The organism is Streptomyces sp. NPDC001594 (genome assembly GCF_042893675.1).
Lineage (GTDB): Bacteria > Actinomycetota > Actinomycetes > Streptomycetales > Streptomycetaceae > Streptomyces.
Genome location: NZ_JBIAVB010000021.1, coordinates 56,562 through 113,240 on the forward strand (window position 1 = coordinate 56,562; position 56,679 = coordinate 113,240).

General features: G+C 72.7%; 49 protein-coding genes and 3 pseudogenes (2 of these 52 running past the window's edge). 23 read left to right on the forward strand and 29 right to left on the reverse strand.

What is annotated here, in order from left to right; genetic code table 11:
• The 4 genes from ACFY0O_RS32830 to ACFY0O_RS32845 all read left to right on the forward strand — a co-directional run.
• Window positions 1–47: the 3' end of a hypothetical protein gene (locus ACFY0O_RS32830; RefSeq protein WP_388953567.1), read on the forward strand. 436 nt of this gene lie to the left of the window's left edge; 47 of the gene's 483 nt are visible here — the last part of the coding sequence; the start codon falls outside the window, past its left edge; the stop codon is at window positions 45–47.
• 1 nt (window position 48) lies between these two features.
• Entirely contained in the window at window positions 49–411 is a 363-nt protein-coding gene (locus tag ACFY0O_RS32835) for a GntR family transcriptional regulator (protein WP_388953570.1), read from the forward strand.
• Window positions 412–925: 514 nt separating this feature from the next.
• The gene (locus ACFY0O_RS32840) at window positions 926–1,087 is read left to right on the forward strand and encodes a hypothetical protein (protein WP_388953572.1); all 162 of its coding nucleotides are present in this window, start codon (window positions 926–928) and stop codon (window positions 1,085–1,087) included.
• Window positions 1,088–2,022: 935 nt separating this feature from the next.
• Window positions 2,023–2,238 (forward strand): hypothetical protein, encoded by a 216-nt coding sequence (locus tag ACFY0O_RS32845; protein ID WP_388953575.1) that lies wholly within the window; start codon window positions 2,023–2,025, stop codon window positions 2,236–2,238.
• A gap of 53 nt (window positions 2,239–2,291) precedes the next feature.
• Here ACFY0O_RS32845 and ACFY0O_RS32850 read toward each other — a convergent pair whose 3' ends face one another.
• Window positions 2,292–2,447 carry a hypothetical protein gene (locus ACFY0O_RS32850; RefSeq protein WP_388953577.1) on the reverse strand — a complete coding sequence of 52 codons (156 nt, stop codon included), beginning with the start codon at window positions 2,445–2,447 and terminating at the stop codon, window positions 2,292–2,294.
• 143 nt (window positions 2,448–2,590) lie between these two features.
• On the opposite strand from ACFY0O_RS32850, the gene ACFY0O_RS32855 reads away from it, so the two are divergent.
• Complete coding sequence (locus ACFY0O_RS32855; RefSeq protein ID WP_388953580.1) at window positions 2,591–3,499, forward strand: hypothetical protein; 909 nt, start codon at window positions 2,591–2,593, stop codon at window positions 3,497–3,499.
• Between the two features lie 694 nt (window positions 3,500–4,193).
• Here the strand turns inward: ACFY0O_RS32855 and ACFY0O_RS32860 are convergent.
• The 8 genes from ACFY0O_RS32860 to ACFY0O_RS32895 all read right to left on the reverse strand — a co-directional run bounded on the left by ACFY0O_RS32860 (window position 4,194) and on the right by ACFY0O_RS32895 (window position 17,836).
• Window positions 4,194–4,889, reverse strand: a complete 696-nt coding sequence (locus ACFY0O_RS32860) for an MOSC domain-containing protein (protein ID WP_388953582.1) — start codon at window positions 4,887–4,889, stop codon at window positions 4,194–4,196.
• The gene (gntA, locus tag ACFY0O_RS32865) at window positions 4,886–5,590 is read right to left on the reverse strand and encodes a guanitoxin biosynthesis heme-dependent pre-guanitoxin N-hydroxylase GntA (RefSeq protein ID WP_388953585.1); all 705 of its coding nucleotides are present in this window, start codon (window positions 5,588–5,590) and stop codon (window positions 4,886–4,888) included. The genes ACFY0O_RS32860 and gntA overlap by 4 nt, the downstream gene beginning before the upstream one ends.
• 128 nt (window positions 5,591–5,718) lie before the next feature.
• Window positions 5,719–7,593, reverse strand: a complete 1,875-nt coding sequence (locus tag ACFY0O_RS32870; protein WP_388953588.1) for a non-ribosomal peptide synthetase — start codon at window positions 7,591–7,593, stop codon at window positions 5,719–5,721.
• Window positions 7,590–8,849: an MFS transporter gene (locus ACFY0O_RS32875; RefSeq protein WP_388953591.1), complete on the reverse strand. Its 1,260-nt coding sequence runs from the start codon at window positions 8,847–8,849 to the stop codon at window positions 7,590–7,592. The genes ACFY0O_RS32870 and ACFY0O_RS32875 overlap by 4 nt, the downstream gene beginning before the upstream one ends.
• Window positions 8,846–9,721, reverse strand: coding sequence for an alpha/beta fold hydrolase (locus tag ACFY0O_RS32880; protein ID WP_388953595.1), 876 nt, complete (start codon window positions 9,719–9,721; stop codon window positions 8,846–8,848). Before ACFY0O_RS32880 ends, ACFY0O_RS32875 begins: the two co-directional genes overlap by 4 nt.
• Window positions 9,718–10,137, reverse strand: coding sequence for a RidA family protein (locus tag ACFY0O_RS32885; RefSeq protein WP_388953598.1), 420 nt, complete (start codon window positions 10,135–10,137; stop codon window positions 9,718–9,720). Before ACFY0O_RS32885 ends, ACFY0O_RS32880 begins: the two co-directional genes overlap by 4 nt.
• A gap of 20 nt (window positions 10,138–10,157) precedes the next feature.
• Window positions 10,158–16,316, reverse strand: a complete 6,159-nt coding sequence (locus tag ACFY0O_RS32890; RefSeq protein ID WP_388953601.1) for an amino acid adenylation domain-containing protein — start codon at window positions 16,314–16,316, stop codon at window positions 10,158–10,160.
• A 290-nt stretch (window positions 16,317–16,606) separates the two neighbouring features.
• Window positions 16,607–17,836 carry an ATP-grasp domain-containing protein gene (locus ACFY0O_RS32895; RefSeq protein WP_388953604.1) on the reverse strand — a complete coding sequence of 410 codons (1,230 nt, stop codon included), beginning with the start codon at window positions 17,834–17,836 and terminating at the stop codon, window positions 16,607–16,609.
• A 377-nt stretch (window positions 17,837–18,213) separates the two neighbouring features.
• Between ACFY0O_RS32895 and ACFY0O_RS32900 the strand changes: the two genes are divergently transcribed.
• From ACFY0O_RS32900 to ACFY0O_RS32920, 5 genes and pseudogenes are all read left to right on the forward strand, one after another.
• Entirely contained in the window at window positions 18,214–18,666 is a 453-nt protein-coding gene (locus ACFY0O_RS32900) for a cellulase N-terminal Ig-like domain-containing protein (RefSeq protein WP_388953607.1), read from the forward strand.
• A gap of 17 nt (window positions 18,667–18,683) precedes the next feature.
• A pseudogene (locus tag ACFY0O_RS32905) lies at window positions 18,684–19,256 on the forward strand (polysaccharide deacetylase family protein); the annotation flags it as partial.
• A 236-nt stretch (window positions 19,257–19,492) separates the two neighbouring features.
• On the forward strand, window positions 19,493–19,639 hold the full coding sequence (locus ACFY0O_RS32910; protein WP_388953763.1) for a hypothetical protein: 147 nt from the start codon (window positions 19,493–19,495) through the stop codon (window positions 19,637–19,639).
• 82 nt (window positions 19,640–19,721) lie between these two features.
• Window positions 19,722–20,192 (forward strand): annotated as a pseudogene (locus ACFY0O_RS32915) (glycosyltransferase); the annotation flags it as partial.
• The gene (locus ACFY0O_RS32920) at window positions 20,165–20,422 is read left to right on the forward strand and encodes a hypothetical protein (protein ID WP_388953610.1); all 258 of its coding nucleotides are present in this window, start codon (window positions 20,165–20,167) and stop codon (window positions 20,420–20,422) included. The pseudogene ACFY0O_RS32915 and the gene ACFY0O_RS32920, both read left to right, overlap by 28 nt.
• Window positions 20,423–20,446: 24 nt before the next feature.
• Here ACFY0O_RS32920 and ACFY0O_RS32925 read toward each other — a convergent pair whose 3' ends face one another.
• The 4 genes from ACFY0O_RS32925 to kdpF are packed head-to-tail and all read right to left on the reverse strand — an operon-like array spanning window position 20,447 to window position 25,019.
• Complete coding sequence (locus ACFY0O_RS32925; protein WP_388953613.1) at window positions 20,447–21,118, reverse strand: potassium-transporting ATPase subunit C; 672 nt, start codon at window positions 21,116–21,118, stop codon at window positions 20,447–20,449.
• 5 nt (window positions 21,119–21,123) lie between these two features.
• On the reverse strand, window positions 21,124–23,262 hold the full coding sequence (kdpB, locus tag ACFY0O_RS32930; protein ID WP_388953616.1) for a potassium-transporting ATPase subunit KdpB: 2,139 nt from the start codon (window positions 23,260–23,262) through the stop codon (window positions 21,124–21,126).
• A complete protein-coding gene (gene kdpA, locus ACFY0O_RS32935) occupies window positions 23,259–24,923 on the reverse strand; it encodes a potassium-transporting ATPase subunit KdpA (RefSeq protein WP_388953619.1) in 1,665 nt (554 codons plus the stop codon). The genes kdpB and kdpA overlap by 4 nt, the downstream gene beginning before the upstream one ends.
• Window positions 24,924–24,929: 6 nt before the next feature.
• Window positions 24,930–25,019, reverse strand: coding sequence for a K(+)-transporting ATPase subunit F (gene kdpF, locus ACFY0O_RS32940; RefSeq protein WP_045945720.1), 90 nt, complete (start codon window positions 25,017–25,019; stop codon window positions 24,930–24,932).
• A gap of 352 nt (window positions 25,020–25,371) precedes the next feature.
• On the opposite strand from kdpF, the gene ACFY0O_RS32945 reads away from it, so the two are divergent.
• The gene (locus tag ACFY0O_RS32945) at window positions 25,372–27,315 is read left to right on the forward strand and encodes an APC family permease (protein ID WP_388953623.1); all 1,944 of its coding nucleotides are present in this window, start codon (window positions 25,372–25,374) and stop codon (window positions 27,313–27,315) included.
• Window positions 27,316–27,404: 89 nt separating this feature from the next.
• The gene (locus tag ACFY0O_RS32950) at window positions 27,405–29,339 is read left to right on the forward strand and encodes an amino acid transporter (RefSeq protein WP_388953626.1); all 1,935 of its coding nucleotides are present in this window, start codon (window positions 27,405–27,407) and stop codon (window positions 29,337–29,339) included.
• A gap of 13 nt (window positions 29,340–29,352) precedes the next feature.
• Here the strand turns inward: ACFY0O_RS32950 and ACFY0O_RS32955 are convergent, their stop codons facing one another.
• From ACFY0O_RS32955 to ACFY0O_RS32975, 5 genes are all read right to left on the reverse strand, one after another.
• Entirely contained in the window at window positions 29,353–29,574 is a 222-nt protein-coding gene (locus ACFY0O_RS32955; protein WP_388953628.1) for a ferredoxin, read from the reverse strand.
• Window positions 29,571–30,764 (reverse strand): cytochrome P450, encoded by a 1,194-nt coding sequence (locus ACFY0O_RS32960; protein ID WP_388953631.1) that lies wholly within the window; start codon window positions 30,762–30,764, stop codon window positions 29,571–29,573. The genes ACFY0O_RS32955 and ACFY0O_RS32960 overlap by 4 nt, the downstream gene beginning before the upstream one ends.
• A gap of 181 nt (window positions 30,765–30,945) precedes the next feature.
• On the reverse strand, window positions 30,946–31,608 hold the full coding sequence (locus ACFY0O_RS32965; RefSeq protein ID WP_388953634.1) for an endonuclease: 663 nt from the start codon (window positions 31,606–31,608) through the stop codon (window positions 30,946–30,948).
• Window positions 31,609–31,739: 131 nt separating this feature from the next.
• Window positions 31,740–32,309 carry a hydrolase gene (locus ACFY0O_RS32970; protein WP_388953636.1) on the reverse strand — a complete coding sequence of 190 codons (570 nt, stop codon included), beginning with the start codon at window positions 32,307–32,309 and terminating at the stop codon, window positions 31,740–31,742.
• An 81-nt stretch (window positions 32,310–32,390) separates the two neighbouring features.
• Window positions 32,391–32,825 (reverse strand): MarR family winged helix-turn-helix transcriptional regulator, encoded by a 435-nt coding sequence (locus ACFY0O_RS32975; RefSeq protein ID WP_388953639.1) that lies wholly within the window; start codon window positions 32,823–32,825, stop codon window positions 32,391–32,393.
• A 429-nt stretch (window positions 32,826–33,254) separates the two neighbouring features.
• Between ACFY0O_RS32975 and ACFY0O_RS32980 the strand changes: the two genes are divergently transcribed.
• The 7 genes from ACFY0O_RS32980 (at window position 33,255) to ACFY0O_RS33010 (ending at window position 41,415) form a co-directional block, all read left to right on the forward strand.
• Window positions 33,255–34,613: a histidine kinase gene (locus ACFY0O_RS32980; protein WP_388953642.1), complete on the forward strand. Its 1,359-nt coding sequence runs from the start codon at window positions 33,255–33,257 to the stop codon at window positions 34,611–34,613.
• A gap of 8 nt (window positions 34,614–34,621) precedes the next feature.
• The gene (locus ACFY0O_RS32985) at window positions 34,622–35,299 is read left to right on the forward strand and encodes a response regulator (protein ID WP_388953645.1); all 678 of its coding nucleotides are present in this window, start codon (window positions 34,622–34,624) and stop codon (window positions 35,297–35,299) included.
• Window positions 35,300–35,382: 83 nt separating this feature from the next.
• A complete protein-coding gene (locus tag ACFY0O_RS32990; RefSeq protein WP_388953648.1) occupies window positions 35,383–37,218 on the forward strand; it encodes a glycoside hydrolase family 15 protein in 1,836 nt (611 codons plus the stop codon).
• A 142-nt stretch (window positions 37,219–37,360) separates the two neighbouring features.
• Complete coding sequence (locus tag ACFY0O_RS32995; RefSeq protein WP_388953651.1) at window positions 37,361–39,172, forward strand: ABC transporter ATP-binding protein; 1,812 nt, start codon at window positions 37,361–37,363, stop codon at window positions 39,170–39,172.
• 186 nt (window positions 39,173–39,358) lie between these two features.
• A complete protein-coding gene (locus tag ACFY0O_RS33000; RefSeq protein WP_388953653.1) occupies window positions 39,359–39,706 on the forward strand; it encodes an STAS domain-containing protein in 348 nt (115 codons plus the stop codon).
• Window positions 39,707–39,747: 41 nt separating this feature from the next.
• The gene (locus ACFY0O_RS33005) at window positions 39,748–40,311 is read left to right on the forward strand and encodes an ATP-binding protein (RefSeq protein ID WP_388953656.1); all 564 of its coding nucleotides are present in this window, start codon (window positions 39,748–39,750) and stop codon (window positions 40,309–40,311) included.
• Between the two features lie 54 nt (window positions 40,312–40,365).
• Entirely contained in the window at window positions 40,366–41,415 is a 1,050-nt protein-coding gene (locus ACFY0O_RS33010; RefSeq protein WP_388953659.1) for an enoyl-CoA hydratase/isomerase family protein, read from the forward strand.
• Between the two features lie 4 nt (window positions 41,416–41,419).
• Here ACFY0O_RS33010 and ACFY0O_RS33015 read toward each other — a convergent pair whose 3' ends face one another.
• Window positions 41,420–42,163 (reverse strand): TetR/AcrR family transcriptional regulator, encoded by a 744-nt coding sequence (locus ACFY0O_RS33015; protein ID WP_388953661.1) that lies wholly within the window; start codon window positions 42,161–42,163, stop codon window positions 41,420–41,422.
• Window positions 42,164–42,435: 272 nt separating this feature from the next.
• Here ACFY0O_RS33015 and ACFY0O_RS33020 point away from each other — a divergent pair.
• A pseudogene (locus ACFY0O_RS33020) lies at window positions 42,436–43,174 on the forward strand (class I SAM-dependent methyltransferase).
• Between the two features lie 52 nt (window positions 43,175–43,226).
• Here the strand turns inward: ACFY0O_RS33020 and ACFY0O_RS33025 are convergent.
• The 4 genes from ACFY0O_RS33025 to ACFY0O_RS33040 form a co-directional block, all read right to left on the reverse strand.
• Entirely contained in the window at window positions 43,227–44,312 is a 1,086-nt protein-coding gene (locus tag ACFY0O_RS33025) for an alpha/beta hydrolase (protein WP_388953664.1), read from the reverse strand.
• An 85-nt stretch (window positions 44,313–44,397) separates the two neighbouring features.
• Window positions 44,398–45,966, reverse strand: coding sequence for a molybdopterin-dependent oxidoreductase (locus tag ACFY0O_RS33030; protein ID WP_388953666.1), 1,569 nt, complete (start codon window positions 45,964–45,966; stop codon window positions 44,398–44,400).
• An 87-nt stretch (window positions 45,967–46,053) separates the two neighbouring features.
• A complete protein-coding gene (locus tag ACFY0O_RS33035; RefSeq protein WP_388953669.1) occupies window positions 46,054–46,218 on the reverse strand; it encodes a hypothetical protein in 165 nt (54 codons plus the stop codon).
• Between the two features lie 119 nt (window positions 46,219–46,337).
• Window positions 46,338–48,002, reverse strand: a complete 1,665-nt coding sequence (locus ACFY0O_RS33040) for a ricin-type beta-trefoil lectin domain protein (protein WP_388953671.1) — start codon at window positions 48,000–48,002, stop codon at window positions 46,338–46,340.
• Between the two features lie 202 nt (window positions 48,003–48,204).
• On the opposite strand from ACFY0O_RS33040, the gene ACFY0O_RS33045 reads away from it, so the two are divergent.
• From ACFY0O_RS33045 to ACFY0O_RS33055, 3 genes are read left to right on the forward strand one after another with little or no spacing between them, the layout of a single operon-like run.
• Window positions 48,205–48,846, forward strand: a complete 642-nt coding sequence (locus ACFY0O_RS33045) for a TetR/AcrR family transcriptional regulator (protein ID WP_388953674.1) — start codon at window positions 48,205–48,207, stop codon at window positions 48,844–48,846.
• A 36-nt stretch (window positions 48,847–48,882) separates the two neighbouring features.
• A complete protein-coding gene (locus ACFY0O_RS33050) occupies window positions 48,883–49,803 on the forward strand; it encodes a serine/threonine dehydratase (protein WP_388953677.1) in 921 nt (306 codons plus the stop codon).
• Window positions 49,804–49,842: 39 nt separating this feature from the next.
• Window positions 49,843–50,058: a hypothetical protein gene (locus ACFY0O_RS33055; protein WP_388953680.1), complete on the forward strand. Its 216-nt coding sequence runs from the start codon at window positions 49,843–49,845 to the stop codon at window positions 50,056–50,058.
• Here ACFY0O_RS33055 and ACFY0O_RS33060 read toward each other — a convergent pair.
• The 6 genes in view from ACFY0O_RS33060 to mdlC are tightly spaced (at most 44 nt apart) and all read right to left on the reverse strand, a layout consistent with a single transcriptional unit that may run on beyond the window.
• Window positions 50,043–50,378, reverse strand: coding sequence for a hypothetical protein (locus tag ACFY0O_RS33060; protein WP_388953683.1), 336 nt, complete (start codon window positions 50,376–50,378; stop codon window positions 50,043–50,045). The genes ACFY0O_RS33055 and ACFY0O_RS33060 overlap by 16 nt on opposite strands.
• On the reverse strand, window positions 50,375–52,294 hold the full coding sequence (locus tag ACFY0O_RS33065) for a peroxidase family protein (RefSeq protein ID WP_388953684.1): 1,920 nt from the start codon (window positions 52,292–52,294) through the stop codon (window positions 50,375–50,377). The genes ACFY0O_RS33060 and ACFY0O_RS33065 overlap by 4 nt, the downstream gene beginning before the upstream one ends.
• Window positions 52,295–52,303: 9 nt before the next feature.
• A complete protein-coding gene (locus ACFY0O_RS33070) occupies window positions 52,304–53,677 on the reverse strand; it encodes a hypothetical protein (RefSeq protein WP_388953686.1) in 1,374 nt (457 codons plus the stop codon).
• 31 nt (window positions 53,678–53,708) lie between these two features.
• A complete protein-coding gene (locus ACFY0O_RS33075) occupies window positions 53,709–55,064 on the reverse strand; it encodes a cytochrome P450 (protein ID WP_388953687.1) in 1,356 nt (451 codons plus the stop codon).
• Window positions 55,061–56,473, reverse strand: coding sequence for an FAD-binding oxidoreductase (locus ACFY0O_RS33080; protein WP_388953690.1), 1,413 nt, complete (start codon window positions 56,471–56,473; stop codon window positions 55,061–55,063). The genes ACFY0O_RS33075 and ACFY0O_RS33080 overlap by 4 nt, the downstream gene beginning before the upstream one ends.
• Before the next feature lie 44 nt (window positions 56,474–56,517).
• On the reverse strand, window positions 56,518–56,679 hold the 3' end of the coding sequence (gene mdlC / locus ACFY0O_RS33085; RefSeq protein WP_388953693.1) for a benzoylformate decarboxylase. The gene runs 1,449 nt beyond the window's last position; only the last 162 of its 1,611 coding nucleotides appear in the window; its start codon lies off the right edge, out of view; the stop codon is at window positions 56,518–56,520.

Sequence of the window (56,679 nt, forward strand, 5' to 3'; positions counted from 1 at the left end):
CGGACCTGGTCAACCACTACCTGCCGCCGCGCAGCGAGGCCGACTGACATGCTCATCACCATCGATCCCGAGGCACGCACGCCGCTGGCGGAGCAGATCGCCGCCTGTATACGCCGCGGACTGGCCGATGGCACCATCCACAAAGGTGAACGGCTCCCGGGAGCGCGTGCCCTCGCGGCGACCCTCAGCGTCAACATGCACACCGTGCTGAGGGCCTATCAGCAACTCCACGAGGAACGCCTCATCGAACTACGCCCCGGGCGCGGTGCCATCGTCACCACGACCACCCCGACCTCCCAAGCCCTGCTGATCGAGGCATGCCGCCGCGTCGTACAACTGTCGCGAGCACACGGGCTGACGCAGCCCGAGACGCTCGCCCTGGTCGAGAAGCAGTTCAAATCACGCTTGTGATCGCCTGCCAGGACGAAGGCCCTGCTGGGCGTATATCGACGACAGCGGCTGGTGACGGCCCGTGCCCGGACCGCGGTGAGGTGTTTGCTGTTGAAGAGAAGCAGGTGAGGACATGGGGGCTCAGACGCCAGCCCAAGCCGTCGGTCTCATCCCGACAGCTGCCCTGCGGTGGCCAACCCCTGTGCTTGGCGTCAACAGGCCTGCCTATGTGACATCTATAGCGCCTGGGCTCAGAGGTCCGCGTCGCCGAAGCGGCCCAGCATCACCTGGTTGTACTGCTGGTGGACGAAGCCGATACCGTTCAGCAGCAGTCCGACGACCAGTTCCTGCTGCACGAGATCCTCTCCCAGCCCGGCAGGGGCTGGAGCCACCGCGTGGGGGACCGGATCGGGCAACGCTTGGAGCAGTCGTGGTTCCTAGACCTCCTGGACCCCGAGGTAAAGGCCGGTGACAAGCACTTCCGCCGCCACGACCAGGCGATGACGGAGCTGTATCAGCTCGTAGGATCGCAGGTATGGGAATTGACTGGGAAAACATACTCGGCACAAGCGGGAACGGTCTCGACGAGGCATACGACAGGGCGGTCTCCTCGGTCGTCTATGGCGAGACCTCGGAGGACGACCATCGGCCACTCCCAATCGGCGAAGAGTTCGACGACACGGATGGCCTGCGCTGACCTGAGGGCGCACGCAGAGACTGCCTGATGAGCCGGGGTTGCTTATTGGGCTTGGTCTGCTCTGGCGGGCGTTGGGGATCAGAGGCTTCTGCCCCGTAATGAACCGGTGGTCAAGCGTGCCATCAGGAACCTCGCCTGGCCGTGTCCAGATGGGCGCGGCACGGGTGGCGAGAAGTTGCGCTCGGACGGCCCGGCGTCCGTCGCCGGCTTCTTCGGCGGGGCACTGAGCTGGCCGGGGAATCGCGGGTCAGGCCGGCATAGCGGGAATCGACTTCGGCTTTCCGTTCGGGTGCGGACGCAACTGCTCCTAGCGGTTTTCGGCGCGTACTGCGGTGGCATCGTGCATCGGGCCTGGGTGCCTCGCCGGCCGACCGGCCTGCCGATCGTGGAGGGCGAGACTCCGGACAGGACGCGCGGGGGCGGCTGGCGCAGCCTGACCCCCGACGCCCCCCGATCATTCAGGCCCGGGCCGGTGCGCCCATCCTGACCTCCCGTGGTCTCCCCAGGGCACTCGGGAGCGGGGCGTGATGATCGTGTCCCGCCTCGCCACGAACCCGCTCCGGCCAACCGTAGTCACGCGGAAGAACGAGTGTCGGTCCCAGGGGGCCATGCGCTGCAGAGCACCTCGGTCACCCCGGCCGTTCCGGGCCATCAGGCGGTTGCCTGCCAGTTCCAGTGCCCGGACCACTGCCATCGCGGATACCGCGACCACGGCTGCCGTCGGCTGAGCCATTAGCTCTCCCCAGCTGTGCGTCGCTCGCGCCAGGCCGCGATCTCACGGCCCAGATTGGGCGACCTGCTGTGGCGCCCTGAGGGTCTCCCATGGCAGCAGGGCCCACGTCTCTGGCAGCCTGTCAAATAGCGGGCCGCCGATCCACCTGGCCAAGGGTGAATCCACCGGCGGCGCCGGCCTGCTTGGGGGGCTCCTGCGCTCCTTGGCCGATAGGCTGGATCTGGCCGGAAGTGCATGGGCGAGGAGCTTCCTGCTGCTGCTCGTCGAACCGGCTGCGGGGCCGAACGTCCGGAACACCATCGCGCACGATCTGTGGGAGTCGCTTCCCCTGCGCCACCAGACCGCGATGGTCCTGTTGGCTGCGTTGATCTTCCTCGGCGCGGCATCGGCCGGCTCGGCCAGCAAAGCAGAAGGGTGAGGCCGCTTCGGCCAACCAGTTAGCCGGCGCGGCGTCCAGCCCTGTCGGCTCCCTCAGTCGCGGTGAAGAAGGTTGGCTGCTTCCTTGACGATCACTGCCACCACACCGGTCACGAACGCGCCCAGCACCCTGTCCACCAGGTTGCCTTCCTGCCGCCGTCCGGCTCGAGCCGGACGGGGGTGTGCGCGGTGCCGCTTGCGTCGAGTCATGGAATCCTCCAAGGCGTCTTGCCGTTGCGCTCGGTACCGTCCGGCCAGCTGCGCAAGGGCTCCTGTCTGACGCACATCACCTTGCCGGGGCAAAGACAGAGCCAGCCCGGGAACGGCCCCCGTCTCGGTGTAACTTCCAGAACGTGGAAGAAACGCACGTCAAGGAGTGGGAGCCGGGCACAGCGGACGATCTCGTGCGCGATGCGGAAGCCCTTGGTGTCGAGCAGGTCTCCGCCAGGATGATCACTGACTGGGTGGAGGTCGGCCTTCTGGCCGCACCCGAGTTCCACAAATCCACGCAGCACGGTCGAGACCCCGGCGTGTTCCCCGCGGTGCAGCGCCGGCTGTTCAGCGAACTGCTACAAGCCCGCAAGCGGTCCCCGCTCAAGCGGATTCCCCACCACACCTTGATTCCGGTGGTGCTGTTTGTCTGGCTCACCGATGACACCGTCGTCCCTGTGGGGCAGGCGCGCAGAGCGCTTCGCACGTACGCGCAGACCACTGGCAAGACGAACAGGGCCCGGCGGCAGGAGAACGCCCGCCGCATCGTGGACCAGTTCGCCCACCCCTCCGCCACGTACCGGCAGCGCCGCACCGTCCAACTGCTCATCGAGGAGGGGGAGCGGACCCGTAAACCGGACTGGGAGAAACTGCACTCGGCGCTCACGGCTCTGTGCTCGCCATGGCGTACTGCCAGAGTGCCCCTGCTGGAGCGCGGCATCGGCCGACCGGACATGCCCTTGACGGTGACCGATTCCATCGTGCTCAAGGTGGCCGCTCAGCGGCTGACGGCACGGCTCGGCGCCGAGGAGGTCCGCGAAGAGGATTTCCTCGAAGCGCGCAGGGTGCATCGGATCGACTGGGCGCAATACGAGGCGGCTCGGAGCCAGCAGCACCCCGCAGGTACTACCCCCGGCTTCTTCGTAGCCCCCGAAAGCATGGAGGCGCGAGCCCGAGAACAGGTCCACGCGTACACAGGCACCCTTGCAGGCATGCTGGGCATCATCGCCCAGGTGGCCACCGGGACGCAGGTCGGGCGTGTCCCGTTCTGATCATCGCTGTGCGTAGACATGACGGCCAGGCCGCGGACGGGAGAGGCCCACGAGGTGGCCGCCGCAGCCGCGAGGACGAGCGCGTCCGTCAGAAGGGGCGCTTCGACTCTCGCGATGGCGGGGACTCCGCCTGCAGTCAGGGCGTCGAGGGACCTGCCGCCGGTGACCAGCCAGATCGACGTCTGCTGGTTCCGAGAGCTCCGGGGCTCACTTGCTTGCGGACCACACGGACCGTCGCCCTCGCGCAGGCGGCCAACTGCGCAGGATGTTGCCGTGCGAAATCCCTCAGCTTGGGGACCAGTGCTGGGGACCAGTGTGCATGACACGCATCTTTCGATCGAGTGGTCATCGAGGCCACGGCGTCTCGATGATCTTCTGGAGGTCGGTTGGGCCGCCCGCCCGCGCGGCGATTGTTGAGGGACCTTGGGGACCAGTTGGGGACCAGCGTCCATGGACATGGGTCCACGCAGTGCCTACCTGCGAACGCAATACGCCCTCGAACGGCCGTTCATGTCCCGATTGGTCCCCCTGCCTAACGATCTGGGGGTCAAGGGGTCGCAGGTTCAAATCCTGTCGTCCCGACTCTGCTTTTCGCAGGTCGGAGGTCGTTCTCTCATCCATGAGAGGGCGGCCTTTCGTGCGTCCGGAGCCATGGTGGTCACAGCCACGCCGGGCGGCCGGCAACAGCAGCGGGTCACCGGTCCGTGTCGGCCGTGTACTTGGCGGTGTACTGCTGGGCGATCTCCCGTTGCTCGCGCTCCATCCAGGGGGCCGCGACCAGTACGTCCGGCAGCATCGCCCGTTCCGTGGTCACCGCGCGGAACAGGCGGGAGACGGTGACACCGTGGTCCGGGCGGTGGACGACGACGATGCGGTCGCCCGCGCGGACCTCGCCTGCCTCGATGACGCGGAGCATGGCGCCCGGGGACGCCGCCCGAGTGAAACGGCGCACCCAGCCCCTCTCACCGAGCCAGCCGGCGAAGGTGCGGCACGGGATGCGTCCGCCGGTCACCTCCAGGACGGTGGCGGGGCCGACCCGCCACCGTTCTCCGATCAGCGCGCGGCGGAGGTCCATGCCCAGGACCGTCAGGTTCTCGCCGAAGGAACCGTTGCCCAGGACCCGGTCCAGATCCCGCTGCCAGTCGTCCAGGTCCTCCCGGGCGAAGGCGTACACGGCCCGGTCGGCGCCGCCGTGGAAGCGCAGGTCGCAAACCGTGTCACCGCTGACTCCGCCACCCGCGAGGCCGGGGGGCCCAGCGGGGACCACCCGGACCGGCCCGTCGACCGGCCGCTTGTCGATTCCGGTCGCGCCGCCCGGGGCGTCCGTGTAGGTCACCGCGCGGGGCCGGCCGACGTTGACGCTGAGCACGGAGCCGTGCGCACCGCTCACGCTTCGGGCCGCCGCGTGACCGGCTGAGCCCCCGCGGGGGAGCGGGTCTCGGGGGCGAACGGGCAGCGCCATTGCGCGGACGTCCGCATCCCGGAGTACTGGCGCGCCTCGGACGCCTCACCGAACTCGGCCAGGTTCGGGTTGATGGAACCCTGCAGGCGCGTGTCGCGCTCACGGATGCGGCGCTGCAGGCCCTGGTAGACGTCGTTGTCCACCAGGCGCTTGAACTGGTGGTGCGAGTTGAACGCCATCGCGGGGAACGGGAAGCGGCGCGTGATGCGCGACGCGTTCTCGTGCAGGCCCACGATGAAGAAGGGGTGTCCGGCCACGCTGAAACCGAACCTCGGGGAGGCCGGATCCGGATCTGCTCCTTCCGCCCAGGTGAAGCCGCGTTCGGCGTCCAAGGCGTGCAGATCGGTCAGCTGCTGCCACAGCACTGCGTGGAAGTCCGGCTCCGTGAGCCGCAGCGGTCCCTCGAAGACCGCGACGACGGTGGCGAAGTTCTGCTCGGGGCTGAGGTCGCGTGAGACGAACTCGGTGAGGGCGTCGTGGAGCGCCGCCGTCGCACTCCCGGTGCCCATGACGCCCACGTGGGCCTGGCGCAGGCTCCCGCGGCGCAGAGCCGACTTGGCCCCGAGGCAGGAGAACTCCTCGCTGTCTATCCAGGCCGCCAACTGGTCATGGACGGACACGGTTGTCATCGGACCTCTCCCTCGGTGTATCGGCCAGGGTGCTGTGCTGTGCTGTGCGGTACTTTGCGGTGCTGTCGTGTGCTGCTCCGCTGAGGGGTTCGTGCGCCCGCTGCTCGTCGCTTCGGCACCGCGACCCCTCAGCCCCGCACGACACGGGCCGCCGCGGAGCGCGCGTCGTGCGCCGTCAGGAGGTCCGACGGCCGAAGGTGCCACCCGCGTTTGCGCATCGCGCCGCTCACCCGGAGGGCTGCGAGCGAGTCTCCGCCGTGCGCCAGAAAGTCGTCGTCGGGACCGAAGGCGGGGGCGCGGAGCTGGGCGCGTACCAGGTCGACGAGCAGGGTGAGTTCCTCGGCCTGCTCGGCCGGGCCGGCATCGCCCGCCGGAGTCACGGCGGGCGCGGCCGCGTCATCCCTGGGCGCACAGGGTCCCGATGCGGTGGCCGCCGGCGCGGACACCGCGTACTCCCGCGCGAGTACCGCCGCCACCGCCCGGCGGTCGATCTTGCCGGAGCCGGTCAGCGGAAGCGCGTGGTGGACCCGTATGAGGCCGGGGACCAGGTGCGAGGGCAGGCGTCCGCGCAGGTCCTTGCGGATCTGCTCGGCCGTCGGGCCGCCCGCGGTCACCGAGAGCGCGGCGGCCAGGATGCGCCCGCCGGTCCCGGTCTCGTCGTCGATGGCCACGGCAGCGGCCGCGGTGACCCCCGCCGTGGCCGTCAAGTGCCTTTCCACATCGTCGAGCTCGATCCGATGGCCACGGACCTTGACCTGATTGTCCAGACGGCCGAGGAACTCCAGGGCGCCGTCCGCGTGGCGCACGACCAGGTCTCCGGTGCGGTACATCCGCGCGCCGGCCACCACGGCGAACGGGTCGGGACGGAAACGCTCGGCCGTGCGCACCGGGTCACCGAGGTACCCGAGGGCGAGCGGGTTCCCGCCGACCCACAGCTCGCCGGGGCGGCCGTCCTCGGCGGGACGCCGATCGGCGTCGAGAACGTGGAGCCGGCGCTCGCCCACCGGGCCGCCGATGGGTAGGCCGGTCGTCGCCGGGACCGGCTCGTCCGCCCGCAGGACGAACGCCGTGCAGGTCACCACCGTCTCGGTCGGCCCGTAGCCGTTGACCAGCGTGCAGTGGCCCAGCGGACCGTCCCGGTGCACGCGGACGTCCTTCGTGACCGCCGCCTCGCCGCCGATCACGACGGTGCGCACGCCGTCGAAGGAGAGGCCGGCGCCGTCCCTCCCCCGCATCTGGGCGCAGACCAGGCGCCAGTAGGCGGTCGGAAGCTGCAGCACCGACACGCCCAGATCCCGCACCCGGTGGGCGAGGTCCGCCGGGCTCAGGGCACGGTCCGGCGTGTCCAGGAAGGCCACCGTGCCACCGACGGCGAGCGTCGGCCAGATCTCCTCCTGCGCGACGTCGAAGCCGAGCCCGGCGAACTGGAGCACGGTGTCGGTGTCGCGCAGTTCCAAGAGGTCCCCGATGCCGGTGGTGTGCTCGGCGAAGCTGTCATGGCCGACGAGCACGCCCTTGGGGGTGCCGGTCGATCCCGAGGTGTAGATGACGTAGGCCGCCCGGTCCCCGGAGGGGCCGACCGTCGGACGTGCGGGGGAAGCCGTGTCCGCCAGTGCTCGGGGGCCTTCGGCGTCGACCACGGCCCGGGCTCCCGAACGGCTCAGCAGCCGGTCCCGGTAGGCGTCGGGGGCCGCGGCGTCCATGGGCAGGAAGGCGGCGCCGAGGTGCCAGCACGCCAGCATGGCGACGACGGCCCCGGGGCCGGAGGGCAGGCGCAGACCGACGACGTCGCCGGCGCCCACTCCGAGCGACGACAGTTCGGCGGCGGCCTTACGCGCGTGCTCCGCCAACTCGGCGTAGGTCACTGCCGCGTCGGCGGTCCGCAGGGCGACGCGCTCGCGGACCGCCGCGTCCGGGTGCCCGGCCGTCGCGGCGATCCGGTCGGCCACCCGCGGGGAGGCGGTGGTGGGGGCAGCGGAACGGGTGAGGCTGATGGAGGTCATCGGCTACCTGACTCGGTGGGAAGGTTCGGACGGTCATCAGCGGCCGAGGCGTCCGCCGGCTCGGCGTGCACGAGCCGCAGCCGACGGCCGCCGGACAGGGCGACCAGGAAGCCGACGCCCCCGCAGAGGGCCGCGAAGGCGTAGGCGGCCGGCGCGCCGCGGGAGTCGGCGACGTGGCCGCTCACCGAGGACCCGACGGACACCCCGAGCCAGAGGGCCGTGGACTGCCAGGCCAGCGCCTCCGTGCGGTGTGAGGCGGGCACACCGTCCACGACCAGCATCATGGCGACGATCATGGCCGGGCAGGAGCTCGACCCGGCCAGCAGAAGCACGACGCCGGCCCCGGCGAAGTTGTCGACCACGACCATCGGCAGGATCCCCACCGCCATGATCAGCGTCGAGACCCACAGGATCCGCGGCAGCGGAGCCGACCACTCCCGCGCGCCGTAGGCCACACCCGCCACCGAGCTGCCGATCGCGTAGACCCCCAGCAGGACGCCCGTCATGAAAGGCTGCTGCTTCGCGTCGGAGAACGCGACGGTGGCGATGTCGATCGAGCCCCACATGGCGCCGAAACACAGGTTCAGTGCCGCCACGAGAGCCACCGGCCCCAGGAACAGCGCGCTTCCGCCGGTCCTGGGACCGGGCTTGCGTCGCGGCTCCGTGCGCCGGCTGAGCGCGAGCAGGACACTGCCACCGCACACGAGGACCAGCGCGCTGACGAGGCCCGCGGCCGGGCTCACCCCGACGGCGAGTGAAGTGGCGATGACCGGGCCGACGATGAAGACGACCTCATCGACCAGGGACTCCAGCGCGAAGGCCGTCCCCCTCAGGGACGAGCCCTCCAGCAGGCCGCTCCAGCGTGCCCGCACCATCGAGCCGAAGGCGGGAGTCGCCGCGCCCGTCAGCGCCGCCGTGACGCACAGGACCCACAGCGGCGTCCCTTCGCCGAGTGTGCTCACGACGAACGCGCCGCCGCTCACCGCGCACAGCACCGCGCAGGAGAGCAGTACCTTGTGCTGCCCCACCCGGTCGGCCACCCGCGCCAGTTGCGGCGCGGCCACCGCGTACCCGACCGCGGAGACGGCCGACAGGGCACCCGCCGTGCCGTAGTCGCCCCGTGTCGCCGAGACGAACAGCAGGATGCTGATGCCGGTCATGCCCAGCGGCAGCCTGGCGAGCGTGCCGGGCAGGAAGAATCCCCACGCCCCCGGGATCGCCAGTACGGTGCGGTAGCGCGCGACTCCCGTGCTCATCGCTTCAGCTCGGCCAAGAAGTCCGCGACCAGGCGCGTGAGTGCCTCGGTCTCCTCGAAGTGGACGGCGTGACCGGCGTCGAGTTCGCGTGTCTCCAGATCGGGGTGGCCGCGCAGGAAGTCGCGGACGCGGTCGTTGTCGACCAGCTTGTCCCGGGTGCCGAACACCGCCCGCACCGGCAGCCGTCCGATGCGCCCGTACTCCGTCTCGGACTTGACGGCGATGGCCTCCCAGGCGTCGATCGTGGCGGCCGTCACGTGGGAGAGCTTCAGCTTGTCGTCCTCGATGGCCGCCAGCCACTCCGTCCGGTCGGTGAAGTCGGACGGGCGCAGCGGCACCCTGATGAAGGGGCGCGTCGCCTCGACGGTGATGCCGAGCTCCTCGACGACCTCCAGGGCGGCGTCGATCGAGCGGTCCAGCACGTCGGCGTAGCGGTCGTTGAAGAAGAAGCCGGGGCAGACCATGAGCAGGCTCGCGAGCACCTCGCGGTCGGCGAGCCCGGCCGCGACGACCGTCGCGACCTGGGCGCCGAAGCACCAGCCGGCCAGGTGGACGCGGGTCGCGGGGCGGGCCTCCTTGAGGGCGCCCAGCAGCAGCGCGATGTCCCGGACGGCCAGGTCGCCGTCCGGGATGTGTCCGCGCACGGCGTTGAGCCCCGAGCCGCGCAGGTCGACGGCGAGGAAGGCGACGTCGTCGCCGAGTCCGGTCAGCCGGGCGCCGAGCGGCTCCTGCCAGCCCGAGTGGCTCATGCCCCCGTGGAGCATCACCACGAGGTCGGCAGCGGTCTCGGAGCCCCACCGCCGGTAGTGCGTGACGTAGCCGTCCGGCTGCTCGAAGGTGCGGACGCCTTCCAGGGCGTTCTGGGCTATCACCGCTGCTCACTCCTCTGTGTCGCCGTGGTGTCCTCGGTGCACGCGAGCGCCTCGACCTCGACGCGCAGCGCGGGTGTGGCCAGTGCGGCCACCGTCATGACGGTCATGCACGGGCGCAGGTCGCCCAGCCACTCACCCATCCGCCGACGCCGGCGCTGCACGTCGACCTCGCCCGCGAAGTAGAACGTCAGTTTGACCAGGTCCTCGTGGCGCATGCCCGCCGCCTCGAGATTGGCCGTGACGTTGTCCAGCGCGACGCCGAGCTGCTCGACCGGGTCGTCGGGCAGTTCCCCGCTGGGGGTCATGCCGATCTGGCCTGAGATCACGAGCCACCGGACCGAGCCGGTGATCTCGGCCTGGTGCGAGTACGCGGCGAGCGGCGCCGCGATCCCCTGGGGGTTTCGGAAGCTGTTCACGGGTCTCTTTCCGTTCCCTTTCAGACGGACGGCCAGCGGCGTGCGCCGACGCCGTCCACACATGTCTTGATCCGGTCGGTAGTGTCGCGGACGAAGCCGCCGGGGTCCTCGGCGATCTGCGTCAGGACCGCCTCGTACAGGCGCCCCAGCTCGTCGACCACGCTCTGCGGGAGGAGCCTGCCGTCGGCGTTGAGGGTGATCTCCAGTGCGGCGTCGTCCGGGTCGCGGCCCACGGTCGCGAGGAACGGCGCGTCCGTGTGCTCGAACCACCGGACACCGGTGAGGTGCCCACCGCCGTGGGCGTCCGCGTACGCGGGGAAGTCCGTGTAGTTGAACAGGGCGGAGTAGCGGGGCCAGTCGTCCGGGCTGTCGCCGCTCGCGGCGCAGCGGCGGTGGGCGAGCGCGCGCATCTCGAACGCGAACACCTGGTCGATGAGCTCCGGCCAACTCTGGTCGCCGATCCGGACCCGGTGCGGCTGGAAGTTGAGGAACATCCCGACCAGGTCCTGCGCGTCGTCGGTCTCGGGGCGGCCGTGGGTGAACACCCCTGTCAGGACGTCCGGCTCACCCGTGACCAGGGCCAGCACCTTCAAGTGCGCCGCCAGCAGCAGGTACTTGAGCGGATGGCCCGTTGAGCGCGCGACCTCGCGCAGCCGGGCCTCCCGGTCGGCCGGCACGACGACGGTCGCCTCGGCCCAGCGGGAGCCGCCGTCGGACGGGTGGCGGGGCAGCCGTGCTCCCGGGTGGCCCGCCAGGACGTCGCGCCAGAACGCGCGCGACTCGGCGGAGGAGCGGGCTGCCGCCTCGGCCAGGGCGTAGGAGCGGAAGGAGCCGGCCGTGCCGCCGGACCGGAGGGGGCCGGCGCCGCCGGCCGCTCCGCCGGCCTCCGAGGCGTACGCCAGGAGAAGGTCCCGGACGAGCAGGGAAAGGCTCCAGCCGTCGACGACCGCGTGGTGGAAGCTCATCGAGAGCACGAAGCGGTCCGGCGCCGTGCGGTGTGCCGCGAACCGTATGAGTCCGGGCCGCTCCCAGACGAAGTGCGAACCGCGTTCCCTCTCGAACCACTCGTCCGGCGCCGAGGGGGCGTCCACGGCGTCCACCACGGTGAGGTCCGGTTCGACCGAGGCGTATACGAGCTGCCGGGGAACGGGCGCCGCCAGGTCGACGGCGGCCCGCAGCGTCTCGCAGGACGCGGTCATCCGCCGCAGCCCGGCCCGCAGCAGGCCGGCGTCCAGGGGCAGCGCCACGGAGTAGGCGAAGACGTCATGGTAGGCGGACTGCGCGGGGTCCCGCCGCGTCGCCCTGATCATCCGGAGCTGGGTGGCGGTGAGCGGATAGGCGTCGACGACGCCCGGCGGAAGCCCGTCGAGCGATGCGCTCGGGGCGTCCCCGGTGCTGCCCGCCGACCCCGTGGTCTCGGGCCCCGGCGCCCGCGCCGCCAGCCTGCGGACGAGGGCCCGTACCGTGCGTGCCTCCATGACGTCGCGCAGTGCGGCACCGGGGTGGTTCCGGCGCAGCTTGGCGAGGATGCGGATGGAGCTGATCGAGTCCACCCCCGCCTCGAGGTAGTTGTCCTCCACCCCGACCGTCTCGCTGCCGACCACCTTCGCGATGATCGCGGCGACGGCCCGCTCCGCGTCGACCGCGGAGCCGTCGGCCGGTTCCCGCCCCGCGTACCGTTCCAGGGCGGCGAAGAACTCGCTCGAGTACTGCTCAGCCGTCGAGGCCTTGACCCGCGCCCGGTCGTGGTCCACGGCGAGCTGCGTCTCACCGGCGAAGCGGTCGCGGTGCACATGGACGGTCATCGGGAAGCTGGTGAGCTCGAAGTACCGGGCGCTCTCGATCGACACCGCCTCGCGAGGGCCGGGGGCCGTGTCACCGGCCGGCGCGTAGGAGTGGAAGTCGGTGTAGTTGAAAACCACGTCGAACAGCGCGCCCCCGTGCTGCCGCTCGATGTCGGCGAGGGGGAACCGCTGGAGCGGGACGAGTGTCCGCTCGCGCTCGAAGACCGAGGCCGGCAGCCCCGCGTCGTCCGGCTCGCCCACCTCGACGGGCAGCGGAAGGGTGTTCAGGAACAGGCCGACCATCTCGCTGCCGCCGGGCACCTCCGGACGGCCGTTGCCGACCAGCCCGGTGATCACGCGCGACCGGCCGGTCAGGTCCGCCAGAGCGGCGCAGTGCGCCGCCAGGTACAGCGACTTGAGCGGCAGACCGAGGGCCGCGGCGCGCAGGCGCAGCCGCTCCTCCAGCTGGGCGGGAACGGCCCGCTCCAGCACCGCCGCCTCCGTCGGCGGCGACGCCGCGTCTCCGAGGTGGCCGGCCAGCAGCGTGGCGGAGAAGCCGTCGAGCAGCCCGCGCCAGGCGTCCCGGTCCGCCGTACGCCGCGCGCTCTCGCGCTCCAGCGCCACGTAGGTGCCGTAGCCGGGATCCGGGCCGGCCCCGGCCGCCAGGCCGGCCGGGAGCCCGGCGCAGCGGCGCCGGATCTCCTCGACGACGAGGGCCACGCTCCACCCGTCCAGGATCAGGTGGTGGAACGAGAGGGCGAGGTTGAACCGGCCCTCGCCCCGCGTGTGGACGCGGAAGCGCAGGGGCGGCCGGCCGAGGTCCAGCGGGCGGCGCTTCTCGGCCTCGATCCACTCCTCGACCGCCCTGTCCTGGGCCTTGGCGGGCAGCCCGGTGAGATCCACGATCGCCAAGGAGGGCATGGCGCCGGCCGCGTCCGGGCGGAGCACGAGCTGAAGCGGTTCGTCGTAGCGCTCCAGGTCGAACCAGGACCGCAGTTGGGGGTGGTGTGCCACGGTCTCCCGTACGGCACGGGCCAGTTCGGCCGGATCGGCCACGCCGGTGAACTCGTAGTCGAAGATGTCGTGGTACACGGGTGATGTCTCGTCGAGCAGCGAGTGGTAGATCATGCCCGACTGGAGCTTCGTCAGCGGCCAGGCGTCTTCCGCCACCGCCGGGAGCGCCCGCTTGTCGTCCTCCGACAGCAGCCCGAACGCCTCGGTGACCGCCGGTCCGGACGACGCCGGGTCCTGGCGGGTGAGCGAGGCGGCGAGCTCCGCGATCGTCGTATGGGCGAACACCTCGCGCGGGCTGGTGTCGTAGCCTGCCGCGCGCAGCCGGGAACTGACGCGTAAGGCCGTGATCGAGTCCCCGCCGAGGGCGAAGAAGTTGGCGGCCGCGCTGACCGGTTCCCGCAGTCCGAGGACCTCCGTCCAGGCTCGGGCCACTTCCTGTTCGGCGGTGGTGGCGAGCGGTCGGCCGGCCCGGTCGGCGGGTGCCGCGTCGGCCGTCGGTGACGGCAGCGCACGCCGGTCCAGCTTGCCGTTGGGCGTGGTGGGCAGCCGCGGGACCTCGATGAGGTACTGCGGCACGAGGAACTCGGGCAGCAGCCCGCGCAGCCGGGCTCGCAGGTCCTCCGGGTCGAACGCGGAGCTCACGACGTAGGCGGCCAGCGCCTGCGCGGGGCCCGACGTGTCCACCAGTACGGCCGCGTCCTGGACGGCGGGCAGGTCGCGCATGACCGCGGCGATCTCGTCCGGCTCGACACGCAGGCCGCGCAGCTTGACCTGGTTGTCGATGCGCCCCAGGTACTGGATCTGTCCATCGGGCAGGAACCGGGCCAGGTCGCCGGTGCGGTAGAGGCGGGCTCCCGGAGCTGTGCCGTAGGGGTCGGGGAGGAACACCCTCGCGTTGAGTTCGTCGCGCCGGTGGTACCCGGTCGCCACGGCGACGCCGCCGATGCACAGCTCGCCCGGTACGCCGACCGGCTGGAGGCGCAGGTCCCGGTCCAGGACGTAGAGCCGTACGTTGTCGATGGGCTTGCCGATGGGGACGAGCTCTCCCGGGTAGTCGGTCCGGCAGGGCCAGTGCGAGACGTCGATCGCGGCCTCGGTGGGGCCGTAGAGGTTGTGCAGTTCGCAGGAGGGGAGCGTGGCGGCGAACACCTCGATGGTCTTGCGGGGGAGTGCCTCGCCGCTGCAGACGACCCGCTTGAGCCGACCGCAGTACCGGGCGAGTTCCTCCGCCTCCAGGAACACGTTCAGCATCGAGGGGACGAAGTGCACGGTCGTCACGCCCCGGGACCGGATGACGTCCTTGAGGTAGTCGGGGTCGCGGTGCCCGCCGGGCCGGGCCACGACGATGGCGGCCCCGGTCATCAGCGGCCAGAAGAACTCCCACACCGAGACGTCGAAGCTGTACGGGGTCTTCTGCAGCACCCGGTCCGCCCCGGTGCCGCCGGCCAGCGGGAAGGCCGACTGCATCCAGTGGAGCCGGTTGGCCAGTGCGTCATGGCGGTTGATCACCCCCTTGGGCTGCCCCGTGGACCCGGAGGTGTAGATCATGTACACGGGTGAGCCGGGGCCGAGGTCCCGGACGGGATCGGTGTCGTCCTCCTGGTCCAGGGACGCGTCCGGCAGGACGAGGACCCGGGCGGCGTCGCCGAGCGCCGCGCGGTGGCGCTCCTGGGTGAGGATCAGCGGGACGCCGGCGTCCTGGATCATGAACTCGATCCGGGCCGCGGGGTATTCGGGGTCGATGGGCACGTACGCGAACCCCGCCTTGACGATCGCGAGCAGCGCGACCACCATCTCCGCGGAGCGCTCCATGAACACCCCGACGAAGGGGCCGTCCCCGGGCGCGCCGAGGGTGCCGCGGATGCGGTTCGCCACCTGGTTGGCCCGCCGGTTCAGCTCGTCGTACGTGTACGACTCGCCCTCGAACTCGACGGCCAGGCTGTTGGGTTGCCGCCGGACCCGCTCCTCGATGACGTCGGCGACGGTGCCCTCCGGATGGGCGACGCGGGTCTCGTTCCAGTCGCCGAGGATCAGGTCGCGTTCCTCGTCGCGGGTCATCGACGGGGTGCCCACCGGTGCGTCGACGCCGGTGTCGGCCAGCGAGACCAGCAGGCGGAGGTAGTTGCGCAGGATCCGCTCCGCCGTGTCCCGGGTGAACAGGTCCGTGTTGAACTCGAGCTCGAACTCGTACGCGTCGTCGTCCCGGTTGACGTACAGCATCAGGTCGAACTTGGCGGCGGTCCGGCGTACGGGGTGGTACGCACAGGTCAGTCCGGGTCCGAGGTCGAGAGTGGGACGGCCGTCGAGCAGCGTGAGCATGGTCTGGAAGACCGGATTGTGGTTCCGGGCCCGCTGGACCCCGAGCGCCTCGAAGACCTTCGCAAGGGGCGCGTCTCCGTCGTCCAGCAGTCGCTCGGCGGCCGTCTGGGCGTGGACGAGCAGGGTGCGGAAGGTGTCGTCCGGGTCCACCGGCACGAACAGGGGCAGGGTGTTGACGTAGCAGCCGACCTGCTCCAGGTCCTCGGGGTCCGGCCTGTTCAGCACCGTGGTGCCGATGGCGAAGCCTTCCTGCCGGGTGTAGCGGTGCAGCAGCAGCGAGTACGCGGCGAGGAACACCGGGAAGGCGGTGCTGCGGCAGGCGCGGGCGCACTCCTTCAGCAGAGGTTCGACGTCCGCGCCGGGCACGCGGACGGTCATGCTGTCGCCGCGGAAGGTCTGCGCCGCGGGTCGTGGGCGGTCCAGCGGCATGCCGAGCAGGTCCGGCGCGTCGGCCAGCGACCGGCGCCAGCGCTCGACCGCGGCCGACTGCCTCTCGCCGGCGGCCGCCGACCGGCTCTCCGCGACGAGGGCGCGGAACACCGCGCCGGAGACGGGCCGTTGGGGCAGGTGCCCGGTGGCCACCAGGACCCGGTAGTTCTCCGCGATCTCCTCGAGGACCAGGCGGATGCTCCAGTCGTCGACGACGATGTGATGAGCCGTCAGGCCGAGCCGCCAGGTGCCACCCGGCAGCGCCACCACGACCGCCCGCAGCAGGGGCGCCGAGCCGAGGTCGAACGGCCGCCGGTGGTGTTCGGCGAGCACCTCGTCCGCCCGGGACCGGGCCTCGGCGGCGGCCGGCTCCCGCAGGTCGATCACGGTCGTGGTGTCCGCGAGGACGTCCCCGTCGGCGTGGTGGACCCGGGCCCGCGGTCCGCCGGGGGTCTCGTGGAACGACGTGCGCAGGGCGTCGTGCCGCAGGACGGTGGCGCGGATCGCGCGGCGGAACGCGCCCGGATCGAGGTCGCCGGACGTCTCGAAGGCCACCGACTCGTTGTACGCGGGCTCGTCGGAGCCGGCGAGCTCGTGAAAGAGCCAGAGGCTTTCCTGGGTGTACGAGAGCATGCTTGCGCCTGTGTCCGGTTCCCCGGCCATACCGCACTCCAAAATCGGGACAGTGACCACTGGTTGCGTGACGAGTGATGTGGATGCAAGGGGGATCGGCGTCCTGCCGCACGTGGACCGGTGCGCCCTGTTCCGGACGCGCGCTCGGTGCGGTGCCGTGTCCGTCGGGAGGCGGAACGGGGACGTCCGCGTCGGGGCGCGACGACCAGCCCGGCTCTCCCAGCGTTCGAGACGGCGGGAGCTGATCCGACGGGACCCGGCCGGAGGGGCGGATCCCCGATCGATCGCGGCTAGGACGCGCTCTCGGCCCCGTCGAACGGGTCGAAGACCTCGTCGTACGGACGCAGGATCGAGCTGAGCGTGTCCGGTGCCGCCACGTCGGGGCCGGGACAGTCGTCCTTGACGGGCTCGGTATCGATCGAGATGTGCCCAGCGACCTTGCGGGCCAGGCGAGCGGCGGTGTCGGCGTCGTCGGCACGGACGATGACATGCCCGCATCGATCGTCCGACCAGCGGAGTTCGGACACCGTGGAACCGGCCTCGACGTTCACCGATACCTCGACCACGCCGTCGACGGCGCGCGCGGCCTCCAAGCCGGTGACGGAGGTGACGACCCCCGGGGCCGCGGTCAGGAAACGGATGGCGGCCGCGCCCCGCGCGGGGTGCAGATGCCCCTCGAGCGGGGCGCCCTCGCCGACGAGGCGGTAGGTGGCCTCCTCCATGTCGACGCCGTAGACCATCCTGACGAGATCGTTGATCCGGTCACCGCCACGGCGGGTGTGGGACTCGACGATCCGAGGTCCTTCGTCGGTGAGGATGATCTCCGTGTGCGACGGGCCGTCCTCGAGACCGGCGGCGTCGAGGAGCCGTACGGTCAACTCGCGGACCCGGTCGAGCTGATCCGCTTCCAGGGGTGCCGGAGTGACGTGGCCGAGCTCCACCGTGCCGCCGTCGGTCTCCTTGGCGGTCACGGCGATGATCGTATGCCGCCCGGCCTCCGAAAAGGCCTCCACGCTCAGTTCGGGACCGACCAGGAGCTTCTCGACCTGGAATTCACCGAGTTCGAACTCCTGGCACCAGGCCCACACCCTGTCGACGTCCTCGGCCGTCTCGATTCGGCGCACTCCCAGGCTGCCCGAGCCCTTGGTCGGCTTGACGACGGACGCCCCGTGGGAGGCGACGAACGCACGGAGTCCCGCCTGCGTGGGATTGACCGCGTAGGGAACGGGCCCGATGCCCTGCTCGTTCAGCAGTGTCCGCATCGCGGCCTTGTCGTGCAGCAGTCGGGCGCACCGTTCCGAGGTGCCGGGAATTCCCAGGATGTCGGTGAGATGGCCGGCGACCAGCTGTGCCGCCTCGGTCTGCGTGACGATCCGTGTGATCGGCGCGATCCGGTGCAGTGCGGTGGCCATCGCGACGGCGCTGGGCACATGCTGGTAATCCACCAGGGCGAGCTGCTCGCAGTGTGGAATCAGCGCCGGGTCGAATTGTGAAGGCTTTTGCAGATAGGCGATGGTCACACCAGCGGACTTCGCCTTCGAAACTAATCGGATGCTGTCCCCAATGACCAGCACACGCCCCCGTGTCACGATCATCCCCCGTCTCAGACCGCTCTCCTGTGAGCCGCTGGCGAGGCTAGCACAGCCGAAGCGACGACCCAAGGAGTTCGCCGAGTTCAGCCGGGGTTCACGCCCGTGCAAGCCTCTTACCTGCTGGGAAAAGCGAGGTGACGGTGGAAATTGTTCGCTTTGTTGACGGTGTTCCGTAACCGTTGACCGGCGAAGTTCCGCTTCCAACGAGTTCGAAATCGCAAGCTCCGAGGAGGGTGAAGAATGCGTGGGCCGTCGGAGCGGCGTTCGGGTCTCCTGGTGGGCGGGCTGCCAGAGTTGGGTGTGCCGTGGCCGCCGTCGTCGGCTGCGATCCGATCGCTTGGACCGGCGGCCCTCAGGCCGGTGAGGCGGTCGTCCGCGTCGACCAGGCGGGGTACGTGGCGGACGGGGTCAAGACCGCCGTGCTCATGGGACCGGGCGACGCGCTGGCCGGGGCGGGGTTCGCGGTGCTCGACGGCCGGGGTCGCTCCGTTCTGACGGGGAAGGTCGGGCCCCGGACGAGGAGTTGGAACCAGCGCTTCCCTTCCGTGCACAGGGCGCACCTGTCCGCGCTCACCGCACCCGGGACGTACCGGCTGAGCCTCACCGGTACCGCGGCCGGGGTCTCGCCCCCCTTCCGGGTGGCCCCGGCCCGGGAGCTGATGGTTCCGCTCGTCGAGCAGAACGTCCGGTTCTTCCAGGCCCAGCGCGACGGAGCGGAGGTCGTCGCGGACGTCCTGCACCGGAAGCCTCCCACCTGAGCGACCGGCATGCGACCGTGTACGCCACACCCCGCTTCAGCGCCGACGGCGCCTCGCTGGAGGACAGGGACCTGGCCGCGGTCGGCGGTCCGGTCGACGTGTCGGGCGGGTGGTTCGATGCCGGGGACTTCCTGAAGTTCACGCACACGGCCGCCTACGCGGTGGTCCAGCTGCTCTTCATCGCCACGTCGGTCCTCCGCGGAGGCGCCGACGGGCGAGGCGGACGCGACGGCGGACCGGACGACCGCGTACCGCCTGCCGTCACGGCGGGCGGACCCGTGCTCGACGCGCGCACGGGCGGGCCCGTCAGCCTCGACATCCCCCGACGGACGGTCGCGCTCACCTTCGACGACGGCCCCGACCCCGCCTGGACCCCGCAGATCCTGCGGATCCTGGCAGCCGAGAAGGTCCCCGCGACGTTCTTCGTGACCGGCGAACACGTCGCCCGGCACCCCGAACTGGTCCGCGCGCAGACCGCCGCCGGGCACGAGGTGGGTCTGCGCACCTTCACCCACACGGACCTCGCCACCACCCCCGACCGGCGGATGCGCCTGGAACTCGCCGCCAGCCGAGCCGTCCTGGCCGGGGCCACCCGGTACCAGCACCACGCTCCTGCGCCCGCCGTACTCGTCCATGCCGGACGCCGCCACCAACCGCGACTGGCAGGCGGTGCCGCGCACTGGCGAACTCGGCTACCTGAACGTCCTGTCCACGCACGACGGCCTCGATCGCCCTCGTCAACACGGCGGTCGCCCTTCCCGCCGTCATCGGCCGGCTGCTGGGCGCGGTCGCCCTGCTCACGGCCGCCCGACTGGCCCTGCTCGCCGTGGCCTCGGGAGTGCACCGGCGGCGCTCCTCCCCGCGGACCCTCCCGCCCCGGGCACGGCGCCCGCCGGTCTCCGCCGTCGTCCCCGCCCACAACGAGGAGGCGACCATCGCCGCCTGCGTGCGCACGCTCCTGGACGGCGTCTGACCCGAGATCGACGTGGTCGTGGTCGACGACGGATCCACCAACGGCACGGAGGCAGCCGCCCCGGCGCGTGGCGGACCCGCGGGTGTGGGTGGTGACCCAGCCGAACCGGGGCAAGCCCGCCGCACTGAACGCAGGCGTCGCGCACGCCGCCCATGACGTGATCCTCATGGTCGACGCGGACACCGTCATCGCCCCCGGCGCCATCGGCGCCTTCCGGCGGGCGGCCCTGGCCTCCTGCGGCGACATCAGCCCCGACACCCTCGCCGAGGACACCGACATCGCCATGGCCCTGTGCCGCCAGGGCCGGCGCGTCGTGTACCGCAGCGGGGCACACGGCCTCCCCCACGTCCCCGCCACCGTCCGCGACCTGTGGCACCAGCGCCACCGCTGGGCCTACGGCACCCTCCAGTCCCTCTGGAAACACCGCCACGCCGTGCGGGAGGCCGGCATCGGCGGCCGCCTGGGCCGACGCACCCTGCCGTACCTGGTCCTGTTCCACTCCTCCTCCCGCTCGCCGCGCCCCTCATGGACGCCGTCGCCCTCTACGGGCTGACGACGGGCAGGGCCGCGGCCCCGGCCGTCGCCTGGGCCACGTTCTGCCTCGCCCAACTCGCCCTCGCCGCACACGCCCTGTGCCAGGACGGGGACAGCCTGCGCCACCTGTGGCTGGTCACCCTCCACGCCCTCGCCAACGGTGGGCCCCCAGTGGCGCCACGGGCCCAGGAGCTCACGACTGTTCAGGGTTCGGAGCGGCAGCCCATGCCGGGCTCGGTGATCAGGTGACCCGGACGGGCCCGGACCTTGTCCTCAGGACAGTGCCTTGAGGGCGGTGTTGAGCTCCAGCACGTTGACACGGGGCTCGCCCATGAAGCCGAGCTCACGTCCCTCGGTGTGGTCCTTCACCAGCTCCTCGACCTGCTTGACGGACAGTCCGTTCTTCTGGGCCACCCGGTGGACCTGGAGCCGCGCGTACGCGGGGGAGATGTTCGGGTCCAGGCCGGAGCCGGAGGAGGTGACCGCGTCCGCGGGCACGTCCTCGGCCCTGACCTCGTAGTCGGCCGTGGAGTTGTCGGCGATCACGGCCGCCTTGGCGGCCTCGACCATGGCGACGAGCTCGGGGTTGTCGGCGGCCTTGTTGGTGGCGCCGGAGAGGAGCAGCGAGTACCGGGTGTTGACGCTGTTGGCGCCGAGACCGGCGGAGGGCCGCGGCTGGAACCACGTGAGGTCGGGCTTGGCGGCCTCCTCGGGGTCGTCGGGGTTCCGCTTGGGCAGGTCGTAGGTCTGCCCGATGAGGGAGGAGCCGACGACGTTGCCGCTCTTGTCCTTGATTTCGGAGCCGTTGGCCTTGTCGTGGAAGAGGGCCTGGGCGATCCCGGTCACGGCGAGCGGGTAGAGCACGCCGCACACGATCGTCAAGGCGAGCAGGGCGCGCAGGCCCGCGCCGAGCAGACGTGCCGTGCCGGCTACTGAGTTGTTCATGTGGGTCAGCCGATTCCGGGGATGAGGGAGATGAGCAGGTCGATGAGCTTGATGCCGATGAACGGCGCGATCAGGCCGCCGAGTCCGTAGACGCCGAGGTTGCGGCGGAGCATCTTGTCGGCGCTGGTGGGTTTGTATCGGACGCCCTTGAGGGCGAGGGGGACGAGGGCGACGATGATCAGGGCGTTGAAGATGACGGCGGAGAGGATCGCGGACTCGGGGGAGTGCAGGCCCATGATGTTGAGCTTGTCGAGGCCCGGGTAGACCACGGCGAACATGGCCGGGATGATCGCGAAGTACTTGGCGACGTCGTTGGCGATGGAGAACGTGGTGAGGGCGCCCCGGGTGATGAGGAGCTGCTTGCCGATCTCGACGATCTCGATGAGTTTGGTCGGGTCGGAGTCGAGGTCGACCATGTTGCCGGCCTCCTTGGCGGCCGAGGTGCCCGTGTTCATCGCCACGCCGACGTCCGCCTGCGCGAGCGCGGGGGCGTCGTTGGTGCCGTCGCCGGTCATCGCGACGAGCTTGCCGCCGGCCTGCTCGCGCTTGATGAGGGCCATCTTGTCCTCGGGCGTGGCCTCGGCGAGGAAGTCGTCCACGCCGGCCTCCTCGGCGATGGCCTTCGCGGTGAGAGGGTTGTCTCCGGTGATCATGACGGTCTTGATGCCCATGCGGCGCAGCTCGTCGAACCGCTCGCGCATGCCCTCCTTGACCACGTCCTTGAGGTGGATCACACCCAGCACGCGGGCGCCGTCGGCGTCCTCGACGGCGACGAGGAGGGGGGTGCCGCCGGCCTGGGAGACGGTGTCGGCCAGCGTGCTGGCCTCGTCGGTGACGTGGCCGCCCTGGGCGGTGACCCAGGCGATGACCGAGCCGGCGGCGCCCTTGCGGATCTTGCGGCCGTCGACGTCCACACCCGACATGCGGGTCTGGGCGGTGAACCCGATCCACGTGGCGTGGGCCAGTTCGCCCTGGTGGCGTTCGCGCAGCCCGTACTTCTCCTTGGCCAGGACGACGATGGAACGACCCTCGGGGGTCTGGTCGGCGAGGGAGGACAGCTGGGCGGCATCGGCGAGTGCCGCCTGCGCGGTGCCCTTGACGGCCACGAACTCGGCGGCCTGGCGGTTGCCGAGGGTGATGGTGCCGGTCTTGTCGAGCAGCAGGGTGGACACGTCGCCGGCGGCCTCGACGGCGCGGCCCGACATGGCCAGGACGTTGCGCTGGACGAGGCGGTCCATGCCGGCGATGCCGATGGCGGAGAGCAGGGCGCCGATGGTGGTGGGGATGAGGCAGACCAGCAGGGCGGTCAGCACGATCATCGACTGCTTGGCGCCGGCGTAGACGGCGAAGGGCTGGAGGGTGACCACGGCCAGCAGGAAGACGATGGTGAGGGACGCCAGGAGGATGTTGAGGGCGATCTCGTTGGGTGTCTTCTGCCGGGCGGCGCCCTCGACCAGGCTGATCATGCGGTCGATGAAGGTCTCACCGGGCTTGGTGGTGATCTTGACGACGATCCGGTCGGACAGGACCTTGGTGCCACCGGTCACCGCGCTGCGGTCACCGCCGGACTCCCGGATGACGGGGGCGGATTCGCCGGTGATGGCGGACTCGTCCACGGAGGCGACACCTTCGACGACGTCACCGTCGCCGGGGATGATGTCGCCGGCCTCGCAGACCACCAGGTCGCCGATCTTCAGCTCGGTGCCCGGGACCTGTTCCTCCGCCCTGCCGCCCGTGGTGAGGCGGCGGGCGACGGTGTCGGTCTTGGCCTTGCGGAGGGTGTCGGCCTGGGCTTTGCCGCGGCCCTCGGCGACGGCCTCGGCGAGGTTGGCGAAGATCGTGGTCAGCCACAGCCAGGCGGTGATGGCCCAGCCGAACCAGTCCGTCGGATCCGTGAGCGCGAGCGCGGTGGTGACCACCGAGCCGACCAACACGACGAACATGACCGGAGACTTGACCATCACCCGGGGGTCGAGCTTGCGCACGGCGTCCGGGAAGGACGTGAGCAGCTGCTTCGGATCGAACAGCCCGCCGCCGACGCGGCTGCCCTCGGGCGTGTGGCCGGTGGGCGCGTCCTGGTGCGGAGCGCGGGTCGGAGTCACGGTCGGCATGACGTCCTCCTGCTTCGTGGTGTCGGAGGTCATGACGCCAGTCCTTCGGCGAGCGGTCCGAGCGCGAGCGCGGGGAAGTAGGTCAGACCGGTGATGATGACGATCGTGCCGACCAGCAGGCCGGCGTAGAGGGGCTTGTCGGTGCGCAGGGTGCCCGCCGTCTCCGGCACGGGCTTCTGCTCGGCCAGGGAGCCGGCCAGGGCGAGGACGAAGACCATGGGCAGGAAGCGGCCCAGGAGCATGGCGAGGCCGATCGTGGAGTTGTACCACTGGGTGTCGGCGTTCAGGCCGGCGAAGGCGGAGCCGTTGTTGTTCGCGCCGGAGGTGTACGCGTAGAGGACCTCGGAGAAGCCGTGCGCACCGGAGTTGAGCATGGAGTGGGGCGGGGTGGGCAGGGCCATGGCCGCGGCCGTGAAGCAGAGCACGAGCGCCGGGGTGATCAGGATGTAGCAGGCCGCGAACTTGATCTCGCGGGTGCTGATCTTCTTGCCCAGGTACTCGGGAGTGCGGCCCACCATGAGACCGGCGATGAACACGGCGATGATCGCCATGACGAGCATGCCGTAGAGGCCGGAGCCGACGCCGCCGGGCGCGATCTCGCCGAGCTGCATGCCCAGCAGCTGGATGCCGCCGCCGAGTCCCGTGAAGGAGGAGTGGAAGGAGTTGACCGCGCCCGTGGAGGTGAGCGTGGTGGCGACGGAGAAGATCGCGGAGGCGCCGATGCCGAAGCGGGTCTCCTTGCCCTCCATCGCCCCGCCCGCGGCCTGGAGGGCCGGGCCGTGGTGGGCGAACTCGGTCCACATCATCAGGGCGGTGAAGCCGAGCCAGATGACGGCCATCGTCGCCAGGATCGCGTAGCCCTGGCGCAGGTTCCCGACCATCCGGCCGAACGTCCGCGTGAGCGCGAAGGGGATGACGAGGATCAGGAAGACCTCGAAGAGGTTCGAGAAGGGGGTCGGGTTCTCGAAGGGGTGGGCGGAGTTGGCGTTGAAGTAGCCGCCGCCGTTGGTGCCGAGTTCCTTGATGACCTCCTGGGAGGCGACCGCGCCCCCGTTCCACTGCTGGGTGCCGCCCGTGAACTGGCCGACCTCGTGGATCCCGGCGAAGTTCTGGATCGCGCCGCAGGCGACGAGGACGATGGCGCCGAGCACGGCGATGGGCAGCAGGATGCGGACGGTGCCGCGTACCAGGTCGGCCCAGAAGTTGCCGAGTTCGCCGGTGCGCGAGCGGGCGAAGCCGCGGACGAGGGCGACGGCGACGGCCATGCCGACGGCGGCGGAGACGAAGTTCTGCACCGCCAGCCCGCCCGTCTGCACGACGTGGCCCATGGCCTGCTCGCCCGCGTAGGACTGCCAGTTGGTGTTCGCCACGAAGGAGGCAGCGGTGTTGAACGCCTGGTCCGGGTCGATCGACCGGAACCCGAGCGAGCCGGGCAGGACGCCCTGCAGGCGCTGCATGGCGTAGAGGAACAGGACGCTCACCGCGGAGAAGGCGAGGACGCCGCGCAGGTAGGCGGGCCAGCGCATCTCCGTGGCGGGGTCCGCGCCGATGGCCTTGTAGATCCACTTCTCCGGGCGGTAGTGCCTCTCGGAGGAGTAGACCTTGGCCATGTGGTCGCCGAGCGGGCGGTAGGCCAGGGCCAGGGCGGCGATCAGGGCGAGCAGCTGGAGCACACCCGCGATCTGGGGACTCATGTCGGCTCAGAACCTCTCCGGCTTGACGAGGGCGAGGACGAGGTACCCGAGCAGGGCGACGGCGACGAGGAGGCCGACGATGTTCTCGACGGTCACAGCTTCGCCACCCCCCGGGCGATGAGAGCCACCAGCGCGAAGACCGCGACCGTGGTGACGACGAAGGCCGGATCGGCCATCGTGAGCTCCTGATGAAGTGATGAGACGGAATCGGCCGGACTGGCCGAGAACGAGCAAACCCTGCGGCGGGGGCCGCGTTAAGACGCCTTGATGAGCTCCATACGCGCGCAGGGGATCCCTTGACGCGTCCCTGACGGCGGGCCGCATCCCGCGTATGGACTGCGTGAAGAGGAGCGGCACGGGCGTATGGATCCCGCCAGGACGGCCGGCCGTCGTGGTCCGGGGCTTCGACGCTGTCCTCACTTTGCCCACTTCGGAGGAACACGGCGACATGGCCATACGCACAGGAGAACCGGCGTCCGCGGGACGGGGGCCGGGCCAGGAGGAGCTTCCGGAGGAGGACGGGGAGCGGCACAAGCTGACCGCGCTCCAGGGCTTGGCCGCCCTGTCGCTGGACGCCATGGCCTCCGTGGCCTACGGGCCCGAGTCCATCGTGCTCGTCCTCGCCGCCGCCGGTGCGTACGGCCTCGGCTTCACCCTTCCCGTCACCCTGGCCATCGCCGCGCTGCTGGCCGTCCTGGTCGCCTCGTACCGCCAGGTCATCGCCGCCTTCCCGGACGGCGGCGGCTCCTACGCCGTCGCCAAGAGGCACCTGGGCCGGCGTACCAGCCTGGTCGCGGCGGCCTCGCTGATCCTCGACTACGTGCTCAACGTGGCGGTCTCCGTCACGGCGGGCGTGGCGGCGCTGACCTCGGCCTTCCCGGCGCTCTACGGGGACCGGCCGTGGATCTGCCTGGGTGTGCTGGTCCTGGTCACCGCCGTCAACCTGCGCGGGGTGGTGGACTCCGCAAAGGCGTTCCTGGTCCCCACCGCCGTCTTCGTCGGCTCGATCCTCGCCATGATCACCGTGGGCCTGTTCCGGGACGGGCCGGTCTCGACCGAGACCGCCGCCGGGCACGCCTCGGCCCTCGGCGAGGGCGCCACCACCGTCGGCGCGCTGCTCCTGCTCAAGGCGTTCGCCGCCGGCTGCTCCGCGCTCACCGGCGTCGAAGCCGTGGCCAATGCCGTGCCGTCCTTCCGGGCCCCCGCCGCCCGCCGGGCCCGGCGCACGGAGGCCGCCCTCGGCGCCCTGCTCGGCGTGATGCTCATAGGCCTGTCGGTCCTGATCGGCCGCTTCCACCTCCAGCCGGTCGAGGGCGTCACCGTCCTCGCCCAGCTCGCCGACGCCGCCTTCGGCCACAACGCCGCCTTCTACGTCGTCCAGTTCGCGACCGCGGTACTGCTGGCCCTCGCCGCCAACACCTCCTTCGGCGGTCTGCCCGTCCTGATGGGCCTGCTCGCGCGGGACAACTTCCTGCCGCACGTCTTCGCCCTGAAGGCCGACCGGCAGGTCCACCGGCACGGGGTCGTCTGGCTGGCCCTGGTCTCGGCCGTGCTGCTCGTCTTCTCGGGCGGCGACGCCAACGCGATCGTTCCGCTCTTCGCCATCGGCGTGTTCGTGGGCTTCACCCTCTGCCAGGTCGGCATGGTCCGGCACTGGGTGCTGGAGCGCCCGGCGGGCTGGCCGGGGAAGGCCGCTCTCAACGGCTTCGGAGCGCTCCTGACGGGCGTCTGCGCGGTCGTGGTGACCGCGACCAGGTTCAGCGAGGGCGCCTGGCTGATCGTCGTCGCGCTGCCGCTGCTCGTCCTCGCCTTCGAGAAGGTGCACCGCACGTACGGGCTGATCGGCGAGCGCCTGGAGCTGGGCCGCCTCCCGCAGTTCCCGCGGCGTTCCCACTCGCTCGTGGTCGTTCCGGTGTCCGGGCTGTCCCTGCTGACGTGCCGCGCGCTGACCGCGGCCCGCTCGCTCGGCGACCAGGTCCTGGCCGTGACCGTCACGCACCCGGCCCCCGAGGACCGCGCGGCCGCCGAGGCGCTGCGCCGCGACTGGGAACTGTGGGACCCGGGCGTCGAGCTCGTCGAACTCCCCTCACCGACGCGTTCCCTGGGCCGCCCGGTGGCCGGATGCGTACGCGGGCTGACGGAGCAGCGGCCGGGCGCCCAGGTCACCGTCCTGATCCCGGAGACCGAGCCGGAGCGGCTGTGGCAGCGGCTCCTGCAGAACCAGCGCGGCTCGGTCGTCGCCCACGCCGTACGCCGGGACACCGACGCGGTGATCTGCCGGCTCCGCTTCCGCGTCACCGCCGACACCGGGCCGTCGCCCGCCGACGTGGACTACGCCACCGGAAGGAAGGGCGTTAAAGACGCGTCAGGATTTCGTCGGACGAGGCTATAGACGTATCGGCCGAGTCTCCGCTGCGTACGCTGGCCCGGCCGTCGAGGTCGATGGCTGAATCCGTGCCGTACGACAGGAGCACCCCCACGATGGCCACCCCTGCCCGCAGCTCGCGCCTGCGCGCGTGGCTGCTGGAAGGCTTGACCGACCAGCGTCACAAACAGCAGCAGCAACCGGAGACCGCGCACGAGGGGCGCCCCTGGTGGCGGGTCATGTGCCTGACCGGTCTCGACTACTTCTCCACCCTCGGCTACCAGCCCGGCATCGCCGCGCTGGCCGCCGGGCTGCTGTCGCCGCTGGCGACGATCGTGCTGGTGGTGCTGACCCTGCTGGGGGCGCTGCCCGTCTACCGCCGGGTGGCGGAGGAGAGCCCGCACGGCGAGGGCTCGATCGCCATGCTGGAGCGGCTGCTGTCGTTCTGGAAGGGCAAGCTGTTCGTCCTGACCCTGCTCGGGTTCGCGGCCACCGACTTCCTGATCACCATCACCCTGTCGGCGGCCGACGCCACCGCCCACATGGTCGAGAACCCGCACCTGACCAGCACGCTCAACGGCCACCAGGTGCTGATCACCCTCATCCTGATCGCCCTGCTGGGCGGCGTGTTCCTGAAGGGCTTCAGTGAGGCCATCGGGGTGGCCGTGGTGCTGGTGTTCTCCTACCTCGCCCTGAACGTCGTCGTCATCGCCGTCGGCCTGTGGCAGGTCGTCAACGAACCGCACGTGATCACCGACTGGAAGCAGGCGCTGATCACCGAGCACGGCAACCCGTTCATGATGATCGCCATCGCCCTGGTCGTCTTCCCCAAGCTGGCGCTCGGCCTGTCCGGCTTCGAGACCGGCGTCGCGGTCATGCCGCACGTCCAGGGCTCTCCCGACGACGCCGAGGCGAAGCCCGCCGGCCGGATCCGGGGCACGAAGAAGCTGCTGACCACGGCCGCCGTGATCATGAGCGTCTTCCTCATCACCAGCAGCTTCGTCACCACGCTGCTGATCCCCGCCGACGCGTTCAAGGCGGGCGGCGAGGCCAACGGCCGCGCCCTCGCGTACCTGGCCCACGAGCACCTGGGCTCCGCGTTCGGCACCGTCTACGACGTCTCCACCATCTGCATCCTCTGGTTCGCCGGCGCCTCGGCCATGGCGGGCCTGCTCAACCTGATGCCGCGCTACCTGCCCCGCTACGGGATGGCCCCGCACTGGGCCCGTGCCCTGCGCCCGATGGTGATCGTCTTCACGCTGGTCGCCTTCCTGGTGACCTGGCTCTTCGACGCCGACGTCGACGCCCAGGGCGGCGCCTACGCCACCGGTGTCCTGGTCCTGATCACCTCGGCCGCCGTCGCCGTGACCATCGCCGCCCGCAAGGCCGGCGAGCGCGGCTGGACCATCGGCTTCGGGATCATCTCCGCCGTCTTCATTTACACCACCGCCGTCAACGTCGCCGAACGCCCCGACGGCGTGAAGATCGGCGCCTGCTTCATCGCCGGCATCATGGCCCTCTCGCTCCTCTCCCGCCTCGCCCGCGTCTTCGAGCTGCGCGTCACGCACATCGAGTTCGACGACATGGCCGAGCGGTTCATCCGCGACACCGCCAACCGCACGATCCGGTTCATCGCCAACGAGCCCGACAACCGGGACTTCGAGGAGTATCGGCAGAAGAAGGCGCAGATCCGCGCGGACAACGACATCCCGGCCGAAGACGACGTGATGTTCGTCGAGGTCACGGTCCTGGACGCGTCCGAGTTCGAGTCCGGCATGCGGGTGCGCGGAGAAGTCCTGCACGACCGCTACCGCGTCCTGACCCTGGAGAGCTCCTCCATCCCCAACGCCCTCGCCGCCTTCCTGCTGCACGTCCGCGACGAGACCGGCCAGCGGCCCCACATCTACTTCGAGTGGACCGAGGGCAACCCGATGGCCAACTTCTTCCGGTTCTTCCTCTTCGGCCAGGGCGAGGTCGCCCCCGTCACCCGCGAGGTCATCCGGGAGGCCGAACCGGACCGCAGCCGCCGCCCCCACGTCCACGCCGGCTGACCCCCCGGACTCCTCAAGAGGGTCCGGACGCCGGCTCGCCGAGGGTGATCGCGCCGGAGGGACACAGGCCGGCGGCCATGCGGGCGGCCGTGAGGCGGGTGCCGGCGGGCTCGGCCTCCAGCAGGACCACCAGGCCGTCCGCGTCGTCCTGGTCGAAGACGTCGGGGGCGGTCATGGCGCACATCCCGGCGCCGATGCAGCGTGCGCGGTCGACGTCCAGGCGGGCCGGGCTCACCGCGGTTCCCAGGCGACCGGCAGGCTCTTGACGCCGTAGATGTCGGCGGTCTCCGGGCGCAGGCGGACCTCGTCGGCCGGTACGGCCAGGCGCAGCGTGGGGAAGCGGTCGAGCAGCGCGCGGAACGCCACCCGCATCTCGACGCGGGCCAGTTGCTGGCCCAGGCACTGGTGGATGCCGTGGCTGAAGGCCAGGTGGCCGTCGTGCGGGCGCCGGATGTCGAGCGCGTCCGGGTCGGTGAAGCGGGCGGGGTCGCGGTTGGCGGTGTTGAACGACAGCACGACCGTCGTGCCGGCCTCGATGGTCTGGCCGCCCACCTCGACGTCCTCCAGCGCCGTGCGGTGGAAGGTCTTGGCGACGCTCAGGTACCGCAGCAGCTCCTCCACCGCCCCGTCGGTGAGCGAGGGGTCGGCGCGCAGGGCGGCCAGCTGCTCCGGGTTGCTCAGCAGGGCGAACGTGCCCAGGGAGAGCATGTTCGCGGTGGTGTCGAAGCCGGCCGCCAGCAGGATGAGGCTGATCCCCTTGAGCTCCTCGTCCGTCAGGTCGCTGTCGGTGAGCTCGCTCAGCACGTCGTCGGTGGGGGCGGCCCGCTTGGCCGCCACCAGCCGCGCCAGGTACTCCTGGGTGGCGGTGTAGGCGGCGATCAGCTCCTCGTCGCCGACCTCCCCGCCCATGAACGTGTCGATCTGCTCCTGGAAGGAGGCGCGGTCCTCGTAGGGGACGCCGAGGATCTCGCAGATCACGATGGTGGGGATCGGCTTGGCGAACGCGGTCACCAGGTCCGCCGAAGGCCCCGCCGCCTCCATGGCGTCCAGGCACTCGGAGGTGATCTGCTCGATGCGCTCGGTCAGCATCCGCATCCGCCGCACGGTGAACTTCCCCACCAGGGGCCCCCGGTAGCGGCCGTGCTGCGGCTCGTCCATCAGGAGGAACTCGCCGGGCGGGGCCGGGGGGAGCTCGAAGTCGACGATGTTCATCAGCTCCTTGCGCGAGCTGAAGCGGCGGTCCGCCAGCACCGACCGGACCAGGTCGTACCCGGTGATCAGCCAGCCGGGCTTCCCTCCGGCGTGGGTGAAGCGGCTGATGGGGCCGTGCCGTTGGGCCTCGCTCAGCTCGGCCGGAGGGTCGAAGGGGCACCCGGGCCGGCGTTCCGTCGGCATCGCCTCGACCGTGTGCGGGGACTCGCTCATGACGCTTTCCTCATCTCGCGATATGACGCGTTTTCTGTCCCTCGAAAGCTACGTTGCATTCAGTATGCAGTCAACGGCCTGCGTGCGTATGTGCAGGTAGATCGCGGTAAATTGGTGCAATGGCCCTGCCGCCGAATGCAACGCCGCGTTGCAATGGATGACGGTGAAGGCAATGGGTGCGTCAGCCGGTTCCCAGGAGCCCGTCGGCGGTGTCCCCCGACAGGTCGAACCGCACCAGGGCCGCGGCCAGCGTCGGCAGGGCCTCGGCATCCACCAGGCGCGCGAGACCCTCGGCCGAGGACGGCAGCCCGAGCCCGGCGGCGGCCGCGCGGGCGCGCTCGTCGAAGGAGGGGCGCAGCCCGGGCCACACGGCCTGGGCCTCACGGTAGAAGATGTCCGCCCCCACCGGGCCGATCCGCGGGACCTCCCGCAGCAGCGCGCGGATCCGCTCCGGTTCGCCGTCCGCCGCCTCGCGGAGCCGGCGCAGGTCCCCCCGGTACCGGTCGAGGACGAGCGCGGCCCCGTCGCCCAGCGCGGTGGCCGTGCTCTCGTCGTAGCGGCGGTAGTGCGCGCGGCCGAGCGCGTCCACCCGGTCCTGCCAGGAGGCGTCCGCCATCGCCCGCGGTGTGCGCATCCCGGCGGCGAACAGCTCGCGGGCCGCGGCCACCGCGATGTCGGCCTTGATCCGCACCGAGAACAGCACGCAGAGGGTGAGCAGCTGGTAGAGGGGCGCGGGCGTGTCCCGCAGCCTGATCCCGGCCTCCTCGGCGTGCGTCCGCCCGTAGGCGTCCAGCAGGCGCCGAACGGTCGTGCGCCGTCGCGCCGTCGTGGTGCCGGCCGTCATCGCGCCCTCCTCACGCCGTCGGGGCGTCCCACCGACGCGGCTACCCGGCTTGGCCGCGCCCATCCGCCCGTGATCGACGGGCGGCGCGTGCACGGGGCGGCGGCCGGGTCCGCGGGCGGACTCCCGGTGGGTCAGGCGTCGAGGGCGGTGATGATCTCGTCCGTGGTTCCGATCCGGCCGAGCCGGGGGAAGATCTTGCCGAAGGTGTGGGCGTGGGAGTCGGCGTCGGTGTCGGTGGTGGCGTCCTCGGCGAAGGTCAGCTCGTAGCTGTGCTCCCAGGCCGAGCGGGCGGTGGATTCCACGCCGATGCTGGTGGAGATCCCGCCCAGCACGATCCCGGTGACGCCGCGGCGGCGCAGTTGCAGGTCGAGCTCGGTGCCGGTGAACGCGCCCCAGTGGCGCTTGGTGACCACGATGTCGCCGTCGCCGGCGAGCCCGGGAGGGAACGCGGAGAACTCGGCCGGCGGCGCGGCGGTGGGGCCCGGGCGTTCGGTGCGGCCGCGGGGCAGGTCACCGCCGTCGGGGGACCAGGCGACCTTGACCAGCACGACCGGCAGCCGCCGGGCGCGGAAGGCCTCGGCGAGCCGGATCCCCTGTGCCAGGACGCGGTCGGCCGGGGTGACGGTGGGCAGGCCCAGGATGCCCTGCTGGAGGTCGATCAGGACCAGGGCGGTGTGGCGGTCGAGGCTGAGATCGGACATGGGTGACTCCTCCGTGGTTCGGCTCCCGGCGGTGGCCCGCCGGGGCGTGCGGTGCGGGGGCGGCCTGCCGGGGTGTCGTGGTCAGTCCTCGGCCAGCCGCCGCAGCAGGGCGGCCGCCTCGGCGATGGTCCGCTGTTCGGGTCCGGTCAGGCGCTCGGCCATCAGCGCGGCGAGCCGCCCGTGCCCCGCGGCCTTGCGGTCGTGCAGGAAGCCGCGCCCCCGGGCGGTCAGGGCGATGTACCGGCGGCGTCCGTCGGTGGGGTCCGCGGCGCGCTCCACGTACCCCCCGGCCTGCAGGGCGTTGACCGTGGCGATGACCGACTGGGGGCGGATCCGTTCCGCCTTGGCCAGGTCGGTGGCGGTCATCGGTCCTTCCCGGTCCAGACGCTTGAGCACGGACGTCTGCGACAGGGTCACCTCCCCGGACGCGGAGGCCGCGCGCATCTGCCGCACCAGCAGACTCACGGCCAGGTGCAGTTCCTCGGCCGTCTCGTGCAGTCCCCGGTCGTCGCCCATGGCTGGAGCATAAAGGTCAAACAGTCAAACTGCCAAGGTTGGCTTGCTATCTTGGCCGCGAGGCCCCCCTACCTGGGTAGGGGGTTGATTGGCGCTGCGGAGGGACGCGGCGGGCGGGGGCCGGAACCTAGATTCTTCGGTGTCGGCAGAGGGGCCGGCCCGAGAGTGGGGAAAGATCATGGCTGCCATCGCGCCGCGCCGCACCACCACCGCCACCGCTGCCGCGCAGGCCCGGCCCGAGGCGGCACGGCGCCGGCGGGCCCGTTCCGCCGGGCCGGATCCGGCCGCGCGGACCGGCCCTGGCCGGGGCCTGGCCGGCGCACTTCGGGGTCGGCCTGCGGTCCGCGGCCGGTGGGATGCTGTTCATCGCGTGGACCCACCAGCTGTGACCCCGGTCTGGACCCCCGCCGCCGCCGTACGATGATCCCGATGAAGATCAGCTTTCCGGAGCGCCGACTCCGTTCCCTCCCGGCCGACTTGGGCGCCGCCGTGTGGGGCGATCTGGCGCGGCCGTCGATCCCCTTCCCGGGCGGCCCGCGCGGACGGCGGACCCTGACCGCGCTGGTCTGGCTCCTGGCGGTGACGCTCTGCTTCGCCGGCACCCTGGACCTCGCCCAGCACTACCGCCTGGGCTACGGCCCGGCCATGGCCCTGACCGTCGCCCGCGTCGTCCCCGTCGTCCTGTCCCTCAGCCGCCCCCGCACGGCCTGGTGCGCGCAGCTCGTCGTGACGGTGGCGGTCGCCGCCCTGCACCGGCCCTCCTCCCCGGCGGAGCCCTGGCCCTGGGCCGTGACCTCCGTGCTCGCCCTCACGGCGACGCTCACCATCGTCGGCCTGAGGGCCTCCCGCCGCGCGATCCTGGCCATGTGGCTGGAGGTGCTCGCCGCCGGGGCCGTCCTGGCCGTGCTGGTCCCGCGGCACGGCGGCTGGCTCGCGCTGCTGCCGCCGACCGTCATCCTCGCGGTCGCCGCCATCACGGTGAACGCCGTCCGCGGCCGCGGCGACGTCCAGGCCCGCCTCGCCCTGGCCGAGGAGCGCGGCGCCGCCGAGGAGGCCAGGGCCTCCCTTCTGGAGGAGCGGGCCCGCATAGCCCGCGAACTCCACGACGTGGTCGCGCACCACATGTCCGTGATCACCGTGCAGGCCGACAGCGCCCCCTACCGCGTGGCCGACGTCTCGCCCGGCGCCGCCGAGGAGTTCGGTGCGATAGCCGCCGAAGCGCGCCGCTCACTGGCGGAGATGCGCCGCCTGCTGCACGTCCTGCGCAACGAGGAGTCCCCGGACGGCGAGAACACCCCGCAGCCCGGCCTCCAGGACCTGCCCGCCCTCGTGGAGACCACGCGCCGCGGCGGGGTCGACGTCCGGCTGGACCTGGACGGCCGGATCGGCGAGCTGCCCGCGGCGGTCGGGCTGTCCGCCTACCGCCTGGTCCAGGAGGCGTTGAGCAACGTGGTGCGCCACGCGCCGGGCGCCCGGGTGGACGTCCGGGTCCGGCAGGGCGGGGCCGCGCTGCACATCGGCGTCGTCAACGAGCCAGCACCGCGGGGCCGTCGGGCCGCGGAGCCCGTCGAGCCACGGGCCGGCGGCCACGGCCTGGTCGGCATGCGGGAGCGGGTCGCCATGCTCGACGGCGACTTCACCGCCGAGCCCCTCCCCGAGGGCGGCTTCCGGGTCGCCGCGGTCCTGCCCGTTCCCGAGCCCCTGCCCGCGCCCCTGCCCGTGCCCCCGGCGCCGGCCTCCCGGGCGCCGGAGCGGCCCCCGGCCCCGACCGCGACCCCGACTTCCTGAGGACCGCCGTGACCATCAGCGTGCTCATCGTCGACGACCAGGCCATGATCCGTGCGGGCTTCGGCGCCCTGTTGAACGCACAGCCCGACATCGAGGTGGTGGGCGAGGCGGGCGACGGCCAACAGGGCATCGAGCTCTGCGCCGCGCACCGCCCCGACGTCGTCCTCATGGACGTGCGGATGCCGGTCCTGGACGGCCTGGAGGCCACGCGCCGCCTGATGGCCCCGCCGCCGGGGACCGGGCACCGGCCCCGCGTCCTGATGCTGACCACCTTCGACATCGACGACTACGTGTACGACGCGCTGGCCGCCGGGGCCAGCGGCTTCCTGCTCAAGGACGCCCCGCCCGCCGACCTGATCCGGGCCGTACGGGTCGTCGCGGCAGGGGAGGCGCTGCTGTCGCCCCGGGTCACCCGCCGCCTGATCGAGGGCTTCGTCCGCAGCCGCCCCCCGGCCCGGCCCGCCGAGGGCCGGCTGCACGGGCTGACCCCGCGCGAGACCGAGGTCCTCGTCCAGATCGCCCGGGGCCGGTCGAACGCCGAGATCGCCGGGGAGCTGTTCCTGGCCGAGCAGACGGTGAAGACCCACGTGGGCCGGATCCTCGACAAGATCTCGGCCCGCGACCGGGCCCAGGCGATCGTGTTCGCGTACGAGAGCGGGCTGGTCAAGGCCGGCGAAACCGACTGAGCCTCCGCCGCCGGATGCCCGGCGGCGGCCGTGACCGTAGCGTGGGAGGAGGACCGGCCGGTCCCGCCCGTGGAGGGAGCGCCATGCGCCGACGCCGATATCCACCGATCGGGGACCACGGGCTGATCGGGGACCTGCGCACGGCCGCCCTGGTCACCTCCGAAGGCGTGCTCGACTGGTTCTGCGCCCCGCGCTTCGACGCGCCCAGCCTCTTCGCCTCCCTCCTCGACCACGAGCGCGGCGGACACTTCGCCATCGCGGCCGAGGCACGGGACCCCGTCACCCGGCAGCTGTACCTGGCCGACACCGCCGTCCTCGTCACCCGGTTCATGACCGGCGACGGGGTCGGCGAGGTCGTCGACTTCATGCCCCTGGGGGAGGCCGAGGCGCCCGACGACCGGCACCGGATCATCCGCATCATGCGCGTCACCCGCGGCACCGTCCGGTTCCGCATCGACTGCCGGCCCGCCTTCGACTACGGGCGCGCCGGGCACCACCTGGCGGTGGAGGCGGACACGGCACGGTTCGGCGGACCGGAGGTCTCGGCGTTCCTCCAGCTCAGCGGTCCGGCGCGGATGTGGCAGGACGGACCGGGAGTCCGGGGGGAGGCGGAGCTGGGGCAGGGCGGGCTCGCGGCGGCCGTGCTGACGGTCTGCCACGACCCCGCCGCCGGGACGCCCGAGCCGATGACCGAGGAGGAACTGCGCCGGGCGTTCCGGTCCACCTACGACCACTGGCACCGCTGGCTGAGCCGCAGCCGCTACCGGGGCCGCTGGCAGCAGATGGTCAACCGTTCGGCGATCACCCTCAAGCTGATGACGTACGCCCCGACGGGCGCCCCCGTGGCCGCCGTCACGATGGGCCTGCCCGAACGGATCGGCGGGGAGCGGAACTGGGACTACCGCTACACCTGGGTGCGCGACGCCTCGCTGTCGGTCAAGGCCCTGCTCGACCTGGGGCTCGAAGACGAGGCCGAGGCGTTCCGGCGCTGGCTGGGGGCCCGCGTCCACAGGGGCGGGACGGTGACCGGCGAGCCGCTGCAGATCATGTACCGGGTCGACGGCGACCCACGCCTGGAGGAGCAGGTGCTCGGACACCTGGAGGGGTACCGGGGATCCGCTCCCGTACGGCTCGGCAACGGGGCGGCCGGGCAGCTCCAGCTCGACATCTACGGCGAGGCCGTGTTCGCCCTCAGCCACGCCGCGGACCTGGCCCGGCTGGCCGGGTACGACGGCTGGCGGAACCTGAGCGACCTCCTCGACTGGCTCGCCCGCTCCTGGGACCGGCCCGACGAGGGCATCTGGGAGACCCGGGGCGGCCGCCGCGACTTCACCTACAGCCGGCTGATGTGCTGGTCGGCCTTCGACCGGGGAATCCGGCTCGCCGCGGAACTGGCCCGCCCCGCCGACGTGGCCGCCTGGACCGCCGCACGGGACGCGGTCTTCCACCAGATCATGGAGCGGGGCTGGAGCGAGCGCCGCGGCGCCTTCGTCCAGCACTTCGACGGCGAGGTGCTGGACGCCGCCCTGCTGCTGATGCCCACGGTCGGCTTCATCTCCCCGAGGGACCGCCGCTGGCTGTCCACCCTCGACGCGATCGAGGCCGGGCTGGTCTCCGACAGCCTGGTGCACCGCTACGACCCGCAGGAGTCACCGGACGGACTGAGCGGCGACGAGGGCACCTTCTCCCTGTGCACCTTCCTGTACGTGGGCGCCCTCGCCCGCGCCGGCCGCCTCCAGGCGGCCCGGTACGCCTTCGACAAGATGCTCACCTACGCCAACCACGTCGGCCTGTTCGCCGAGGAGATCGGACCGACCGGCGAGCAACTGGGCAACTTCCCGCAGGCGTTCACCCACCTGGCACTCATCGCCGCGGCGCTCTCCCTGGACGAGGAGCTGGACCGCGCCGGCCGCGCCTGAGGCCCCCTGTCGCACACCGCATCCGTTCACCTACAGTGCGTGATGCCCGTACCGGTCGAAAAACGGATGGACCGTACGGGCGCCCTTGCGGAACACTGCGGAACCTTCTCTGACGGTCCGACACAGCAGGGTTGGTACGGGAATGCCAGAATCGTCCAAGAGTTCGCCGAGCAGGGGCTCGGTGTTCCTCGCACTCCGCTACTACGGCCGGGAGCTGGCCCGGCTCAAACGCTGGACCGCCCCCGCGATGCTGCTCCCGGCGCTGGGCAACATCGGCATCAACTACGTGGCGCCGCTCGTCGTCGCCAAACTCGTCGGGCGGATCTCGGAGGGCGCCGCCACCCGAACGGGTGCCATGCTCCCCTACGTCGCGGGCTTCGCCGTCGTCCTCCTCGTCTCCGAGGGGATGTGGCGCCTGGGGCTGCACTGCCTCAACCGGGTCGACGCGCTGGGCGTCGAGCGCCTGTACGTCATCGGTCTGGACGAACTCTTCGCCAAGGACGCCGCGTTCTTCCACGACAACTTCGCCGGCTCGCTCACCAAGCGCGTCCTGAGCTTCGCCTCCCGCTTCGAGGAGTTCGTCGACGCGCTCACCTTCAACATCGTGGGGCGGCTGGTCCCGCTGGTCTTCGGGTCGGTGGTGCTCTGGCGCTACGATCCGCTGCTCGTCGTCGGGTTGCTGGCGATGATCGTGGTGACCGCGGCGGGCGCGGCCCCCCTGATCCGCCGCCGGCAGGCGCTGGTCGACCGGCGGGAGGAGGCGATCGCCCGGGTGTCGGGCCACGTCGCCGACAGCCTGATGAACATGGACACGGTGCGGGCCTTCGCCGCCGAGGAGCGCGAGGCCGCCGAACACCGGTCCCGGGTCGCGGAGTCGCGCCGGCTCATGCTGCGCTCCTGGGACTACGGCAACCTGCGCATCGACACCCTCGTCGCGCCCATGTCCGTGCTGACCAACGCGCTGGGGCTGTTCCTCGCGGTCTCGCTCGCCGGCAGCGGCCACGGGGTGGAGGCGGTCGTCGTCGCCTTCACCTACTACGGCAACGCCACCCGGATCATGTTCGAGTTCAACCAGATCTACCGCCGTCTGGAGAGCTCGATGACGGAGGCCGCGCAGTTCACCGAACTGCTGCTGACCCCGCCGAAGGTGATCGACCCGGTCTGCCCGGAGCCGCTGCGGACCCAGGCCGCCGACGTGTCCTTCGAAGGGGTGCGCTTCACCCACGCGGGCGGCAGCGAGCCGCTCTTCGACGGCCTGGACCTGGCCGTCGCCGGGGGCTCGAAGATCGGCCTCGTCGGCCGGTCCGGCGGGGGCAAGACCACCCTCACCCGGCTGCTGCTGCGGATGACGGACATCGACGCCGGGCGGATCCGGATCGGCGGCCAGGACATCAGCCGGCTCTCCCAGCGCGACCTGCGCGGCCTGATCGGCTACGTGCCGCAGGACCCGGCCATGTTCCACCGCACCCTGCGCGAGAACATCGCCTTCGCCCGGCCGGACGCCACCGACGCGGAGATCCGCCGCGCGGCCGAGGCGGCGCACGTCACCGAATTCGCCGACGCCCTGCCGGACGGCTTCGACACCATGGTCGGCGAGCGCGGGATCAAGCTCTCCGGCGGCCAGCGCCAGCGGGTCGCCCTCGCCCGGGCCATCCTGCGCGACGCGCCGGTCCTGCTGCTGGACGAGGCGACCAGCGCGCTGGACTCCGAGAGCGAGATCCTCGTCCAGGACGCCCTGTGGCGGCTCATGGAGGGCCGGACCGCGCTGGTGGTGGCGCACCGCCTGAGCACCGTCGCCACGATGGACCGCCTCGTCGTCCTGGACCGCGGCCGGATCGTGGAACAGGGCACCCACCAGGAACTGCTGGCCGCCGAAGGGGCCTACGCCAGGCTCTGGCAGCACCAGTCGGGTGGCTTCCTCGACGACACCCCCGCGGGGGCGGACCTGCGCTAGCCGGGGCGGACCTGCGCTAGCGGGGGAGGGGGCGCTGCGTCCGTTCGGGCGAGACGCGGCGGGCCGCCCCCTCGCCGCGGCCTGGCCGGTCACGGCGGACCGGCGTCGGACGGGGTATGCATGCATAGTGCGCCGGTGCCGGGGCAGGTGCAGGGAAGCGCGCGGGAAGGGTGATGCCGGATGGTGATGCCGGGAACGGAAGACGAACGGTTCAGCGTCGCGGTACGGACGGTGGACGGGGCGGTCCTCCTCACGCTCGGCGGCGAGCTGGACCACGACACGGCCGAGCCCCTCCGGCAGGCCCTGGCGGCGGCGGCCGGCCGGGGCGGTCGGCTGGTGGTGGACATGTCGGGACTCCGGTTCTGCGACTCCACCGGCCTGAACGCCCTGCTGCACGGACGGATCGCCGTCGAGGAGACCGGCGGCTCCCTGGAGCTGGCCGGACTCGGCGGGCCGGTCGCGCGGATGTTCCGCATCACCGGGGCGGACGCCGTCTTCCCCGTCCACGACGACGTGACGCAGGCACTGGGCTGAGCCCCGGGCCGGCGGGGACCCAGGAGAAGGGGAGGAGGGCCATGGAAGAGGGAGGGGCGGTCAACCGCAACTGGCTCCTGGTTCTCGACGGGCTCCCGGAGCCCGTCTCACACGCCCGCGATTTCACCCGCCGGGCCCTGGCCGCCTGGCGCTGGCTGCCCGCGGCGACACCGGAGGGCCGGCAGGCGGCCGAGGACGTCCTGCTGCTGGTCTCGGAGGTGGTGGCCAACGCCTGCCGGCACGGGGGCGGGCCCGGGGCACTGGTGCTGGACTGCACGGACGACCGGCTCCGGATCGAGGTCACGGACACCGACCCGGCGCCCCCCGTCCCGCCCGGATCGGGCGCGGGCCCCGGAACCGGGCGCCGGCGGGCCGCCGGGGGGCCGGGCGGGTACGGGCTGCTCATCGTGGACCGCCTGGCCCGGGCCTGGGGATGGCGCCCGGGGGCGGCCGGCAAATGCGTCTGGCTTGAGGTGCCCTGCCCGCCCCGGGCGGGCGTCGGCGGAGGGGTCCGGCGCGACGCCGACACCGCCGCCGCGGGCCCCGGAGGAACGGCCCCGGGCACCCGTCCGGGTGACGTTCGGGCCGAAGCCGTTCAGACATGACAAGATCGTCAGAAAGGATCTTCATAGGGCCGCGGACCCGACATACTGACGCCTGTGAAGACCGAAGACGAGACCGTTCAGATCGGCACCGAGGGCTGTACGGGCCTGATCACCCTCAACCGTCCCGAGGCCCTCAACGCCCTCACCCGTCCCATGGTGCTGCGGATCGCGGAGGCGCTGAGCGCCTGGGAGCACGACCCCGCCGTCCGGCAGGTGCTCCTCCGCGGGGCCGGTGAACGCGGCCTGTGCGCGGGCGGCGACATCCGTGCCATCCATGCCGACGCGAAGGCGGGCACCACCGACTCGCTCGCCTTCTGGCGCGACGAGTACCGGCTGAACGCCCGCATCGCCCGCTACCCCAAGCCGTACGTCGCCCTCATGGACGGGATCGTCATGGGGGGCGGGGTAGGCCTGTCGTCCCACGGCGGCGTCCGGATCGTCACCGAACGCTCCCGGGTGGCCATGCCCGAGACCGGCATCGGCTTCGTCCCCGACGTCGGCGGCACCTACCTCCTCTCCCGCGCCCCCGGCGAACTCGGCACCCACCTGGCCCTGACCGGTACGGCGGTCGGCCCGGGCGACGCGATGCTGTGCGGGCTCGCCGACCACTACCTGCCGTCCGACTGGCTGGAGGAGTTCACCCGCGAGCTCACGCTCGCCCCCGTCGCCGAGGTACTGGGCAAGTTCGACGGCGCCACCGCCCCCGCGGTCCCGCTCGCCGCCGAGCGGGAGTGGATCGACCACTGCTACGCCGCCGACACCGTCGAGGAGATCCACCGGCGGCTGCTGGCCACGGGCCTGCCCGCCGCGCGCGAGGCCTCGCAGACCCTGCACGCCAAGTCCCCGACCTCGCTGAAGGTCACCCTCGCCGCCCTGCGGCGGGCCCGCGAGCTGGACTCGCTGGAGCAGGTGCTGGAGCAGGAGTACCGGGTCTCCAGCGCCGCGCTGTCCGCCCCCGACCTCGTCGAGGGCATCCGCGCCCAGGTGATCGACAAGGACCGCCGACCGCGCTGGTCCCCGGCGGCCCTCGTCCAGGTCCGCGCGGCGGCGGTGGACCGGTTCTTCACGCCGCTCGGCGAGGGCGCCGAACTGACCTTCCCCTAGGGTCTCAGCTCCCGGCGAGCCGCGTCGCGAGGCCGTCGAGGATCCGCTGGAGGCCGTAGTCGAAGTTCTCGTCACGCAGCCGCGCCGGGTCCCTGCCCTGCCAGGCGGCGGCGTGGTCCTGCGTCAGCGGATGGTCCTCCAGGGCCTGCTGGGACGCGGGCACCAGGGACTCCAGCCACTCGCTCTCGCTCTTGCCGCTGCGGGCGAGGAGGGAGAGGTAGGAGGCTTCGCTGGTGGCCGCGCCGAGCACGTACGACATGACGGCCTTCATCGCCAGGTCCGCCTCGGCCTTCGGGAACCCGGCCGCCAGCGCCATGGCCAGCATCCGCTCCGACATGCGCATCAGGTTGGGGCCCAGGTGCGCGAGGCCCACCTGGCCGAGGACGGACGCCACCCAGGGGTGGCGCAGGACCATGCCTCGCAGGCTGTGCCCGCTGTGCGCCAGGGCCTCGCGCCATCCGTCCGGGCCGGTGACGGCGGGGAGTTCGAGCTCGCCGTAGACCTCGTCCACGACCAGTTCGATGAGCTCGTCCTTGTTGGCCACGTGCCGGTAGAGGGACGTGGCGGCCGTGCCCATCTCGGTGCCCAGCTTGCGCATGCTCAGCGCCTCGATGCCTTCGGCGTCCAGCAGCCGGACGGCCGCCGCGACGATCTGCTCCTGGCTGAGCGCGGGCTGCTCCTTCTGCCGGCGGGGCCGGGTCCAGACGGAGGGGGCGGGGGCGGAAGTCTGCTGCTCTGGTGAGGACATACCCCCACCCTACCCCGCTGCGCACGCTGTACGCACTATGCGTACACCTGGATGGCGGGTCGGTTCGGAAAGACGCCCCGGCGCCCGCCCGAAGGGCCCCGCGGCGGGGCCGGGCAGGGGTTCTGGCGGCCGTACGGGAGGGGGTGGAGGGGGGTGGCCGCGACCTCTGCCGGCGCCCGGCGCAGGGCCGTACGCACGGTCCGCACAGGGCCCCTGACCTGGGTCGATGTGCTCCGTCTCGATACGATGTCCCCCTAGGGAAAGGGGAGTTCATGGACCGGAACATACGCTCGGTGGACGACGTGCTCAGCCTGCTGGACGGACTGTTCGCGCCGGGGGCGGACCGCTGGACGGCTGCCGGCGCGGACTGGTGGGACGGCTTCTACGCCGACCGCTCGAAGCCGGTGCCGTTCTTCGTGGCGAAGCCCGACGAGAACCTCGTCGCCCACCTCGAACGCGGCCTGATCACCCCCGGCCGTGCCCTGGACCTGGGCTGCGGGCCGCAACGCCCTCCACCTCGCCGCCCTGGGCTTCCAGGTGGACGCCGTCGACCTCTCCCCGGCGGCCCTCGCCTGGGCCGGGGACCGCGCCCGGGAGGCGGGCGCCGACATCCGCTTCCACCAGGGCGACGCCTTCGCCCTCGCCGCGGCCGGTGGACTCGGCGGCCCCTACGACCTGGTGTACGACTCCGGCTGCTTCCACCACCTGCCGCCGCACCGCCGCGTCAGCTACCTCGCCCTCCTCGACCGCGTCCTCGCCCCCGGCGGCCACCTCGGCCTCACCTGCTTCGCCTCCGGCGCGATGGGCTCCGAACTCCCCGACGCCGCGCACTACCGCGAGGGCGGCCTCGGCGGCGGGCTCGCCTACACCCCCGAATCCCTGCGCCGGATCTTCTCCGACCTGGAGGAGCGGGAGATCCGCCGGATGCGCGACGAACCGCAGGAGTCCCCGCACTTCGGCGAGGCCTTCCTCTGGACCGCCCTCTTCCGCCGCCCCGCCGCGCCGCTTTAAGGCCCGCGTACGACCCGGGTGGCGCCCGGCCGTGCGCGCAGGGGCCTGACGGCTACGGCTGCGACTGCGGCATCGGGCCCGAGGGCGGGGACAGCTCCGTGCTCAGCCAGCCCAGCGCTTCGGGGTACATCGCGGTCCACGTCTGGAAGTTGTGGCCCCCGGCCGGCCGGACGAGCGTCTTCACCCGGACCCCGCTGCCCTGCGCCGCCCGGGTGAAGGCGGCCAGCTGCTTCGGCGGGCTGTCCCGGTCCTGGGCGGAGGTGGCCAGGAACAGGCCGACGTCCTCGCCCTTGGCCTGCCCGATCAGCCACATCGGGCTGTTGTGCTCCCGCAGCACCGGATCGGGCAGTACCTCCGGATCCCCGGTCAGCGGATCGGGGTCCAGGGCCGCGCCCGCGCGGAACACCTTCGGGTACTGCAACGGCAGTTTCACCGCGCAGAACGCCCCCGTCGACACCCCCATCAGCCCCCACCCCCTCGGCTCGGGCAGGGTGCGGAAGTTCTTGCGCACCAGGTCCGGGACGTCCTGCGCGAGCCAGGTGGCGATCTTGCGCTGCGGGGTGTCGCTGCAGTCGGTGTTCACCCCACCGGGGTACAGCTCCGGGATGACGAGGATGAACGGCTGCGCCGCCCCGAGCCGTACCAGCTGCTGCAGCGCGTCCGGCATCGAGCCCAGGTCGATCCAGGAGCGCGGCGTGCCCGGGTACCCGTGCAGCAGCGTCAGCACCGGGAACCGGGTCTGCTGCGCGCCCGGGGCGTCGTACTCGGGGGGCGTCCATACGATCACCTGGCCGGCGAGCTTCGAGTGGCTGCCCCGGAAGAAGGTGCTCCGGGTGCCGTTCTCCCCCGGGGTGAAGCGGGCCCGGCCGAGCGGGGGCCCGGTCATCCCCGAGGCGCCGGCGTCCGCACCGGTGCCCAGCAGGTCGTCCCAGGAGGCGTACAGCCCGTAGCCGTCGTTGATCCAGGCGGCCACCACACCGATGGCCGTCAGCTGGCACACCCCGATCATCAGCACCCGCGCCACCCAGCGCACCACGCCCGGGCCGGGCACCCGGTTCCACAGCAGCAGCGCCAGGAGCATGGCCAGCGCGGTGACGGCGATCAGCGTGACGAGGAACGACGTGCTGGTCAGCTCCACGGCGTCGACTCCTGACGTACGGTCACATGTCGTCATCCCACCGGGGATGCCCGGTATCACACCACAATGTACGGGCCCGGATCCGCTACGCGTGGACGCTCACCGTGACGGAATGCCAACCCGTCGCCCCGTCGGGGAGGGTGCCGCGGCGCTCCCGCGTCTGCACCTCGCCCCGCCCGTCGGTCGCACGGACTTCCAGGGTGTGCCCGCCGGGCGCCGCCTCCCACGGCCACACCCACTGCCGCCACGTGTCGGTGCCGTCCGCGTCGCCGAGCCGGGCCTCGTGCCAGGGGCCGCCGTCGGCCCGAACCTCCACCCGGGCGATGCCCCGGTGCTGCGCCCACGCCACCCCGGCCACCGCCACCCGCCCCGCCGCGAGCTTCGCGAAGGGCCGGGGGGTGTCGATCCGGGACTCCGTCTTGACGGGCGCCTGCTGCGCCCAGGAACGGCGCACCCAGTACGCGTCGTACGCCGCGAAGGTGGTCAGCCGCAGCTCCGTCAGCCACTTGCAGGCCGACACGTACCCGTACAGGCCCGGGACGATCATCCGGACCGGGAAGCCGTGCGCGAACGGCAGCGGGCCGCCGTTCATCCCGACGGCGAGCAGCGCGTCCCGGCCGTCCAGCACCGTCTCGACCGGCGTGCCGATCGTCATCCCGTCCACCGAGCGCGCCACCAGCTGGTCGGCCGGGCCGCCCCGCGAGGGGGGCCGCACCCCGGCCTCGCGCAGCAGGTCGGCCAGGCGGACGCCGAGCCAGCGGGCGTTGCCCACGTACGGGCCGCCCACCTCGTTGGACACGCAGCACAGGGTGATGTCGTGCTCGGCCAGCGGACGGGCCAGCAGGTCCGCCAGGGTGAGGGAGAGGGGCCGGGACACGCCGTCGCCGTGCAGGGTCAGCCGCCAGGTGCGGGCGTCGAGGCGGGGGACGACCAGGGCGGTGTCCACGCGGTAGAAGTCCGGGGCGGGGGTGAGGAACGGTCCCACGCCCGGCACGCGCAGATCCGCCCCGGCGGGCACCGGCGGCGCGGGCTGGGCGGGGGGCGGCAGCACCAGGTCCGCCCGGGAGGCGGTGGCCCCGGCCGAGCCGTGGGCGCCGAGCCGGCGCCCGGCGTATCCGGCGACCGCCGAGGCGGCGACGGTGGCCGTGAGGAGGCGGGCGAAGGCGCGCCGGTCCATCGGCCAGGTCCCGCCGGTCCGGCCGGCCCCGGGACGGGGCCGGCGGAGGACGGTCACCAGCAGGTACAGGGCGAGCGCGGCGGCCGCCGCGGCGGCCAGGGAGGGCAGGGCGTCCTTCCACCCGGCCTCGGGGCGGCTGAGCGCGGCCGCCGCCCCCAGCACCCCGACCGCCGCCGCGAGGGCGCAGCCGGTGCGCGGGTGCCGGACGGCGAGGACGCCGGTGCCGGCGGCGAGTACGGCCAGCACGAGGGTGATGCCGAGGGTCAGCACCAGCTTGTCGGAGGTGCCGAAGGTCTGGACGGCCCACTCCTTGACGGCGGCCGGCGTACCATCCACGACGGCGCCGCCGACCGCGTTGAGGGGGGAGGCCTCCGGGCGTACGAAGGCGGCCGCGAGCGCGCCGGTCGCCAGGCCGGCGAAGGCGGCGGCGACGCCGGCGGCCGCCGCGGCCGCGTGGGGGTGTGCGGGGCGTGCCATGGCGCACCTCCCTCGGTCGGGGCCCTCCCGCCAACATAGCTCCGCCGGGCTCCGCTGCGCGGAGCCGTCCCCGCCCCGCGTAGCGGGTCAGGCCTCCGGGGCGGGGGCAGGGGTCGGGGCCGGCCCGAGACGGGGGCCGGGCTTCGGCGGGTCGGGGGTGCCGGCCGGGGCGGCGGGTCTGCGTTTGCGGAGTTCCACCACGCCGTCGGTGATGCCGGGGGTCCGGGGCCGCTCCTGAGCGTTCTCGTACATGTCGGTGCACTCCTGTCCCCTCGGCCGCTGCGGGTCAGTGAACCCAGAGCCCGTGCCGGACGGGGCCTCCCGCGAGCCGATTCCCCCGGAAGAGTGAAGCCCCGCCCGGCCCGCCGCCGTCACACCGGCAGGGACCACGCTTGGTCCGCCCGGTGGTCGCCGCAGGCGGCCAGCCGCAGCCGGTCGGCCGCCGCGCCGGCCGTCAGGCAGGTGCCGGACGCCTCCTCCACCAGCGCCCCGTCCCGCCGGTGGCGCCAGGTCTGCCCCGCCCGGCGTCCGGGCGCGCAGGCCGCCAGTTCCACCAGGCCGCCCGAGCCGCCCGTGAGGCACTGCCCGGCCAGCCTCATTCGTCCGCCGCCGCCCAGGCTCCAGCGCTGGTCCGCCCCGGCGGTGCAGGTCTCCAGGACGACCGCGCCGACCCCGCCGGTGCTCGCCCCGTCGGCGCACTTCGCCCCGAGGCCGTTGACCTGCCCCGTGGGCACGGGCGCCGCGCAGCCGCGCGGGGTGAGCCGCCACACCGCCGTGTCGTGCGCGGCGACCCGCCCGGTCAGCGCATCGCCCGCCTCCGCGCGGCCGCCGGTCCACAGGTCCACGGCGTCCACCGCGCAGGGGGCCGGCAGTCCGACGTCGGCCAGCGGTACGGAGACGTTCCGGTCGGTACCCGAGCGGTTGAGGACCGCCACGGCCCGGTCCCCGTTCGCCAGCGGCCGTACCAGCACCTCGAACGTCGCGTTGGAGGAGACGACCGCGCCCTGCCGCCCCAGCGGATCCTGGTCCAGGCCGATCAGCCGGGTGTTCCCCAGGGCCGCGAGGCCGCCCGGGCCGAGGGCGGAGACGTCGGAGGACAGGATGAAGGGGGCCGCCATCATCGCCCACAGCGCCACCTGGCTGCGGCTCTCCGCGTCGGTCAGCCCGGGGGCGCCGGCGATCAGGAAGTCGGGGTCGTTCCAGTTGCCGGGGGCGGCGTACCGGCCGAGCCAGCGGTTGTACCCGTAGTTGCCGAGGACCGAACTCCAGCGGGAGGTCTGCGGGGCGGTCGGCTTGTAGACCTTGATGTCCTTGCCCTCGCGCCACAACTGGCCGGTCTCGCCGACCCAGTCGAGCACCTTGTGCCAGTCGGCGCCGCCCCACTCGCCCTGCTGGAAGTAGGCGGGGGCGGAGGCCGAGAGCACCATGGCCCGGCCGCTGTCGCGCAGCGCACGCGCGACGGAGTTGTACGCGTCCCGGTAGGCCTGCTCCTTGGTCTTCCCCGGCGGCACCCACAGGTTGCAGCCGTCCATCTTCACGTAGTCCACCTCCCACGAGGCGAACAGCCGTGCGTCGCGGGCGTAGTGGTCCGCGCCGCCGCCCTCGGGGGCGCCGCTGCCGGGATAGCGCTCGCAGGTGAGGGAGCCGGCGTCCTCGTAGATCCCGAACTTCAGCCCCTTGGCGTGCAGGTGCTCGCCCAGCCAGGCCATGCCGTGCGGGAACTTCACCGGGTCGGCGACCAGGTCGCCCGCCGCGTCACGCTCCTTCAGCATCCAGCAGTCGTCCACCGTGACGGTGTCGTAGCCCTTGGCGGCGAGGCCGGTGGAGACGAGGGCCTCGGCGTTGGCGACCACCTTCGCCTCGTCGATGTCGCACATGTAGTGCGCCCAGTTGTTCCAGCCCATGGGCGGGGTGAGGGCCAGCGGGGTGTCCGAGGTCGCGGTCGGCTCCGCCGTCGCCGGGGCGGGGCAGAGCGCGAGGGCGAGCAGGGCGGCCGCGGTCAGACAGGGGAGTGAGGCGCGCAGGCGAGGCGGCACGGGGTCTCCTTGGCGTGGTGCGTACCGACGGGGATCGTGCCTCAGTGCAGCGGTGCGATTACCCGCTGTCAACACCGGTCGGTGGTTATGGCCCGATGACCAGCAATATGGCCGCAGCCGGTGTCGCGCGGCCGTGTCGGGCCCGGAGGGGCGACCGATGGTGGATACGTCGTATGTGACGGTGGCTGATACGCTGTATCTCATGCCGAGAAGATCAGCGGCCCTCGACCGGGCGACCCCCGAGGCCATCGCCGTAGCCGCACTGCGCCTGCTCGACGAGGAAGGGCCGGCCGCCCTGAGCTTCCGCGCCCTCGCCGACCGGCTGGAGGTCTCCCACGCCACCGTCCAGCGCCGCTGCACCGACCTGGCCGGCCTGCTGGACCTGTGCACCGAGCACCTTGCGGCCCGCCTCCCCGACATCCCGGCCGGCACCGACTGGGCCGAGGCCGCCGAACAGCGGTTCGGCGCCCTCTACCGGCTCCTCACCGCCCACCCCGGACTGCTCGTCCTGCGCGGCGGACGCCCCTGGCTCGGACTCCAGTTGCTGGCCCGCCTCGCCGAACCCGCCCTCGCCGACAGCATCGCCGCCGGAATGACCCGGGCCGAGGCCATGACCGCCTACCGCCGGATGTACCTGCTCACGCTGGGCTGCGCCGCCTTCGTCGACCACCGCGACCCCGCCGGGGCCACCGCCGCCTCCCGGGCCGCGCTCGCCGCGCTCGACCCGGCCGAGTTCCCCGTACTCGGCGGCGCCCCGGCCGAGTTGCTACCCCCGCTGACCGACCACGAGGTCTACTACGGCGCCCTGCGCCAGCTGATCGCCGCCGCCCGGCCCACCGCCTGACCCGACCGTCCCGCCCCCTGAGAGAGGCCGCCCGCCATGGAACAGCAGCTCGACCACGACGCCGTCCGCGCCGCCGCCGCCCGCACGGCCGGGGCCGTCCGGCCCGTCACCGTCGCGCCCGCCGCCCAAGGCCTCTGGTACGCCCTGGAGTACCTCCAGCACACCGGCTCCTTCAAGGCGCGCGGCGCCCACAACTTCCTCGCCGCCCACCGCGAGGCCGGCGCCCTCCCGGCCGCCGGCGTCACCATCGCCTCCGGCGGCAACGCCGGCCTGGCCTGCGCCTGGGCGGCCCGCGCCCAGGGCGTCCCGGCCACCGTCTTCCTCCCCGCGACCGCCCCCCGCGTCAAGGTGGACCGGCTGCGCGGCTACGGCGCCGACGTCCACCTCGTCGGCGAGGGCTACGGCGAGGCCCTGGAGGCCTGTCACCGCTTCGCGGCGGACAGCGGAGCCCTGGCCAGCCACGCCTACGACCACCCCCTCATCGCGGCCGGCGCCGGCACCCTCGTCGACGAGATCCGGGCCGCGCTGCCCGGCGTGGACACCGTGGTCGTCGCGGTCGGCGGCGGCGGGCTGTTCGCCGGCGTCGCCACCGCCGCGCGGGCCCACGGCATCCGCGTGGTCGCGGCCGAACCCGAGAACTGCCGGGCCCTGAACGCCGCCCTGGAGGCGGGACGCCCCGTCGACGTCCCCGTGGACTCCGTGGCCGCCGACTCCCTCGGCGCCCCCCGGGCCTCCGCCGACGCCCTGGCCGCCGCCCGGCAGGACAACGCCGTCTCCGTCCTCGTCCCGGACGAGGCCGTCACCGCCGCCCGGCGCGCCCTTTGGGAGGAGCACCGGATCGTCGTCGAGACCGGCGCCGCGGCCGCCCTGGCAGCCGTACGCACCGCGCCGCGGCCGCTCGGCGAGCGGGTCGCCGTCGTCCTGTGCGGGGCCAACACCGACCCCCGGGACCTCTGACGCCGAGACACCCTCGTCGGCCCGAAGGTCTACGCGGCGGTGCGCGTCGGCGACTCCGAGTCCTCCGTCCGAGGCCGGCTGCCCTCGGGCGAGAGCTTCGTCAAGGCCGCCCTCAAGGAGGGCGGCCCCGCCGAGCCCGCGGGCAGCGTGTGCGCCTGGTACGTGTCCAGCGACGGCAAGGCCGACGAGGACGTGCTGCGCTTCTGCTTCAAGGACGGCAAGCTCGCCGAGAAGGTCTCCTACCGCATGAAGTAGCGCCCCCGGCGCCCCCGGCGCCCCCGGCGCCCCCGGCGCCCCCGGCGCCCCCGGCGCCCCCGGCGCTCCGGCTGGACCGGCCGGTCCCGGCGCTCCGGGACGCCGTCCAGCTCGGCGGCCGACCGGGCCAGCCCCTCGGCCGCCCGGGTGCAGCGCAGCGCGAGCTCGTCGACCCGGGCGCGGAAGAGGTCGGCCTGCGGCCCCTTCCAGTCCAGGGCCGCGCAGGCCCCGCGCAGCCGCTCCGCCCGCTCCCGCAGCGCCTCGGCGTGCGAGCGCAGCCCCTCGGCGGCCCCCCGCGCCCCGTACGGCGGCCCGCTCACGCCCGCCCCTTCCACGGGGCGAACGCGTTGGACACCCCGGCCAGGTGCGGCTCCAGCTCCGGGTGGTGCCGCAGCAGCACCGTCACCATCGAGTTCTCGTCGACCCAGCGCAGCCCCTCGGGGGTGTACACCTCCGGCCGGTAGTCGGTGGTGAAGAACCGGTCGCTCTTGAGCCGGCGGGTGGCCATCAGCGCGAAGATCCTGAACAGGGTGTCGCTGAACCCGAAGCCGGCCGGACGCGGTTCGGCGAGGTTGCCGACCAGGGTGTCCACGCGGTCGAGCCGGCCGTCGTAGACCTCCCGCAGCAGCGGTGTGTCGCCCGGGTGGCCGCCGGTGAGCTCCTCGAAGGAGGTGACCGGGCGCTTGCGCAGCATCTGCCGGTAGGCGTTGTAGCGGGGGATGCCGCGCTCCCGGTCCCGCAGGACGTCCACGGTCCCGAGGTCGACGTGCTCGCCGGACAGCCGGACGAAGTCGCGCAGCGCGTCGGGGTGGTTGTGCAGCACCAGGGCGCCGGGGTGCTCCACGCCGAAGGTGTACAGCAGGTCGGCCGTCCCGAACTCGTCCACCGCAGTGCGGGTGGTGGCGCCCTGCATGTCGTCGAAGCCGACGGTCTTGCGGACCGTGCCGCCCCGGTGCTCGCGGACGGTGATCTCGTCGGGGATCAGCGGGTGCAGCCGGTACGCGGACACGAACTCCTCCGTCATGGAGAACGGCGCCGCGTGGTGGTCGGTGGCGGAGCCCAGGGTCCCGCTGAGCACCTCGCCGCCGATCCGCCCGAAGGTCTTCGTCACCCAACGGGGCAGCAGGCCGTACCAGTTGGAGCGCATCGCCTGGTGCAGCACCGGGTGGTCGAGGATGCCGGGGGTCCACTCCACCGTGTGGATCTTCGCCATCAGGGCGGTGTTGACCAGCCGCGCGGTGTGGAAGAGGCGTTCGTCGTCCCAGGTGGGGTGGTGCGAACGGATGAGGTCGCAGATCGCGTTGTGCTCCTTCGCGAACAGCGTGTGCAGCAGCGACAGCCCGGTCCAGTAGTCGCTGTTCATCCCGGTCGCATCGAGGCACTCCATTCCGGGCCGCGGGTCCCGGGGCAGCCGGCCGTCCTCCAGGATCAACCGGCCCTGCTCGCCGGTGCGCAGGGAGCGGCAGCGGGCCTCGTCCGAACCGTAGATCTGCGAGCCGTCCCACCAGTGGGTGACGGTGTTCTCGTACGTCGGCGGGGCGCCGGGGACAGTGTGCGCGACCGGGTCGGGGCGGGTGCGGTTGACCCGCATCGGGCAGGTGCCGCCCTGCCGCGCCCAGTCGTCGTCGGCGGCCAGCGGGACGGTGATGGGCTCGGCCTCCTCGTTGTCCCCGTGGTTGGCCCAGCCGTGGTTCTGGAACTGGATCCAGGCGGCGGCCAGCAGGTTGAGCGTGGGCGCCGGCACGAAGCCCCGCCGGGCCAGCAGTTCCCGGCTGACCTCGCGGGGGCTGGGCGTCATCAGCGCCTCGTCCTCCTCCGGATGGGCCAGCTCCAGCGGGGAGTTGCGGTCCAGCCGGGTGCCCGCCCGGCCCATGTCCACGTCGTACGGGTCGTAGCCCGAGCCGTCGTACGAGCGGTGGGGCGCGAGGTGGGGGGTGGGGCGGCGGTCGCGTTCGCCGCCCGCGCCGTAGGTGTCGTGCAGGTTGAGGCGGCGCAGGTCCTCGCGGATCACCGCGAGGTTCATCAGGCCGAGCCCGTGCGGCAGTTCGTACCACTCGTGGGTGCGGTTGACGCGGGCGAAGACCGCCGACTCCAGCCGCTCCAGGAGGCCGGGCGGACCGTACGGGCGGGGGGCCGCGGGCGGGGGCGTGCCGGGGACGGGCCGCCCGGCCTGGCCGGGCAGCGTCCCGGCGGCACCGGGGGCCGCCGGCGGGGTGGTGTCGGTGGTGTCGGTCATACGGGGTCCTCAGCGGTCGTGGAGGGTGAACAGGTGCGTGCCGGTGACCCGGCCGCGGAAGGCGGCGAGTTCGGAGTCGACGTGGGTGCGGGCGTGGGGGACGTCGTGCTCCAGGTTGTGCGCGTACCGCTCGGCGGCATGGCACAGCGGGAAGGCGTGGGTGTCGTCCTTCCAGGTGAACTCGGTGAATTCGGCCGGCAGTCCGAAGGCCGACACCGGCGAACGGCCCTCCAGGCTCGGCACGATGTCGTGCTCGTTGACGAGGGAGAGCACCCGGGTCCGCGGGTCGGCGGCCCGCTTGTGGTCGACGGGCGAACCGACGGCGACCACGTGCGTGACCGTGTACAGGGCGTTGAAGTCCCGGCTCGACGCCAGGTTCATGGCGGTGAGGCCGCCCTGGCTGTGCCCGACCAGGGCCAGTTCCGACCCGGAGGGCACCAGCCGGTGCAGGGCCCGGCGCACGGCGCGGGTGTAGGCGGTGTCGGCGGAGCCCATCGCGTTGCAGCTGCCGACCAGGTCCTGGGGGCACTCCTGGTTGAACCCCTTGCCCATTCCGGCGAGTTGTACCACGAAGCGGCGCGTCCCGTCGGGGCCGGACACCTGCTGGACGAGGAGCAGGCCGCGGGTGCCGAGATGGCCGATGTTGCGGACGTAGCCGACGATGGTGCCCGAGGTGTCGATCCGCTCCAGCAGCTCCGCCGTCGGGGTGTGGGGTTCGGCGCGGCCGCGGCCCCGGTCCAGGAAGGACCAGACGGCACTCGGGGTGCCGATGACGAAGTCCGAGGTCAGCGGCCGGTTGGTGGCGATCTGCCAGCCGGCGGTGTCGTTGAAGGGGTTCTCGTCGGTCAGCGCGTTCCAGGCCATGATGTCCGCGAACGACGGCGCCAGCAGCGACAGCGCGTACTCGGCGCCCTTCTCGGTCAGCAGTCCCTTGAACACCCGGACGGCCTCGGCCTGCCGGTCCTCGTCGACGGCGCGCAGCACCCGCGAGGTGGTGGGGTCGGCCAGCAGCTCCGGGTGGCGCACGGCGGCCGCCCGGATCCGCGCCTTGAGCCCGGTGACGGCGAGGCTGACGGCCAGGCTCTCCCGGCTGGTGAGCACCCCGGCCAGCCAGACGGCCCCGGCCAGCGGGGTGCGCCCGTGCGGGGCCCAGCCGAAGCCCCGCGGGTCCAGCAGGGTCCGCAGCAGGCGGCGCCGGGCGGCCCGGGCCCGCCGCGGCCCGGCCGCCGCCGGCAGTCGGGGGCCGAGGGCGAGCCGGGAGGCGTGGCGGGCGGCCTCGCGCACGGCCTCGGCGGCCCCCGCCAGCTCGCGGCAGACGTGGTGCAGGGAGGCGACGTCCGGCTCGGTGACGGCCGCGTCGGCCTCGGGCACGGCTTCGGACACGGGGTGCTCCTCACGGGGGGACAGCGGCGGGCTACGAGCGGCCGAGGCGGAGGCGGATGGCGGCCGTGTCGAGGATTCCGGGCAGCGGGCGGCCGGTGTCGAGGGCGGGGCGGGCTCCGGTGAGGCGGTTGCCGCGCAGCACCTCGGCGCAGACCAGTGAGGACAGCAGCAGCCCGAGCCGGTCGCCGGGGCAGCGGCCGGGGCCCTGGCCGAAGGGGGCCATCCGGGGGTCCAGGTCGGCGCCCGGGACCAGCCAGCGTCCCGGGGCGAAGAGGTGCCCGCCCGGTACCCGCTCGGGGTCGCGCTGGTGGAAGCCGATGGGGACGTGGACGGTGGTCCCGGCCGGGTGGCGCATCCCGCGCCACTGCGTCGCGGCCCGGGTGACCCGTACCAGGTCGGGCACGATCGGGTACAGCCGCAGCGACTCCCGCACACAGGCCCGCAGCCGGGGCAGGCCCGGGGTGTCCGCCGCGATCTCCGCGCGCACCTCGTCCTGTTCGGCGGGGTGGGCGGCCAGCAGGAGCAGGGTGCGCAGGACGACCGGCGCGCAGACCTCGACGGCCAGCAGCCAGTGGTGGGTCTGCCCCAGGGGGTCGGTGCCCTCGGGGCAGGGGGCTGCCAGGGCACGGGCCGCCAGCGTGTGTTCGGGCGCGTCGGCCGCGTACCGCGCGATCCGCTCCTCCGCCCGCGCGTACAGGACCCGGCCGGCCCCGGGGCGGCTGCGGCCCATCCAGTTGGCCCGGTCGCGCAGCGTGGTGAGCCAGCCGGCGAGTTCCGCGTCGTCGGCGGCCCGGTCGCCGAGGACGGTCCGGCGGGAGATCCGGGCCAGGGCGGTGCGCAGGCCGGAGAGGCCGAGGACGGTGGCGGTGGTGAGCGGCCGGCACTCCTGCGTGACGATCCGCTGGTACTCGGCGCAGGAGGGGTGGACGTCCTGACCGGCCGCCAGGGCTCGGTCGTTGACCTCGCGGCGGTCCTCGCGCAGCCGTCCGTGGGAGCAGATGACGCCGGTCGGCTCGAAGACGGAGAGGCTGTCGAGCTTGTCCCGGGCGTCCATGGCCAGGACGTCCATGGGTTCGGCGAAGAACCGTGCGACGTCCTCCTCGTCGAAGAGGACGAGCATCTCGCCGGAGAGGCCGCGGACCAGGACCGGCGCCCCGCCGTGTCGGGCCCGCATGGACCGCAGCGTGGCGTCCGACCAGGCGGGCTGGTTGAGCCGGGAGTACAGGGCCACCACCCCGAACCGGGGGCTGGCGACGCCGCGGACGAAGACGGGCAGGGTGTGGGTGGCCATGAAGCGGACGGTCTCCGCCAGGCCGGCCCGGGCCGGGGGCCGCCGCCGGGGCGGTCCGGGGCGGGCGGCCTCGCGGGTCTCGGTGGAGTGGGTCATGCGGAGACCACCTTGCCGGGGTTGAGGAGGTTCTTCGGGTCGAACAGCCGCTTGAGGCCGCGTTGGAGCTCCAGGGAGACGGGGCCCAGCTCGCGCTCCAGCCACTCCCGCTTGAGGGTGCCGATGCCGTGCTCCCCGGTGGTGGTGCCGCCCAGGGCGAGTCCGGCCGCCATGATCTCGTCGTAGGCGGACCGGGCGCGGTCGCGTTCGCCGGGGTCGGAGGGGTCGAAGACGACGGTGGGGTGCAGGTTGCCGTCCCCGGCGTGGCCGAGGGTGAACACCCGCAGCCGGTGGCGGCCGGCGATGTCCTCGATCAGACCGACCAGCCGGGGCAGTTCGCTGCGGGGGACCGCCACGTCCTCGATGAAGGCGGTGAGCCCTCCGCCCTGGGAGGCCATGTACGCGCCGATCGCCGGGGTGACCAGCCGGCGCGCCTCGATGACCTGCCGGGCCTCCTCGGCGGTGGCGGAGGTGGCCACGTACTCGGCTCCGGCCTCCTTGCACAGGAGCTCCATGGCGGTCAGCTCCCCGCTCGGGTCGGCGCCGTCGCTCTCCACGATCAGGGTGGCGGCGCTGCCGGCGCGCATCAGGGGGTGGGCGCCGAGGTCCACGACGGCCTGGGTGGTGGCCCGGTCGAGGAGTTCGAGCGCGGACGGGGTGTGCCCGGCGGCGGTGATCGCCGCGACGGCGTCCCCGGCGGCGGTGAGGGTGGGGAACGCCGCCAGGAGGGCCAGGGCGGGCGGCCGGGCGGGCCGCAGGGCGAGGGTGGCGCCGACGACCACCGCGAGGGTGCCCTCCGAGCCGACGACCAGTCGGGTCAGGTCGTACCCGGCGACGCCCTTGGCGGTGTCCCGGCCGGTGCGCAGCCGCCGCCCGTCGGGGAGGACGAGGTCCAGCCCGAGGACGTAGTCGGCCGTGACCCCGTACTTGACGCAGCAGATGCCGCCGGCACCGGTGGCGATGTTCCCGCCGATGGTGCAGGTCTCCCAGGACGCCGGGTCCGGCGGGTACGTCAGCCCGTGCTCGGCGACGGCCTCGGCGAGGCGGCGCGTGGTGACCCCGGGCTCGCAGCGCACGAGCCGGTTGGCGGGGTCCACCGACAGGATCCGGTCCATGGCGGCGGTGGACAGCACCACGCAGCCGTCGACGGCGTTGGCGGCGCCGGCCAGTCCGGTCCGGGCGCCCTGCGGGACGACGGGGACCTCCAGCGCGTAGGCGGTCCGCATGACGTGCTCGACCTGCTCGGCGGTGCGGGGGACGGCGACCACGGCGGGGGTCCCGGCCGAGGAGAAGGGCGCGGTGTCCCGGGAGTGTGCGGCGAGGTCGGCGGGGTCGGTGAGCAGGGCCTCGGCGGGGAGTCCTCGGCCGAGCCTGGCGAGCAGGAGGGGGGTGTCGCTGGTGACGGACATGCCGTCCTTCCGGTCGGTGCGGCGGAACGGGGGGCGCAGGGCCCCTACAGGGTGGGGAGCTCGGTGGTGACGGGGACGTCGATGAGGACCGGGCCGTCCTGCTGGAGGGCCGACTCGCGAACCAGCTTGGCCAGTTCGGCGCAGCCGGACGCCCGGTGCGCCCGTACCCCGTAGCCGGTGGCGACGGCCGTGACGTCCAAGCCGGG

Excerpts from the sequence above, each read along its gene's own strand:
- ACFY0O_RS33050 (WP_388953677.1), top strand. The coding sequence starts at position 48,883 with ATGGAACAGCAGCTCGACCACGACGCCGTCCGCGCCGCCGCCGCCCGC.
- ACFY0O_RS32890 (WP_388953601.1), bottom strand. The coding sequence starts at position 16,316 with ATGCTCTCGTACACCCAGGAAAGCCTCTGGCTCTTTCACGAGCTCGCC.
- ACFY0O_RS32990 (WP_388953648.1), top strand. The coding sequence starts at position 35,383 with ATGCGCCGACGCCGATATCCACCGATCGGGGACCACGGGCTGATCGGG.
- kdpB (WP_388953616.1), bottom strand. The coding sequence starts at position 23,262 with ATGACCTCCGACACCACGAAGCAGGAGGACGTCATGCCGACCGTGACT.
- ACFY0O_RS33005 (WP_388953656.1), top strand. The coding sequence starts at position 39,748 with ATGGAAGAGGGAGGGGCGGTCAACCGCAACTGGCTCCTGGTTCTCGAC.
- gntA (WP_388953585.1), bottom strand. The coding sequence starts at position 5,590 with ATGACAACCGTGTCCGTCCATGACCAGTTGGCGGCCTGGATAGACAGC.
- ACFY0O_RS32840 (WP_388953572.1), top strand. The coding sequence starts at position 926 with ATGGGAATTGACTGGGAAAACATACTCGGCACAAGCGGGAACGGTCTC.
- ACFY0O_RS32875 (WP_388953591.1), bottom strand. The coding sequence starts at position 8,849 with ATGAGCACGGGAGTCGCGCGCTACCGCACCGTACTGGCGATCCCGGGG.
- ACFY0O_RS33080 (WP_388953690.1), bottom strand. The coding sequence starts at position 56,473 with ATGTCCGTCACCAGCGACACCCCCCTCCTGCTCGCCAGGCTCGGCCGA.
- ACFY0O_RS32835 (WP_388953570.1), top strand. The coding sequence starts at position 49 with ATGCTCATCACCATCGATCCCGAGGCACGCACGCCGCTGGCGGAGCAG.
- ACFY0O_RS33045 (WP_388953674.1), top strand. The coding sequence starts at position 48,205 with ATGCCGAGAAGATCAGCGGCCCTCGACCGGGCGACCCCCGAGGCCATC.
- ACFY0O_RS33015 (WP_388953661.1), bottom strand. The coding sequence starts at position 42,163 with ATGTCCTCACCAGAGCAGCAGACTTCCGCCCCCGCCCCCTCCGTCTGG.
- ACFY0O_RS32965 (WP_388953634.1), bottom strand. The coding sequence starts at position 31,608 with ATGACGGCCGGCACCACGACGGCGCGACGGCGCACGACCGTTCGGCGC.
- ACFY0O_RS32920 (WP_388953610.1), top strand. The coding sequence starts at position 20,165 with ATGGACGCCGTCGCCCTCTACGGGCTGACGACGGGCAGGGCCGCGGCC.
- ACFY0O_RS33035 (WP_388953669.1), bottom strand. The coding sequence starts at position 46,218 with ATGTACGAGAACGCTCAGGAGCGGCCCCGGACCCCCGGCATCACCGAC.
- ACFY0O_RS33000 (WP_388953653.1), top strand. The coding sequence starts at position 39,359 with ATGCCGGGAACGGAAGACGAACGGTTCAGCGTCGCGGTACGGACGGTG.
- ACFY0O_RS33075 (WP_388953687.1), bottom strand. The coding sequence starts at position 55,064 with ATGACCCACTCCACCGAGACCCGCGAGGCCGCCCGCCCCGGACCGCCC.
- ACFY0O_RS32870 (WP_388953588.1), bottom strand. The coding sequence starts at position 7,593 with ATGACCTCCATCAGCCTCACCCGTTCCGCTGCCCCCACCACCGCCTCC.
- ACFY0O_RS32995 (WP_388953651.1), top strand. The coding sequence starts at position 37,361 with ATGCCAGAATCGTCCAAGAGTTCGCCGAGCAGGGGCTCGGTGTTCCTC.
- ACFY0O_RS32980 (WP_388953642.1), top strand. The coding sequence starts at position 33,255 with ATGAAGATCAGCTTTCCGGAGCGCCGACTCCGTTCCCTCCCGGCCGAC.
- ACFY0O_RS32925 (WP_388953613.1), bottom strand. The coding sequence starts at position 21,118 with ATGAACAACTCAGTAGCCGGCACGGCACGTCTGCTCGGCGCGGGCCTG.
- ACFY0O_RS32960 (WP_388953631.1), bottom strand. The coding sequence starts at position 30,764 with ATGAGCGAGTCCCCGCACACGGTCGAGGCGATGCCGACGGAACGCCGG.
- ACFY0O_RS32945 (WP_388953623.1), top strand. The coding sequence starts at position 25,372 with ATGGCCATACGCACAGGAGAACCGGCGTCCGCGGGACGGGGGCCGGGC.
- ACFY0O_RS33065 (WP_388953684.1), bottom strand. The coding sequence starts at position 52,294 with ATGACCGACACCACCGACACCACCCCGCCGGCGGCCCCCGGTGCCGCC.
- ACFY0O_RS33030 (WP_388953666.1), bottom strand. The coding sequence starts at position 45,966 with ATGGCACGCCCCGCACACCCCCACGCGGCCGCGGCGGCCGCCGGCGTC.
- ACFY0O_RS32950 (WP_388953626.1), top strand. The coding sequence starts at position 27,405 with ATGGCCACCCCTGCCCGCAGCTCGCGCCTGCGCGCGTGGCTGCTGGAA.
- ACFY0O_RS32850 (WP_388953577.1), bottom strand. The coding sequence starts at position 2,447 with ATGACTCGACGCAAGCGGCACCGCGCACACCCCCGTCCGGCTCGAGCC.
- ACFY0O_RS32970 (WP_388953636.1), bottom strand. The coding sequence starts at position 32,309 with ATGTCCGATCTCAGCCTCGACCGCCACACCGCCCTGGTCCTGATCGAC.
- kdpA (WP_388953619.1), bottom strand. The coding sequence starts at position 24,923 with ATGAGTCCCCAGATCGCGGGTGTGCTCCAGCTGCTCGCCCTGATCGCC.
- ACFY0O_RS32975 (WP_388953639.1), bottom strand. The coding sequence starts at position 32,825 with ATGGGCGACGACCGGGGACTGCACGAGACGGCCGAGGAACTGCACCTG.